At 61.7% G+C, this 47,383-nt stretch carries 40 protein-coding genes (1 of these 40 cut by a window edge); 27 read left to right on the top strand and 13 right to left on the bottom strand.

Going from position 1 to position 47,383, the window contains the following annotated elements; translation table 11 throughout:
• Positions 1–178 precede the first annotated feature (178 nt).
• Entirely contained in the window at positions 179–1,648 is a 1,470-nt protein-coding gene (locus tag AC27VO_RS13355; RefSeq protein WP_488667205.1) for an MFS transporter, read from the bottom strand.
• Positions 1,649–1,723: 75 nt separating this feature from the next.
• Here AC27VO_RS13355 and AC27VO_RS13350 point away from each other — a divergent pair, with 75 nt between their 5' ends.
• The 7 genes from AC27VO_RS13350 to AC27VO_RS13320 all read left to right on the top strand — a co-directional run bounded on the left by AC27VO_RS13350 (position 1,724) and on the right by AC27VO_RS13320 (position 10,162).
• Complete coding sequence (locus AC27VO_RS13350) at positions 1,724–2,251, top strand: TetR/AcrR family transcriptional regulator (RefSeq protein ID WP_488667204.1); 528 nt, start codon at positions 1,724–1,726, stop codon at positions 2,249–2,251.
• A gap of 184 nt (positions 2,252–2,435) precedes the next feature.
• On the top strand, positions 2,436–3,095 hold the full coding sequence (locus tag AC27VO_RS13345) for a TetR/AcrR family transcriptional regulator (protein ID WP_488667203.1): 660 nt from the start codon (positions 2,436–2,438) through the stop codon (positions 3,093–3,095).
• Positions 3,092–4,291: an efflux RND transporter periplasmic adaptor subunit gene (locus AC27VO_RS13340; protein ID WP_488667202.1), complete on the top strand. Its 1,200-nt coding sequence runs from the start codon at positions 3,092–3,094 to the stop codon at positions 4,289–4,291. Before AC27VO_RS13345 ends, AC27VO_RS13340 begins: the two co-directional genes overlap by 4 nt.
• 24 nt (positions 4,292–4,315) lie before the next feature.
• The gene (locus tag AC27VO_RS13335; protein WP_488667201.1) at positions 4,316–7,528 is read left to right on the top strand and encodes an efflux RND transporter permease subunit; all 3,213 of its coding nucleotides are present in this window, start codon (positions 4,316–4,318) and stop codon (positions 7,526–7,528) included.
• A 49-nt stretch (positions 7,529–7,577) separates the two neighbouring features.
• The gene (locus AC27VO_RS13330; protein ID WP_488667200.1) at positions 7,578–8,285 is read left to right on the top strand and encodes a protein-L-isoaspartate O-methyltransferase family protein; all 708 of its coding nucleotides are present in this window, start codon (positions 7,578–7,580) and stop codon (positions 8,283–8,285) included.
• A gap of 29 nt (positions 8,286–8,314) precedes the next feature.
• Positions 8,315–8,662 carry a rhodanese-like domain-containing protein gene (locus AC27VO_RS13325; RefSeq protein WP_488667199.1) on the top strand — a complete coding sequence of 116 codons (348 nt, stop codon included), beginning with the start codon at positions 8,315–8,317 and terminating at the stop codon, positions 8,660–8,662.
• Positions 8,663–8,743: 81 nt separating this feature from the next.
• Positions 8,744–10,162: a TolC family outer membrane protein gene (locus AC27VO_RS13320; RefSeq protein ID WP_488667198.1), complete on the top strand. Its 1,419-nt coding sequence runs from the start codon at positions 8,744–8,746 to the stop codon at positions 10,160–10,162.
• 246 nt (positions 10,163–10,408) lie between these two features.
• Here the strand turns inward: AC27VO_RS13320 and AC27VO_RS13315 are convergent, their stop codons facing one another.
• A complete protein-coding gene (locus AC27VO_RS13315) occupies positions 10,409–11,017 on the bottom strand; it encodes an isochorismatase family protein (protein ID WP_488667197.1) in 609 nt (202 codons plus the stop codon).
• Between the two features lie 198 nt (positions 11,018–11,215).
• Between AC27VO_RS13315 and AC27VO_RS13310 the strand changes: the two genes are divergently transcribed.
• From AC27VO_RS13310 to AC27VO_RS13290, 5 genes are all read left to right on the top strand, one after another.
• The gene (locus AC27VO_RS13310; RefSeq protein WP_488667196.1) at positions 11,216–11,800 is read left to right on the top strand and encodes a C40 family peptidase; all 585 of its coding nucleotides are present in this window, start codon (positions 11,216–11,218) and stop codon (positions 11,798–11,800) included.
• 69 nt (positions 11,801–11,869) lie between these two features.
• On the top strand, positions 11,870–12,139 hold the full coding sequence (locus AC27VO_RS13305; RefSeq protein WP_488667195.1) for a hypothetical protein: 270 nt from the start codon (positions 11,870–11,872) through the stop codon (positions 12,137–12,139).
• A 96-nt stretch (positions 12,140–12,235) separates the two neighbouring features.
• Positions 12,236–13,255: a tRNA dihydrouridine(20/20a) synthase DusA gene (gene dusA, locus AC27VO_RS13300; RefSeq protein ID WP_488667194.1), complete on the top strand. Its 1,020-nt coding sequence runs from the start codon at positions 12,236–12,238 to the stop codon at positions 13,253–13,255.
• A gap of 464 nt (positions 13,256–13,719) precedes the next feature.
• Positions 13,720–15,135: a polyhydroxyalkanoate depolymerase gene (locus AC27VO_RS13295; RefSeq protein WP_488667193.1), complete on the top strand. Its 1,416-nt coding sequence runs from the start codon at positions 13,720–13,722 to the stop codon at positions 15,133–15,135.
• 5 nt (positions 15,136–15,140) lie between these two features.
• On the top strand, positions 15,141–15,788 hold the full coding sequence (locus AC27VO_RS13290; RefSeq protein WP_488667192.1) for an RnfABCDGE type electron transport complex subunit B: 648 nt from the start codon (positions 15,141–15,143) through the stop codon (positions 15,786–15,788).
• Positions 15,789–15,957: 169 nt separating this feature from the next.
• Here the strand turns inward: AC27VO_RS13290 and AC27VO_RS13285 are convergent, their stop codons facing one another.
• Positions 15,958–17,454 carry a methyl-accepting chemotaxis protein gene (locus AC27VO_RS13285; protein WP_488667191.1) on the bottom strand — a complete coding sequence of 499 codons (1,497 nt, stop codon included), beginning with the start codon at positions 17,452–17,454 and terminating at the stop codon, positions 15,958–15,960.
• A 201-nt stretch (positions 17,455–17,655) separates the two neighbouring features.
• On the opposite strand from AC27VO_RS13285, the gene dapC reads away from it, so the two are divergent.
• The 6 genes from dapC to AC27VO_RS13255 all read left to right on the top strand — a co-directional run bounded on the left by dapC (position 17,656) and on the right by AC27VO_RS13255 (position 25,322).
• Positions 17,656–18,861: a succinyldiaminopimelate transaminase gene (dapC, locus tag AC27VO_RS13280; RefSeq protein WP_488667190.1), complete on the top strand. Its 1,206-nt coding sequence runs from the start codon at positions 17,656–17,658 to the stop codon at positions 18,859–18,861.
• Positions 18,862–18,864: 3 nt separating this feature from the next.
• Positions 18,865–19,698 (top strand): 2,3,4,5-tetrahydropyridine-2,6-dicarboxylate N-succinyltransferase, encoded by an 834-nt coding sequence (dapD, locus tag AC27VO_RS13275; RefSeq protein ID WP_488667189.1) that lies wholly within the window; start codon positions 18,865–18,867, stop codon positions 19,696–19,698.
• A gap of 144 nt (positions 19,699–19,842) precedes the next feature.
• Complete coding sequence (locus AC27VO_RS13270) at positions 19,843–21,015, top strand: PilT/PilU family type 4a pilus ATPase (protein WP_488667188.1); 1,173 nt, start codon at positions 19,843–19,845, stop codon at positions 21,013–21,015.
• Between the two features lie 64 nt (positions 21,016–21,079).
• Positions 21,080–22,267, top strand: a complete 1,188-nt coding sequence (gene dapE, locus AC27VO_RS13265) for a succinyl-diaminopimelate desuccinylase (RefSeq protein WP_488667187.1) — start codon at positions 21,080–21,082, stop codon at positions 22,265–22,267.
• The gene (gene prmB, locus AC27VO_RS13260; protein WP_488667186.1) at positions 22,264–23,202 is read left to right on the top strand and encodes a 50S ribosomal protein L3 N(5)-glutamine methyltransferase; all 939 of its coding nucleotides are present in this window, start codon (positions 22,264–22,266) and stop codon (positions 23,200–23,202) included. The genes dapE and prmB overlap by 4 nt, the downstream gene beginning before the upstream one ends.
• Positions 23,203–23,336: 134 nt before the next feature.
• Positions 23,337–25,322: an ABC-F family ATP-binding cassette domain-containing protein gene (locus AC27VO_RS13255; protein ID WP_488667185.1), complete on the top strand. Its 1,986-nt coding sequence runs from the start codon at positions 23,337–23,339 to the stop codon at positions 25,320–25,322.
• 246 nt (positions 25,323–25,568) lie between these two features.
• Here the strand turns inward: AC27VO_RS13255 and AC27VO_RS13250 are convergent, their stop codons facing one another.
• The 4 genes from AC27VO_RS13250 to phaC all read right to left on the bottom strand — a co-directional run bounded on the left by AC27VO_RS13250 (position 25,569) and on the right by phaC (position 30,851).
• The gene (locus AC27VO_RS13250) at positions 25,569–26,237 is read right to left on the bottom strand and encodes a LysE family translocator (protein WP_488667184.1); all 669 of its coding nucleotides are present in this window, start codon (positions 26,235–26,237) and stop codon (positions 25,569–25,571) included.
• A gap of 774 nt (positions 26,238–27,011) precedes the next feature.
• The gene (phbB, locus tag AC27VO_RS13245) at positions 27,012–27,749 is read right to left on the bottom strand and encodes an acetoacetyl-CoA reductase (protein WP_488667183.1); all 738 of its coding nucleotides are present in this window, start codon (positions 27,747–27,749) and stop codon (positions 27,012–27,014) included.
• 135 nt (positions 27,750–27,884) lie between these two features.
• Positions 27,885–29,063 (bottom strand): acetyl-CoA C-acetyltransferase, encoded by a 1,179-nt coding sequence (locus tag AC27VO_RS13240; protein ID WP_488667182.1) that lies wholly within the window; start codon positions 29,061–29,063, stop codon positions 27,885–27,887.
• 93 nt (positions 29,064–29,156) lie between these two features.
• A complete protein-coding gene (phaC, locus tag AC27VO_RS13235) occupies positions 29,157–30,851 on the bottom strand; it encodes a class I poly(R)-hydroxyalkanoic acid synthase (protein WP_488667181.1) in 1,695 nt (564 codons plus the stop codon).
• A gap of 182 nt (positions 30,852–31,033) precedes the next feature.
• Here phaC and AC27VO_RS13230 point away from each other — a divergent pair, with 182 nt between their 5' ends.
• The gene (locus tag AC27VO_RS13230; protein WP_488667180.1) at positions 31,034–31,360 is read left to right on the top strand and encodes a hypothetical protein; all 327 of its coding nucleotides are present in this window, start codon (positions 31,034–31,036) and stop codon (positions 31,358–31,360) included.
• Here AC27VO_RS13230 and pgeF read toward each other — a convergent pair.
• Positions 31,280–32,116, bottom strand: a complete 837-nt coding sequence (gene pgeF, locus AC27VO_RS13225) for a peptidoglycan editing factor PgeF (protein WP_488667179.1) — start codon at positions 32,114–32,116, stop codon at positions 31,280–31,282. The two genes, AC27VO_RS13230 and pgeF, sit on opposite strands and share 81 nt — an antisense overlap.
• Before the next feature lie 90 nt (positions 32,117–32,206).
• Here pgeF and AC27VO_RS13220 point away from each other — a divergent pair, with 90 nt between their 5' ends.
• The 3 genes from AC27VO_RS13220 (at position 32,207) to AC27VO_RS13210 (ending at position 36,148) form a co-directional block, all read left to right on the top strand.
• Positions 32,207–32,905 carry a fumarylacetoacetate hydrolase family protein gene (locus AC27VO_RS13220; protein ID WP_488667210.1) on the top strand — a complete coding sequence of 233 codons (699 nt, stop codon included), beginning with the start codon at positions 32,207–32,209 and terminating at the stop codon, positions 32,903–32,905.
• A 14-nt stretch (positions 32,906–32,919) separates the two neighbouring features.
• Complete coding sequence (locus AC27VO_RS13215; protein ID WP_488667178.1) at positions 32,920–33,471, top strand: NUDIX hydrolase; 552 nt, start codon at positions 32,920–32,922, stop codon at positions 33,469–33,471.
• 100 nt (positions 33,472–33,571) lie between these two features.
• On the top strand, positions 33,572–36,148 hold the full coding sequence (locus tag AC27VO_RS13210) for a chemotaxis protein CheW (RefSeq protein ID WP_488667177.1): 2,577 nt from the start codon (positions 33,572–33,574) through the stop codon (positions 36,146–36,148).
• 25 nt (positions 36,149–36,173) lie between these two features.
• Here the strand turns inward: AC27VO_RS13210 and AC27VO_RS13205 are convergent, their stop codons facing one another.
• The 3 genes from AC27VO_RS13205 to AC27VO_RS13195 form a co-directional block, all read right to left on the bottom strand.
• The gene (locus AC27VO_RS13205) at positions 36,174–37,598 is read right to left on the bottom strand and encodes an MFS transporter (RefSeq protein ID WP_488667176.1); all 1,425 of its coding nucleotides are present in this window, start codon (positions 37,596–37,598) and stop codon (positions 36,174–36,176) included.
• A gap of 99 nt (positions 37,599–37,697) precedes the next feature.
• Entirely contained in the window at positions 37,698–38,957 is a 1,260-nt protein-coding gene (gene icd, locus AC27VO_RS13200) for an NADP-dependent isocitrate dehydrogenase (protein WP_488667175.1), read from the bottom strand.
• Between the two features lie 81 nt (positions 38,958–39,038).
• Positions 39,039–39,923 carry a LysR family transcriptional regulator gene (locus AC27VO_RS13195; RefSeq protein ID WP_488667174.1) on the bottom strand — a complete coding sequence of 295 codons (885 nt, stop codon included), beginning with the start codon at positions 39,921–39,923 and terminating at the stop codon, positions 39,039–39,041.
• Between the two features lie 344 nt (positions 39,924–40,267).
• Between AC27VO_RS13195 and AC27VO_RS13190 the strand changes: the two genes are divergently transcribed.
• The 5 genes from AC27VO_RS13190 (at position 40,268) to AC27VO_RS13170 (ending at position 44,591) form a co-directional block, all read left to right on the top strand.
• Positions 40,268–40,918, top strand: coding sequence for a cysteine hydrolase family protein (locus tag AC27VO_RS13190; RefSeq protein ID WP_488667173.1), 651 nt, complete (start codon positions 40,268–40,270; stop codon positions 40,916–40,918).
• A 25-nt stretch (positions 40,919–40,943) separates the two neighbouring features.
• Entirely contained in the window at positions 40,944–41,903 is a 960-nt protein-coding gene (locus AC27VO_RS13185) for a Bug family tripartite tricarboxylate transporter substrate binding protein (RefSeq protein ID WP_488667172.1), read from the top strand.
• A 115-nt stretch (positions 41,904–42,018) separates the two neighbouring features.
• Positions 42,019–43,440 (top strand): MFS transporter, encoded by a 1,422-nt coding sequence (locus tag AC27VO_RS13180; RefSeq protein WP_488667171.1) that lies wholly within the window; start codon positions 42,019–42,021, stop codon positions 43,438–43,440.
• Between the two features lie 8 nt (positions 43,441–43,448).
• Positions 43,449–43,937, top strand: coding sequence for a DUF192 domain-containing protein (locus tag AC27VO_RS13175; RefSeq protein WP_488667170.1), 489 nt, complete (start codon positions 43,449–43,451; stop codon positions 43,935–43,937).
• Positions 43,938–44,318: 381 nt separating this feature from the next.
• The gene (locus tag AC27VO_RS13170) at positions 44,319–44,591 is read left to right on the top strand and encodes a hypothetical protein (RefSeq protein WP_488667169.1); all 273 of its coding nucleotides are present in this window, start codon (positions 44,319–44,321) and stop codon (positions 44,589–44,591) included.
• A 183-nt stretch (positions 44,592–44,774) separates the two neighbouring features.
• On the opposite strand, the gene AC27VO_RS13165 is transcribed toward AC27VO_RS13170, so the two are convergent.
• Together AC27VO_RS13165 and AC27VO_RS13160 are read right to left on the bottom strand one after the other, a co-directional pair.
• Positions 44,775–47,009 (bottom strand): NADP-dependent isocitrate dehydrogenase, encoded by a 2,235-nt coding sequence (locus AC27VO_RS13165; protein ID WP_488667168.1) that lies wholly within the window; start codon positions 47,007–47,009, stop codon positions 44,775–44,777.
• 361 nt (positions 47,010–47,370) lie between these two features.
• Positions 47,371–47,383, bottom strand: partial view of a superoxide dismutase gene (locus AC27VO_RS13160; protein WP_488667167.1) — the end only. The gene runs 572 nt beyond the window's last position; 13 of the gene's 585 nt are visible here — the last part of the coding sequence; its start codon lies beyond the right edge, outside the window — the gene reads right to left on this strand; its stop codon occupies positions 47,371–47,373.

The raw sequence follows: 47,383 nt of genomic DNA, 5'->3' as shown, positions 1-47,383 counted from the left end.
GACACTTCTTTGCCTCCTCACAAGTTAATATGCGACCATATGTGACTTGAGATACAAATTGGTTCCAAGAAAGCACGGTCTTGACACCCTCTTATTGGTGCCGCCAATGAGTGAGCAACCAATTCCACGCTGTCTTCACTTTGCGTCAGCAAGCATGCGTTGAACTTCGGTTCGGTACTCACACTGAACTCAGTCTGCGACGCAGCAGCAAAACCACCACGGCAAGCACAAAAAGCATCGCAATCACCACACTGCTGACGGTGCTGAACGCGCCCTCGAAGGCCTGCATGGCCTCTTGCAGCACTGCTGGCGCGCCTTGGTGCTGCTGGGCATAGGTATGCGCTTCATCGAGGCTGCTGCCAGCCATCGCTTCGATGCCCTGGCTGCGCACCTGTGCCACGTAAATGGCGGTCATGAGCGACCCGAAAATGGTGACCCCAAAGCCACCGCCAAATTCATAGGCCACGCCTTCGACCGAGCCTGCCATGCCCGCGCGTTCTGCGGAGACATTGCTCATCACCATGGTGCTGGATGCAGTGAGGCTGGAGCCGATGCCCACGCCGCACAGCGCCAGGGCGGCGATTTGCACCAGGCTACCCGCGTTGCCCAGTGCCAGATAGCCCCACATGCCTAGCGCGCACATAGCCAGACCCGCCGAGATGACGCGCGGGCTGCCGATACGGCCAATCACAGCACCAGCCAGCGGCCCGGCGATGAAAGAGCCCAAAGAGATGGGCAGCACAAAAGCGCCCGCTTCCAGAGGGCTTTTGCTCAGCACCAGTTGAAGGCGTTGGCTGAGCACCAGCTCAAAGCCGATCAGCGTCATGGATGCAACCAGTGCCACCAGCAGGCCCGTGGCCAGTGGCGGGGTGGACAGCAAGCGGAAGTCAATCAAGGGACGGGGCAAGCGCAACTGCCTGCGCACAAAAACAAACAGCGTGATGACACCCACGCTCAGCATGCCCCAGGCCAGCCATGCCTGGCTGTCTGGCTTGGCAAACTCTTTGATGCCGTAAGCCAGCGCAACAATGCCCAGCATGCTTTGCCAGCAACTGTGCAGATCGATGGTGATGAGGGGATTGCCGGCTTTTTGGGGCACCAGGTGCCAGGCAAGCAGCGAGGCAACGCCAATGATGGGAACGTTGATCAAAAAGACCGAGCCCCACCAGAAATGCTCCAGCAACGCCCCGCCCAGCACAGGCCCGACAGCGGCGCCGCCAGAAGCCACAGAGGCCCAAATGCCAATGGCCAACGCCAATTCCTTGGGGTCTTGGAAGGTGGTGCGAACAATTGCAATAGTGGCCGGCATCATGGTCGCCCCCCCAATGGCCAGCAGTGCGCGCGCGGCAATCAGTACATCGGGCGTGGGTGCAAAGGCTGCAATCACCGAAGCCAAGCCAAAAATGCCCATGCCGGCGATAAACACCCGCCGGTGACCCAGACGGTCGCCCAAGGCGCCCATCACGGGCATCAGCCCCGCCATGACCAGCGAATAGGCGTTGAGAATCCACAGCTTCTCGGAAGCCGTGGTGTGCAGTGCCTGGGCCAGACTGGGCAAGGCGGTGTACAGCACCGTCATGTCAATGACGATGAGGAACAAGGCGGTGGAGACCACGCCCAGCGTCAGCCAGCGGCTATGTGATGTCATCGTAAAACCCAGATTCAATTTCAAATACGAGTGTATTTTAATACGTTCGTATTTTTATCGCCTAAACTTATCCACATGGGAAGAAAGCCATCCATTGACAAGACAAGCCTGCTGCAAGCTGCAGAGCAGATCATTCGCACGCGCGGTGCCGGTGCGCTGTCTTTTGACGCGATCGCCAAGGCGGCGGGGGTGAGCAAAGGTGGGGTGCAAGGCGCTTTTGGCAGCAAAGAGGCTTTGCTGGTTGCACTCTACGACTATCTGGATAGCGGCTACGACGCACGCTTTCTGCAGGCGCGCAACGCGGGTGCTACGGCGGTCGATGCTTATGTCGATGCGGTGCTCAATGCCGATGATGCGGTGAAACAGCGCATTGCCTCCTTGTCTGTGGCCATGACGCAAGAGCCTGAAAGCCGTGCCTTTTTGAGCAAGTGGTACACCGAGAGCTTTCCCGCCCTGTCCACAGAGACTGCCGAGGGGCGCCGCGAAATCCTGCGCTTGTGCGCCCTGGAAGGCGCCATGATGATGCGCTCCATGCAATTGATGCCCCTCAACGATGCGGAGTGGGCCACGGTATTGGCGCAATTGAAGAACAGCCCCGCCTGAACCACGGCCGCAGCTGGGCAGTCACCGCGCGCGCAGCAGCACAAAGGCGCCGTTCACCGACGCACAGGTGCACGCGGCGGCGGTATACGTACGGTGTAGGTAATGACCAAGCTTGACGCGCTGCGTGAAGCTTTCTACATTGCCAACTAATGACCAATTAGTCATTTGCTTTTCACCACTGCCCGTGATCCCTGCAACCGCCCCCTCTTCAACTCCCGCACCACGCCGTACCCGGCGCAAGCAAGCGCGCCCGGCAGAGCTGCTGCAGGCCGCCACGGCCCTGTTTGTGGAAAAAGGCTATGCCGCCACACGGGTCGAGGAAGTGGCCGCGCGCGCCCAGGTCTCCAAAGGCACGCTGTTTTTGTACTACCCCAGCAAGGCCGCCTTGCTTAAGGCCGTGGTGCGCGAGAACATTGCCGGGCACTTTGCCGATTGGCGCAATGAGGTGCGCGATTTCCCTGGCTCGACCCCCGATCTGGTGCGCCACGCTTTCAACGCCTGGCTGGAGCGCATTGCCCATACGCCCGCTGGCGGCATCTACAAGCTGATGGCCAGCGAGTGCTGTAATTTCCCCGACTTGGCCACGTTTTACTTGGAAGAAGTGATTGAGCCGGGCAATGACCTGGTGCGCCGCATTTTGCAGCGCGGCATTGACCGGGGTGAGTTTCGAGCGTTGGATGTGCAAGCCGGTGTGCACCTAATGCTCACCCCCATGTTCACCTACATCCAGTGGCGGTACTCCATGGGCATGTGCTATCCGGATTCGCTGGGGATTTCTGCCCAAGCGTACTTTGACATCCACGTCGACAACCTGCTGCGCGGCCTGGCCGCTCCCTCTTCATGACGCACACCCCGCAGAGCCCCTCTTCGCAGCGCATCCCCAAATGGGTGTGGTTACTGGCCGTGGTGGGCAGCCTGGCCATTGCCGCTGGCATGTGGCGAGCCCTGGAGCAGCGGAGCGCAAAAAAAGAAGCGCTTAGCGCAAGCACAGAGCGGCCTGCAGCCAGTTTAAGCATTCCTCCCTCAGAATGGCTGACTGTGGCCACCCGGCCCATGCCGCTGGGCGTGGCGATCACGGGCAGCCTGTCTGCGGTAGACAGTGCCACGGTCAAAGCCCGCGTGGCCGGCGAGCTGCGTGATCTGCAACTGCGCGAGGGCGACAGCGTGGCCCAGGGCCAAGTCATTGCCCGCGTGGATGCGACCGAGTCTGAAGCCCGCTTTCGCCAGGCCAAATTGCAGGCCGACGCCGCCCAGGCCCAGGTCGCCATTCAACAGCGCCAGCACGAGAACAACCGCGCACTGGTGGGGAAGGGCTTTATCTCCGACACCGCGCTGGCCACCTCGAGCGCCAACTTGCAAGCCGCGCAGGCCAATTACGCCGCTGCACGCGCCGCCCAGGACGGTGCCCGCAAAAACCTGGATGACACGGTGCTGCGCAGCCCGATTGCCGGCCAGATTGCACGGCGCATGGTGCAAAACGGCGAGCGCGTGAACGTGGAAGCGGCGGTGGTGGAAGTGGTAAACCTTGCTGCGCTGGAGCTAGAGGCCCAGCTACCCGCCAATGACTCCGCCCAGGTGCGGGTCGGCCAGACCGCCGTGCTGCAGCTGCGCGCTAGCAACGGGCAAGCGCCGCAAAGCCTGCAAGCCGAGGTGGTGCGTATCAACCCCAGTGCCTCTGCCGGCAACCGTGCCGTACCGGTCTACCTGCGTTTGCAGGCCAATGCCCAGACGCCGCTGCGCCCTGGCATGTATGTGGAAGGCTTTATCCAGACGGCCAACACACAGGCACTGGCGGTGCCACTGACCGCGGTACGCACCGACCAGCCCCTGCCTTATGTGCAGACCGTTACCAACCAGGTGGTGCAACACAGCCCTGTGCAACTGGGCGTGCAAAGCGTGGGAGAAAGCCAGACCTGGGTGGCCATACAAGGTCTGCAGGCCGGGCAGATTGCCCTGTCTGGCGCCGTGGGGGCCGTACCAGCTGGCACCCGCGTGGTGCTGCAGTCTCCCGAAGCCGCCCCAGCAGCGCCTGCACCGTAACCCTTTCAGAAAGCGCCCTGCCCCATGTGGTTTACCAAGGTAAGTCTGCGCAACCCTGTCATGGCCACCATGGTCATGCTGGCTTTTGTGGTGCTGGGTCTGTTTTCATACCAGCGCCTGGCCATCGATCAGTTCCCGAACGTGGACTTCCCGGTGGTGGTGGTCTCGGTCGGCTACCCGGGCGCTTCGCCCGAGGTGGTGGAGAGCGAAGTCACCAAGCCCATGGAAGAGGCCATCAACTCGATTGCCGGCATCAACGCCCTCACCTCGCGCAGCTACGAGGGCAAGTCACTGATCATTATTGAGTTCCAGCTGCACATCGATGGGCGCAAGGCCGCAGACGATGTGCGCGAGAAAGTGGCCACCGTGCGCCCCGTGCTGCGCGATGAGGTCGATGAGCCCTGGGTTCTGCGCTTTGACCCGGCCAGCGCGCCCGTATGGTCAGTGGCCGTGCTGCCCGATGCCAGCACCCAGGTGGCGGGGTCGCAACCGCTGTCGCCCATTCAGCTGACCACCTGGGCTGATCAGGTGCTGAAAAAACGCCTGGAGAACGTGCGCGGCGTGGGTGCCGTGAACCTGGTGGGCGACAACCCGCGTGAGATCAACATCTACCTGGACCCCGCCGCGTTGGAGGCCTACGGCATCACGCCCGCCCAGGTGGTGAATGCAGTACGCAGCGAGAACCAGGATCTGCCCGTGGGCAGCATCCGCTCGCTGCAGCAAGAGCGGGTGGTGCAGATCAATGCCCGCATTGAGCGGCCTGCACAATTTGCCAGCATTGTGGTGACGCAACGTGGCGGCGCACCAGTACGCCTGGGCCAGCTGGCGCAGATCAAGGACGGCGCGCAGGAAGTGGAAAGTCTGGCGCTCTACAACGGCCAGCGCACCCTGCTGTTGTCTGTGCAAAAAGCCCAGGACGAAAACACCATCGAGGTGGTCAAGGGGCTGGACCAGGCCATCCATGCCCTGGGGGCGGAGCTGCCTGTCGGCATCAAGCTGGAGCCCATCGCCGACTCGGCCCGCCCGATTCAGGTGGCCGTAGACAACGTGCGCCAGACCCTGATTGAAGGGGCTGTGCTCACCGTGGTGATCGTGTTCCTGTTCCTGAACTCCTGGCGCTCGACCATCATCACGGGGCTGACGCTGCCCATCGCCCTGATTGGCACCTTCTGGTTCATGTACATGTTTGGCTTTTCCATCAACATGGTGACGTTGATGGCGCTGTCCCTGTGCGTGGGCCTGCTGATTGACGATGCCATCGTGGTGCGCGAGAACATCGTGCGCCATGTACAGATGGGCAAAAGCCCGTACAACGCCGCCATGGATGGCACGCAGGAGATCGGCCTGGCTGTACTGGCCACCACGCTCTCCATCGTGGCGGTGTTTCTGCCCATTGGCTTCATGGGCGGCATCATTGGCAAGTTTTTCCACGAATTCGGCATCACCATCGTGGCAGCGGTGCTGATTTCGATGTTTGTCAGCTTCACGCTGGACCCCATGCTCTCCAGCGTCTGGCATGACCCCAGCATCCATGCCCATGGCCAGGCTCAACCACAGGGCCGGCGCACCTTCTACGACCGCACACTGGGCCGTGTCACCCACTGGTTTGACCAGGCCAGCGAAGATTTGTCTGCGCTGTACCAGCGTTTGCTGCGCTGGTCGTTGGGTCACAAGCTGGCGACCGTGCTGGTAGCGCTGGGTATTTTTGTGGGCAGTGTGCTGATGCTGCCGCTGCTGGGCTCTGAGTTTGTGCCTGCGGCCGACTTTTCCGAAACCCGCGTCAACTTTGAAACCCCGCAGGGCTCTGCCATCGAAGCCACGGAAGCCAAGGCGCTGCAGGTGGAGGCCATCATTCGCGCCATGCCCGAGGTGCGCTACACCTTAACGAGCATCAACACCAGCAATGCCGAGGGCAAACACTCTGCCAGCATCTATATCCGGCTGGTGGAACGCTCTAAGCGCAGCCGGGGGCTGGACCAAATGTCGCTGAAGCTGCGCGAAACACTGCGCAGCGTGCCGGGCATCATCATCACCCACGTGGGGCTGCTGGAGCCGGTGGGTGGGCAAAAGCAAATTGAGTTTTCCATCATGGGGCCGGATCTCGGGGAGCTGGGCCGCCTGAACCAGCAGCTGCTGGCAAAGCTGCAGCACATTCCCGGCCTGGTGGATGTGGACACCAGCTTGCAGCAACCCAAGCCGATCATCGACATTCAGGTGCGCCGCGATGCCGCCGCCGACTTGGGCCTGTCGGTGTCCAGCATTGCCAGCAGCTTGCGCACCCTGGTGGCTGGCGACACGATCGGCAACTGGCGCGCCAGCGATGACCAGACGTATGACGTGAATGTGCGCCTGGCGCCCGAAGCACGTACCGAACCTGCAGACCTGTACCACCTGCCCTTCGCCCTCTCCAACAGCGACGGCAGCACCCGCGTGGTGCAGCTCAATCAGGTGGCCAATGTGGTGGAGTCCAGCAGCCCCAGCCAGATCAACCGACGCGCCATGACGCGCGAGGTGCAAATTACGGCCAACGTGGCGCTGCGCTCGGTGGGAGAAGTCTCCAGCGACATCACCCAGGTCTTGAACCAGCTGCAGATGCCTCCGGGCTACCGCTGGGAGTTTGGCGGCTCCACCAAGAACATGAACGAGTCGTTTGCCTATGCGCTCTCGGCCCTGGCGCTGGCCATCATCTTCATCTACATGATTTTGGCCAGCCAGTTCAAAAGCTTTATCCAGCCGCTGGCACTGATGACCGCCCTGCCGCTGACGCTGATTGGCGTGGTGCTGGCGCTGATGATGTTCAACTCCGCCATGAGCATGTTCTCCATCATCGGTATCGTGATGCTGATGGGCCTGGTCACCAAGAACGCCATCTTGCTGGTGGACTTTGCCATTCGTGCCCGCGGTGAACACACGGATGAGCACGGCGAGCTGCAACAAGGCTTGCCGCGTGAGCAGGCACTGCTGCTGGCCGCCAAAGTGCGGCTGCGCCCGATCTTGATGACCACCCTGGCCATGGTGTTTGGCATGGTGCCACTGGCCTTTGCCGTCACCGAAGGCTCCGAGCAGCGCGCCCCCATGGGCCAGGCCGTCATCGGCGGGGTGATCACCTCTTCGCTGCTGACGCTGGTGGTGGTGCCCGTGGTGTACTGCTATTTGGACGATCTGACCCAGTGGTTTAAACAGCTTTGGCACCGCAGTGAGCCCGACAACGCCACAAAGCCGCCCCCACACTCGTAGAATCCTGAGTTTGTTTCAGATAAGCCATCCCGCAGCGGAGGAGACCACAATGAATTTGCCCCTGAACAGCCTGTTAGACCGCCAAGACGCCACCGAGAACGCCCGCTACAACATGGTGCAGCAACAAGTGCGCCCCTGGAATGTGGACGGAGAGAGCATGCTCCACGCTCTCTACACCGTGCGCCGTGAAGATTTCACCCCCCCTGCCCACTACAGCCTGGCCTTCATGGATGTGCTGGTCCCCCTGACCGACGCTGCAGATGCAGTGGACAACGGCCTGTGCATGTTCCAGCCCCGCGTGGAAGCGCGCATGGTCAACGATCTGGACATTCAGCCCACCGATCGCGTGCTGGAAATTGGTACGGGCTCGGGTTACAGCGCGGCCCTGCTATCCAAGCTGGCCCAGGAAGTGCTGACACTGGAAATCAACCCCGAGCTGGCCGACATGGCCCGCGAGAACCTCGCCGACGCAGGCTGCAGCAATGTGACCGTGCGCGTGGCCGATGGTTCCAAGGACACCCTGCCCGAAGGCCCCTTTGACACCATCTTGCTCAGCGGCTCGGTGGAAACACTGCCGGTGGAGCTGCTCTCGCACCTCAAGGACGGTGGCCGCCTGTGCGCGATTGTTGGCAACAAGCCCATGATGCGTTTCACCCTGGTAACCAAGCAGGACGGCACAACCACTACCAAGACCCCTTGGGACATCGTGGCCCCCCGCCTGCAAGGCTTTGCCACACACAACCGCTTTTCGTTCTAAGCCCGTTTCCTGTATCCCCGGAGAGATTTATGTTTTATCAAGTGCGCCCTTCCCTGCTGGATGAGTGGTTGGGCCAGTTCGCCGGTGATACAGCCAAACCCGTCGTCTTGGACGTGCGCGAGAAATGGGAATGCCAGGTGGCCAGCGTCGCGCCCAGCGACAATTTTGAGCTGCAGTGCATTCCCATGGGTGAAATCACCTCGCGCCTGAACGAGCTGGACCCTGACCGCGCCATTGCCTGCCTGTGCCACCACGGTGCACGCAGCATGAGTGTGGCGGCCTACCTGGCCCGTGAAGGTTTTGAGACGGTGGCCAACATCACCGGCGGCATTGACGCCTGGTCGCACGAGCGCGACCCCGGCGTGCCCCGCTATTGAGTGACACCACCGCCAAACAACATAAGAAATAAGGCAGTGCGGTACTGCTGCTGAGATCTGAGATTCTTGGAGACGTTTTCCATGGTTTTTTCATTCGGGCAGTGCATTTCTGAAGTGTTTCCAAGCACCATGCGCCGTGTTGCAGCGGCAGTCATGGCCGTGTGCGCCGTCAGCGCCATGCCTGCTGTGCAGGCACAAAGCCTGGTGCAGCTGACCGAGCAGGCCCAGGCCTATGACGCCGCCTGGCAAAGTGCCCGCGCCCAGCTCGATGCCACCATCAGCAAAGGCGCCCAGGCCAAAGCGGGGCTGCTGCCCCAAATCGGCATTCAAGCCGGCAGTCAATACAGCGACACACGGGTGCGCAGCGCCCTGCCCACTCAGCAGCTGGATGCCCGGCAAGATTCCGCCAGTCTGCAAGCCAAGCAACCGCTGTACAACCCGGCGAACCTGGCCACCTACCGCCAGGGCGAGCGCAACATCGACCTGGCCTACGCACAGGTCGATGCCGCCAGCCAAGATTTGCTGGTACGTACCGCCAAGGCCTATTTCCAGGTCTTGGCCGCCATGGACACCTTGCACCTGGTGCAGGCCCAAAAGCGTGCCGTATCGGAGCAGTACGAATACGCCAAGCGCAATTTCGAAATTGGCACGGCCACGATCACGGACTCACGCGAGGCGCAGGCCCGCTTTGACCTGATCCGCGCCCAGGAAATTGCCACGGAGAACGATTTGCGCGTCGCCCAAGCGGCCTTGCAGCAGCTGGTGGGGCTGGCCTCCGCCGCACCCTGGCCACTGGCGCAGCCGGTGCGGCTGCCCGCGCTCACACCCAATGACTTGCAGGCCTGGCTGGACATGGCCCAGACCAGCAGCCCCCAAATCCGCCAGGCGCAGATTGCGCTGGACATGTCCAAATTGGAAACCGACAAGGCCTACGCCGGGCACAAACCCACGGTAGACCTGCAAGCCAGCTACGGCACGCAGCGCAACCCGGATGGCTCCTTGACCCTGCCCATGCGCAACAACTCCACCGTCGGCACCGTGGGCGTGGTGATGAACATTCCCCTGTTTGCAGGTTTTGCCGTGCAAAACCGAGTGAAAGAAACGCTGTCGCTGGAAGAAAAGGCCCGCGCCGATCTGGAAGACACCTCGCGCCAAGTGGCCCAGGCCGTGCGCGCGGCCTTCTTTGGTGTGCAGTCAGCTTACGGCCAGGTGCAGGCGCTGGAAGCTGCGGTGGCTTCCAGCCAAAGTGCACTCGAAGCCAATTTGCTGGGCTACGAGGTGGGCGTGCGCATCAATATGGATGTGCTGAACGCCCAAAGCCAGCTCTACCAATCCCAGCGTGACCTGGCCCAGGCCCGCTACAACCTGCTGGTTGGCCAGCTGCAGCTGCGCCAGGCGGCAGGCATTTTGCGCATGCAGGATGTGCAAACGCTCAATGAAGTGCTAAGCCCTGCGCAGCTGGCGGCTGCCTCGGCAGTGCCTGAGACAAAGAATAAGTGAGCATCTAGCGCCGTCTATGGAATGGATTGAGACCCTTTTGGCTCTGAACCCTTTGTCCTTGCTGCGCAAGCAGCTCACTTATTGATCGATGCACGCGTCAATGCAAGTTGCAAAGGCATGTGGTGGATTGGAAGCGCTTTCCCTATGAAAAGCACTGCTTCAAATATAATGTAAGCTGTATTCAGATGCACAAAAAAAAGCTCCGGATCTCCCGGAGCTTGCTGGCAGTCCCGCTGAAAGCAGCAATTACTTGATCAGCTCCAGCATCTGCTTGAATGCGGGGTGTTCGCAGCTGCGCAGCCATTCAAATGCCACCATTTCCGTGGTCACCAGCTCGGCACCAGCACCTGCCAGGCGGTCAAACGCGGCATCACGGTTGCGCTCGCTGCGCGAGCTGCAGGCGTCCGTGACCACCCATACTTCCATCTCCTCTTCCAGCAATTGCAGCGCGGTCTGCATCAGGCACACATGGGCTTCACAGCCAGCAATGATGATGGAGGGGCGCTCAGGCTCTTGCGGTGCAGCCGGCTTTTGCAAGTACTTGGGCAGGCTGCGGGCATTGCCGCCCTGCTGCTTTTTCACTGGCGGGCGCAAGATATCGATCAAGCCCTCTTCCGCTGCGCTGAAGCTCATCTTGGCGAATGTCTCATCGCACAGAGCGCGCAATGCAGGCGCGTTCTGGCCCAGGCTGCCCGGGTTTTGCTCGGTGGCCCAGACGGGCACTTGCATCATGTTGGCGATTTTGGCCAATTTGATGGCATTGGCCAGCACTTGCGGACCTTCAAAAATGGCAGGCATGAGCTTTTCTTGGTAGTCGATCAGCACCAACTGCGAATCATCGGCATCCAGCAACATGTATTTTCCTAGCGTGTTCTGTCATAAAGGCTGCATTGTCGCAGCGATACACACGCCATGTCTTGGCCTGCGTGCAAGACACAAGAAACTGCGTCAGATCAAAATATCGCCCGCCACCAGGTGAAATCGACAATTAGATGCGCTTTGTAGGGCAATTTCTAGCCACAGCGTCGGGGACACGTGATACCCTTGCGACCCATGACTTGCAAATGGCTATTAGTACTCGCCTTGGTTTGTGGAAGCGTGCAAGCAGCTCCCACCGACGCAGAGGCTCCCGCTCAGGATCGGATTGCCGAACTCCTGAAGGAGCGCGGTCTGGGTGCCAACCTGCAAACGGTTGGCCACTCCGTAGCAACCAACACGTCCAGCCTGATCAGTACGGCCATGGGCATGATTGGTATCCGTTACCGCTTTGGTGGCACCAGCGCTGAAACAGGCTTTGACTGCAGCGGCTTCGTGCGCGCCATCTACCAAGATACCGTGGGTCATTTGCTGCCACGCCGCGCCGATGAGCAGGCCAAGGCCACGCAAAAGATCGACAAAAAAGAACTCAAACCTGGTGACCTGGTGTTTTTCAACACCATGCGCCGCGCCTTCAGCCACGTGGGTATCTACGTGGGTGATGGCCAGTTCATCCACTCCCCCAGCCGTGGTAAGTCGGTGCGTGTGGAGAACATGAACACCAGCTATTGGGCTAAACGCTTCAACGGCGCACGCCGCGTAGATGTGGCCGACGCCTCCGCCGCCGATGCACTGGTGGGCAGCGAAATCACCGCACCCTGAGCCCGGCACCGCACCCGCAAGGCCTGCTTTATGCAGGCCTTTGTTTTTCTTGACGCTGAAATGAGCTGTATGACGGAAAAAGCTACGCCCAAACCTCGACTGGTACGCTGGATCATTGGCATCCCGGTGGCCCTGTTTGCCCTGCTGATGCTGATCAGCCAGATCTTCTTTCATGTCTCGCCCAGCAAAGAAGAACAGTGGGTGGAGCGCGAGACCATTCGCTTGTGCTGGAAAGAGCGCGAAAAAGGCCCCAAGGAAAACACCCCGCCCCAGTTCAGCGCCGACCAGTGCGAACAGCTGGAAGCCGACTTCAAGCACAAGTGGAACGTCAACCCCTGAGCCCCCACGCAAAGCCTTGCGGCTGAAAAAATGCGCAGGGCTGGGCACAATAACGCCCTTCGCCAGCCGACAGGGCGCACTGCCGCCCTCCTTGGAATGACTACTGCTTCCCCACAAGAACAACACCCCGCCGCTTTCAGCCCCTGGCGCATGTCGGTTGCGCCCATGCTCGACTGGACGGACCGCCACTGCCGCTACCTGCACCGCCTGCTGTCCAAGTACACGCTGCTGTACACGGAGATGATTACCACGGGTGCCCTGATTCACGGCGATCAGGCGCGCCATCTGCGCTTTAACGTGGAAGAGCACCCCGTCGCACTGCAGCTGGGCGGCAGCGAGCCTGCAGACTTGGCCAAGGCTGCCAAGATTGGCCAGGACTGGGGCTACGACGAGATCAACCTCAACTGCGGCTGCCCCAGCGAGCGCGTGCAACGCGGCGCTTTTGGTGCCTGCCTGATGAATGAAGCCGCACTGGTGGCCGACGGCGTCAAGGCCATGCGCGATGCGGTGCAGATTCCTTTGACCGTCAAGCACCGCATTGGCATCGACAAGATCGAAAGCTACGACTTTGTGCGCGATTTTGTGGGCACCGTGGCCGATGCGGGCTGCGAAGTCTTTATCGTGCACGCGCGCAATGCCTGGCTACAGGGCCTGTCGCCCAAGGAAAACCGCGACATTCCTCCGCTGCGCTACGACGTGGTGGCCCAGCTCAAGCGGGACTTCCCGCAGCTGACCATTGCCATCAATGGCGGCATCAAGACCGATGAGGTGGTGGCTGAGCAGTTGCAACGGGTCGACGGCGTGATGATTGGCCGCGAGGCCTACCACAACCCCTGGTGGCTCAGCCGCTGGGACGAGTTGTACTACGGCGCTGCCCCTTCAGAGCTGACGCACCAGAGCGTGGAAGCGGCCATGGTCGACTACATGGAGCGCGAGGCCCGCGAGCACGGCACGCACTGGTACAGCATTGCGCGCCACATGCTGGGCTTGCGCCACGGTCTGGCCGGTGCACGCCGCTGGCGCCAGGTGTGGAGCGACCACAAGCTCAAACACCTCTCGGCCCGCGAAGTGTCGGCCATTGCCAATACGCGCCCGGACGGCTCGGCACCGGAATAAGCGAAAACCACGGCCCTGTCCGTAACGGTGGCACTGCACGCGCACAAGCCAGGGGCCAAAGCAAAGGCAGCCGTTTTGCGCGGCTATTGCCTTGCAGCCTGCACCGGGCAGCGCTTTCAGCGCTGCCCTCTTCCAGGCTTCACGCCTGGTGCACCCGGCTCGTATACATCCACGCACGCGTTCGTACCGCTCATCTTTCCAAACATATAGCAGCCAGCGCTTGTGTTTGCTTGGTTTCAGGCTTATATAGCATTGATACCTAGCATCTACCACCGCTGGCTGCTCATTTTTTGTGATTGCACGGAGCGACACATGCACTCCAGCACCCTGCATGCACACCGCCTGTCGCGCGCACCCTGGTCTGCACTTGTCGCCCGCGCGACTGTATCTCCAGCAAAACGTGGTTTCTTTGATCCGGCGCATGCTGCTAATATTGCACTGCAACATAACGAGATCAGCCGCCCATGCTCTACCAGCTCTACGAAACCCAGCGTGCTTTGCTGGAGCCCTTTGCGGACTTCGCCCAAGCCACGGCCAAGCTCTACACCAACCCCTTGCTGCCGCTGTCGCAGGGGCCATTCTCGCAACGCATCTCGGCCGGCTTTGATCTGTTTTACCGCCTGGGCAAGGGCTACGAAAAACCTGTCTTCGGTATCGAGTCCGTGCCGGTCCAAGGCGTGAACGTCACCATTTTGGAGCGCGTAGAGCTGGACAAGCCGTTTTGTGAGCTGCGCCGCTTCAAGCGCTTCTCGGACGATCCCAAGACGCTGGACACCCTACTCACGCAGCCGCCCGTGCTGGTGGTGGCCCCGCTGTCGGGCCACTACGCCACCTTGCTGCGCGACACCGTCAAAAGCCTGCTGAGCGACCACAAAGTCTTCATCACCGACTGGAAGAACGCCCGCCTGGTGCCACAGGCAGACGGTGAATTTCACCTGGACGACTACATCCACTACGTGCAGGACTTCATCCGCTACCTGCAGCAGCAGTACGGCAACTGCCACGTCATCAGCGTCTGCCAGCCCACCGTGCCCGTGCTGGCTGCCATTTCCCTGATGGCCAGCCGCGGCGAGACCACACCGCTGACCATGACCATGATGGGCGGCCCCATCGATGCGCGCAAATCGCCCACGGCCGTCAACAACCTGGCCACCCAGCGCAGTCTGGAATGGTTTGAAAACAATGTGATTCACCGCGTACCCGAGAACTACCCCGGCGCAGGCCGCCGCGTGTACCCCGGCTTTTTGCAGTACACCGGCTTTGTGGCCATGAACCCGGACCGCCACGCCAACAGCCACTACGACTACTTCAAAGATCTGGTCAAAGGCGACGACGCCAGCGCCGAGCAGCACCGCAAGTTCTACGACGAATACAACGCCGTGCTGGACATGGACGCCGACTACTACCTGGAGACCATCCAGGCCGTGTTCCAGGACTTCAAGCTGGTCAACGGCAACTGGGACGTGCGCGCGCCCGACGGCACGCTCGAGCGCGTCAGGCCCGCCGACATCACCACCACCGCCCTGTTCACCATCGAAGGGGAGCTGGACGACATCTCCGGCTCGGGCCAGACCCGCGCAGCCCACGATCTGTGCAGTCAGATTCCGGACAGCCAGCGCCTGCACTACGACGTGCTGGGCGCCGGGCACTACGGCATCTTCAGCGGCCGCCGCTGGCGCGACATGGTCTACCCCAAGGTCCGCGGCTTCATCGATGCCCACCACCCAGCCGCAGCCGCCCAGGCCGCGCCCGTGCAAGACGGGGAATTTGTCATGGCCGAAGACAGCGCCCCCCAAGTTGCGCGACACTCTGCCCCCAGAACCCCACGCTCTGCCCCGTCTGCGCCCGCATCCAGCAAGCGCCGGCGCAGTGCTCGCTAGACTGCATGCCTGAGTTAACCCCCAAGCCCGTCCTGACCGGACTGGCTTTTTCCATTGACGCCGCCCTGCCGCAAACGCAATGCCAGCGCTGCGGCTACCCGGACTGCGCCAGCTACGCGCAGGCCATTGCGCACGACAACGCCCCCATCAACCAATGCCCACCGGGCGGCACCGAAGGCATTGCACGCCTGGCCGCCCTGACCGGGCACGCGGGCACACCGCTCAACCCCCAATTTGGCATCGAAGGGCCGCTGACCCTGGCGCGCATTGATGAAGACTGGTGCATTGGCTGCACGCTGTGCATCAAGGCCTGCCCCACGGATGCCATCCTGGGCGCCAACAAGCTCATGCACACCGTGATGCCGCAGCACTGCACGGGCTGCGAGCTGTGCATTCCCGTGTGCCCGGTGGACTGCATTGAGCTGGAAGTGGTCAGCGACAGCCGCACGGGCTGGGATGCCTGGTCCCCCGAGCTGGCCCACCACGCCAAGCAGCGCTACCACAGCCGCCAGCAGCGCCTGCTGGCCAGCGGCCTGACCGACAGCATCAATGCCAACGCCCAAGCCACCGCACCCGTGCCGGAAGTGGTGCCCGATAAAAAGTCGGCCATTGCTGCGGCCCTGGCTAAGGCACGCGGTTTGCGCGGCAACTGAGCGCGGCTGGCAGCGGTCAGCAGCGCCGTCCGGCGTACGCCTTCACGCAGCCAGCTTTCAAAAAAAAAGAGCTTCCAGCGCTTTCTGCATAAGGGCTGGAAGCTCTTTTTATGCCCAATCCACGTCCCGCATACGCGGTATGAGGCAGCGCTGAGGGCGTGTCACCCAGCTAGCCCGCAAACCCCTTGTACACCCCGCAACCCAGGTACACCCCGTCTTGCTGGCAGACATAGGACATCTTGGTCTGCACCTGGCCCGTGACCGGGTTGCTGAAGTCGTACTCCACCCAGCCAGGGCCCTGCTGGGCCTGCGCCATGATGGCGTGCAGCAAAGCATCACCATCCACCCCTTTGACCTCTTGCACCCGGCTGCCGCGCTTGGCCGGATTGCCGCCAAACGCCAGGTAGCGGCCCGTGGCATCCAGCACAAACACATACATATCGCGGTCATGAAAGGGCTGGCGCGGATCGGTCAGCGCCAGCCAGTACTGCTCCAGTGGCATGCCCATGCGGCGCAGCGCCACGGCACGCTCGACCAGCGCCATCGCCTCCACCGCCGTGCCCTGCTGCAGCCGAAAGCGCTCGACAGCCTGCGACAGCGTGGCCGCACGCAGCTCCAGCGTTTGGGCCTCGTGCACCACGTGGCGCACCATCTGCGCGTTCTCCTGCGTGACCTGGTCAATGCCATGCACCGCCTGGTTGATCTGCTGCAAGCCCGTGCCCTGTGCGTGCCCCGCGTCGGAAATCGCCGCCACATGCCCGGCCACGCTGTGAATCCCCTGCGCCATGCGCTGCATGCCGGCGCCGGCCTGGCGAATCAGGCGTGTGCTGCTGGAGACTTGCTGCACCGAGGTTTCAATCAGCCCGCGGATTTCCTTGGCCGCCTCTGACGAGCGCTGCGCCAGGCTGCGCACCTCGGAGGCCACCACGGCAAAGCCGCGCCCTTGCTCACCCGCACGTGCAGCCTCTACCGCGGCATTGAGCGCCAGGATGTTGGTTTGAAAGGCAATGCCATCAATCACGGCAATGATCTCGGACATGCGCCCGGCGCTGTGCTCGATCGCTTCGATGGAACGCACCGCCTGCTCCATCACCCCACTGCCCTGCGCCACCACCTCGCGCAGCTGGTGGGTCGAGCGGTCGGCCGCCACGGCGGCCTCGGTATTGTTGTGCACCACCGCCGTCACCTCTTCCACGCTGACCACGGTTTGCGCCACGTTGGTGGCCTGCAGCTCCGTGCGCGCGGCCAGGGCCTGGTTGTCCTGCGTCAATGTGTGCCCCGCCTGGGTGACCAGGGCCGCATTGCTGCGAATGTCCGCCACCATGCTCGACAGCGCCACCACCATGCCATCGAGCAAGCGCGCCATTTCGCCCAGCTCATCGCGGCTGCTGGCCGTCAGCCGGTGCGTCAGATTGCCTTGCGCGGCCTGGTCCATGGCCGCAATCAGGCGCACCATTTCATAGGCCATATTGCGGTAGACGCTGTAGAGCACATACAGAAAAAAGAGCACCCCGCCTATCGCCACAGCCAGTTGCACGCTGTTTTCTTGCCCAGTCTGCGCCGCCAGCCACAGCGCTGCCATCACCAGCAAGCCGCTGAGCCCCACACAGGCCAGCTTGGCGCCGACCTTGCAACGCCTGAGAATCCACAACATGGGTTTGGTCATGGCCGCGCTCCCTTACCTTCTTGAAATGTTTCAAAAGGTTTGTACGCGGACACTCACCAGGCGGCTACGGGGGTTGTCCTAGGCTGTGTCTGCCCAGACACGCCACTTCGGACTGAGTTCATGCGATTTCTGCATCCAGAAAGCTAACATCGTGCATCAAGCGCAGGTAGATTGCCGAACTCAGCACATAATATTTGGATCATGAATCCCCTGCTCCAACACCTTCAGCCCTACCCCTTCGAGCGGCTGCGTCAACTCTTTGCGGGGGTCACACCGCCTGCACAGCTGCGTCACATCAGCCTGGGCATTGGCGAGCCGCGCCACGCCACGCCGGAGTTCATCAAAACCAGCCTGACGGGCAACCTCGCAGGCCTGGCCAACTACCCCGCCACCGCAGGCGATGTGCAACTGCGCCAGACCTGCAGCGACTGGCTGCAGCGCCGCTACGGCATTGCCGTGGACGCGGCCACGCAGGTGTTGCCGGTCAACGGCTCGCGCGAGGCCCTGTTCTCTTTCGCCCAGACGGTGATTGACCCCACACAAGCCGGTGCCACCGTGCTGTGTCCCAATCCCTTCTACCAAATCTACGAAGGCGCCGCCCTGCTGGCCGGTGCCCAGCCGTACTTCGTGCCCAGCGACCCCGCGCGCAACTTTGCCGTGGACTGGAACAGCGTGCCTGCCGATGTCTGGGCTACCACCCAGCTGATCTACGTGTGCTCGCCCGGCAACCCCACCGGTGCAGTGATGCCGCTGGACGAGTGGAAAAAGCTGTTCGATCTGTCGGACCGCTATGGTTTCGTGATCGCCTCCGACGAGTGCTACAGCGAGATCTACTTCCAGGACGAAGCACCGCTGGGTGGCCTGGAAGCCGCCGTCAAGCTGGGCCGTAATGACTTCCACAATCTGGTAGCCTTCACCAGCCTGTCCAAGCGCAGCAATGTGCCAGGACTGCGCAGCGGCTTTGTGGCCGGTGATGCGCGTTTGCTCAAATCGTTCTTGCTCTACCGCACCTACCACGGTGGTGCCATGGGCCTGCCGATCCAGCATGCCTCCATCGCGGCCTGGTCCGACGAGGCCCACGTGCAGCACAACCGTGCGCTGTACAAAGCCAAGTTCGACGCGGTCATGCCCATCCTGGAGCCTGTGATGGATGTGCGCCTGCCCGATGCCGGTTTTTACCTCTGGCCACGCATTCCGGATGCGCTGGGCATGAGCGAAACCGAATTTGCGCGCGAACTCTTTGCGCAAAGCCATGTGACCGTGCTGCCTGGCAGCTATCTGGCACGTGAGGCCCGGGGCAGTAACCCCGGTGCACAACGTGTCCGCCTGGCCCTGGTGGCCGAGACCGCAGAATGCGTAGAGGCAGCTCAGCGCATCGCCGATTTCATCCAAAAAAACGTCAAGTAAATCATGACCCAACAACTGCAACAAATCATCGACCAAGCCTGGGAAAACCGTGCAGAGATCTCTGCCAAGACGGCCCCCAAGGAAGTGGCTGAAGCGGTTCAGCACGCTCTGAACGAGCTGAACAACGGCACGCTGCGTGTGGCGACCCGTGAAGGCGTGGGCCAGTGGACCGTGCACCAGTGGCTCAAGAAGGCAGTGCTGCTGTCCTTCCGCTTGAGCGACAACAAGCTGATGCAATCGGGCGACCTGAACTTCTTCGACAAGGTGCCCACCAAGTACGAAGGCATGTCGGAAGCCGACATCGCCGCCACCGGCGTGCGCGTGGTGCCTCCAGCTGTGGCCCGTCGCGGCTCCTTCATCGCCTCGGGCGCCATTCTGATGCCTTCCTACGTGAACATTGGCGCGTATGTGGACTCCGGCACCATGGTGGACACTTGGGCTACGGTCGGCTCCTGCGCCCAAGTGGGCAAGAACGTGCACCTGTCCGGTGGCGTGGGCCTGGGCGGCGTGCTGGAACCCCTGCAAGCCAACCCCACCATCATTGAAGACAACTGCTTCATCGGCGCGCGCTCCGAAGTGGTGGAAGGCGTGATCGTCGAAGAAAACTCGGTGATCTCCATGGGCGTGTACATCGGCCAATCCACCCCCATCTTCAACCGCGAAACCGGTGAAATCTCCTACGGCCGCGTGCCTGCTGGCTCGGTGGTGGTTTCGGGCAACCTGCCCAAGAAGACCAAGGACGGCAAGGACTACTCCATGTACGCCGCCATCATCGTCAAGACCGTGGATGCCAAGACCCGCTCCACTACCAGCTTGAACGACCTGCTGCGCGACTAAAGCGCCACGCAGACCGCATTGATGCGCGATTGATACGCATCAGCAGCCGAACCATGAGGTTCGGCTTTTTTTTTGCCTGATTTCCGGCAGACTGTGCACCCAGAACAGGCACGCGACGTGTCGCTACTCACAAAGGTTGATTGCATGAGCATGATGGAACGCATTCTGCGTTTGATGGCTGAGAAAAAAGCATCGGACGTTTACCTGTCCGCCAACTCCCCGGCCCTGATCAAGATTGACGGCGTCTGCGTACCCATCAACAACCAGCTGCTGCCCCCAGATGCACCGCGCGCTCTGCTGGCCGAAATCGTCAAGCCCCAGGACATGGAGACGCTGCAGGAGTCTGGCGAGCTGAACATGGCTGTGCCGCTGCAGGGCGTGGGCCGTTTTCGTATCAGCGCGATGCGCCAGCGCGGCACCGTGGCCGTGGTCGTGCGCTTTATCTCGCAGCAGGTGCCCAAGCTGAAGGAGTTGTGCCTGCCCCCGGTGCTTGAAGAGCTGATCTTGCAAAAGCGTGGCCTGATTTTGGTGGTGGGCGCCACCGGCTCTGGCAAAAGCACCACCCTCGCGGCTATGATTGACGGGCGCAACGAACAAAAGTCCGGCCACATCCTGACGATTGAAGACCCCATTGAATTCCAGTTCCGCAACAAGCGCTCCATCGTCAACCAACGCGAAGTGGGCACCGATACCCAGTCGCTGCAGACGGCGCTGAAAAATGCGCTGCGCCAGGCCCCCGATGTGATCTTGATTGGCGAAATCCGCGATCGCGAGACCATGTCTGCCGCCATTGCCTACGCGCAGTCCGGCCACCTGGTGCTGGCTACGCTGCACGGCAACAACAGCTACCACGCGCTCAACCGTATCCTGAGCTTCTACCCCGTGGAAGTGCGCGCCACCATGCTGGGCGATCTCTCATCCTCCCTGCGCGCGGTGGTCACGCAGCGTTTGCTGCGCACCCCCTCGGGCAGCCGCGTGCCGGCGGTCGAAGTACTGCTCAACACCAAGCTGGTGTCCGAGCTGATTGAGAAGGGCGACTTCTCTGGCGTGCGCGACAACATGGAGAAGTCCATGGCCGAAGGCTCGCAAACCTTTGAAGAAGACCTGGCGCGCCTGATCACCAGTGGCACAATTGACCGTAATGAAGGCTTGGCCAATGCAGACTCGCCCACCAACTTGATGTGGCGCCTGCAAAATGCGCCCCAAACAACCGCGCCCACGCTCGCCGCCGAGGCCTCTGCCCCGGCGCTGGACGTGGAAATGCCGGCCTTGCCAGAGTTTGGGGACTTGTTACTCAACTCGGGTCTTAAAACCTAAAGCCTCCAAGTGCAGACTTGGGGGTCGGCTGCACAGAGGGTGCAGCCCCCACTGGATTTCTCTCATGTCTCGCACCCTGCAACTGGCTGAGCAACTGATCAGCCGCCCCTCCATCACCCCCGAAGACGCTGGCTGCCTTGAGCTGCTGGCCGAGCGCCTGAGTGCCCTGGGCTTTCAGTGCGAACGCATGGACGGTGGCCCCGACAGCTTTCGTGTGCACAACCTCTGGGCGGTGCGCCGCAGCGGCCTGCCCCAGGCCAAGACCCTGATTTTCGCCGGCCATACCGATGTGGTGCCGACCGGGCCGGTCGAACAGTGGTCGCACCCCCCGTTCACCCCCACCTACCACGACGGCAAGCTGTATGGCCGTGGCGCCAGCGACATGAAAACCTCCATCGCGGCCTTTGTGGTGGCGGTGGAAGATTTCCTGGCCGCCAACGCCAGCACGCCGCTGGACATTGCCTTTTTGCTGACCAGCGACGAAGAAGGCCCCGGCCATGACGGCACCAAAATCGTCTGCCAGACACTGAGCGCGCGTGGCGAGCCCATGGACTGGTGTATTGTGGGCGAGCCCACCGCCGTCAAACAAACCGGCGACATGATCAAAAACGGCCGCCGCGGCTCACTCAGCGGCCGCTTGACGGTCGAAGGCATCCAAGGCCACATCGCCTACCCCCAACTGGCGCGCAACCCCATCCACCAGGCTTTGCCTGCGCTGGCTGAGTTGGCCGCCATCGAATGGGACAAAGGCAACGCATTCTTTCCGGCCACCAGCTGGCAGATCAGCAATATGCATGGCGGCACGGGCGCATCGAACGTGATCCCGGGTGAGGTGGTGATTGACTTCAACTTCCGCTACAGCACCGAGAACACGGCCGAAAGCCTCAAGCAGCGCGTCAAATCGGTGCTGGACAAGCACGCGCTGGAATACGACCTGACCTGGGCGCTGTCTGGCGAGCCCTTCCTGACCACCCCGGGTGACTTGGTGGAGGCCGCGCAAGCCGCCATCCGCGCCGAAACCGGGCTGGAGACCGAGCTGTCCACCAGCGGCGGCACCAGCGATGGCCGCTTCATCGCCAAAGTCTGCCCCCAAGTCATTGAACTGGGCCCCCCCAACGCCACCATCCACAAAATTGACGAGCACATTGTGGTGGCCGACGTAGAGCCACTGACCCACATTTACCGCCGCATGCTGGAGCACCTGCACGCCAAGCTGCAAGCCGCAGCCACCACCGAAGGAGCTGCCGCATGAGCCACGCTTTCACCCTGCCCCACGGCGCCACTGTGGGTGCGCTCATTACCTCTGGCGCGCAATGCCTGGAACAAGCCGGCGTGGGCTTTGGCCACGGCACGGCCAATGCCGAAGAAGAAGCCATCTGGCTGGTGCTGTTCAAACTCGGCCTGCCGATTGATGCGCCGTTGGGCGACGATGAAGGTTCGGTAGAAAATCAAACCGTAATGCCCGAGCAGCAAGCGCAGGTAGCTACGCTTTTTAAAGAACGCATCGACACGCGCAAGCCTGCCGCCTACCTGACCCAAGAAGCCTGGCTGATGGGCGTGCCCTTCTATATTGACGAGCGCTCCATCGTGCCGCGCAGCTTTATTGCGGAATTGCTGGCCGACGGCAGCATCGACCACTTCCTGTCTGACAAGACCAAGAACGTTCTGGATTTGTGCACCGGCAATGGCTCGCTGGCCTGCCTGGCCGCTATGGCCTACCCCGAAGTGAATGTGACGGGCGCTGACATTTCCACCGATGCCCTGGCTGTGGCCCGCATCAACGTGGACAAGCACGGCCTGCAAGATCGAGTCACACTGGTCGAGACCGACGGTTTGCGCCAAGTTCAAGGCCCTTGGGACTTGATCTTGTGCAACCCGCCCTATGTGAATGCCGACAGCATGACCAAGCTGCCCGCCGAATACCTGGCCGAGCCCGAATTGGCGCTGGCTGGCGGCACGGACGGCATGGACTTCGTGCGCCAGCTGCTGGCCGATGCACCCGCCTGCATGACCGAAGACGCCGTGCTGGTGCTGGAAATTGGCAACGAGCGCCCCTTCTTTGAAGCGGCCTTCCCCGAGCTGCTGGTCTACTGGCTGGACACCAGCGTGGGCGAAGACGCCGTGCTGCTGATCACCCGGCAGGAACTGCTGGCCCAGCAGCAACGCACGGCAGACGCGGCACAATAAGCACCGCCGCAGGGTTTGAGACTTCAAGCCTTTTAAGCCTCTAGCGCTTATGCAACCTGCGCTGCGCGCTATCTAATTTTTAACACCCGCACGATGAACACCATCGCGCGGGTGTGCTATTTCACAGACCGTCGATGATTACCCTGAAAAACGTCACCCTGCGCCGCGGCACCAAAGTGGTGCTCGATAGCGTCAACGCCACCATCAACCCCGGCGAGCACGTCGGCTTGGTCGGCCGCAACGGTGCGGGCAAATCGTCGCTGTTCGCCCTGCTCAACGGCACGCTGCACGAAGACGGCGGCGACTTTTTCATCCCTGCGCAGTGGCGCATGGCCCAGGTGGCACAGCACATGCCGGAAACGGATGAGTCCGCCACCCAGTTTGTGCTGGATGGTGACACCCGCCTGGTCGAGGTGAACGAGCGCCTGAAGGCCGCCGAAGCCTCGGGCGACGGTATGGCCATTGCCCAAGCCCACGCCGACCTGGCCGATGCCGGCGCGCACGACGCCACCTCGCGCGCGCAGTCGCTGATTTTGGGCCTGGGCTTTAAGACCGGCGAGCTGGAGCACCCCGTCAACAGCTTCTCTGGCGGCTGGCGCATGCGCTTGCAGCTGGCGCGCGCGCTGATGTGCCCGTCGGATCTGCTGCTGCTGGACGAGCCCACCAACCACTTGGACTTGGACGCCCTGGTCTGGCTGGAAGCCTGGCTCAAGCGCTACCCCGGCACCATGATCGTCATCTCGCACGACCGTGAGTTTCTGGATGCCGTGACCACGGTGACCTTCGAGCTGGCCAGCGGCAAAATCACCCGCTACGGCGGCAATTACAGCAAGTACGAAGAGCTGCGCGCCCAGCAGCTGGAGCTGCAGCAGTCGGCCTTCGACAAGCAGCAAGACAAGATTGCCCACCTGCAAAAGTTCATCGACCGCTTCAAGGCCCAGGCCACCAAGGCCAAGCAGGCCCAAAGCCGCGTGAAGATGATCGAGCGCATGGAAAAAGTGGCGCCCGTGCTGGCCGATGCGGAATTTACCTTTGAATTCAAGGCCCCGGCCAGCCTGCCCAACCCCATGCTAGCCATTACCGATGCGGCTTTTGGCTACACCGATGAGGCTGGCAACGTCACCACCATTTTGAGTGGGGTCAGCCGCTCGGTGCTGGCGGGCCAGCGCATTGGTATCTTGGGTGCCAACGGCCAAGGTAAATCCACGCTGGTCAAAACCATTGCACGCACCATGGGCGCACTGGCGGGCAAGGTCACAGAAGGCAAGGGCCTGCGCATTGGCTACTTTGCGCAGCAAGAGCTGGACGTGCTGCGCCCAGAAGAGGATCCGCTGCAGCACATGACGCGCCTGGCCAAGGACATGGGCACTGACGCCCCCGCAGCCAGCCGCGAGCAAGACCTGCGCAATTGGCTGGGCACCTTCAATTTCAGCGGTGACATGGTCAAACAGACCGTGGGCAGCATGAGCGGCGGTGAAAAAGCGCGCCTAGTGCTGGCCATGATTGTCTGGCAGCGCCCCAATCTGCTGCTGCTGGACGAACCTACCAACCACTTGGACTTGGCCACCCGCGAAGCGCTGGCCATGGCCATCAATGACTTTGACGGCACGGTGATGCTGGTCTCCCACGATCGCCACCTGCTGCGCGCCGTGTGTGAAGACTTCTGGATGGTGGGCCGCGGCGTGGTCGGGCCGTTCGACGGCGATCTGGACGACTACCAGCGCTACCTGCTGGACGAATCCAAGCGCCTGCGCGAAGAGGCCAAGCATGCCGAACTGCAGCAAACGGCCGCCAGCGCCCCCGCCGCAGCCCCAGATGCTCCGCAGGTAGACCAGCGCGAAGCACGCAAGCAAGCTGCCGCCTTGCGCCAGCAGTTGTCGGAAAAGACCAAGCCCTGGAAGAAAGAGCTGGAGCAGGTCGACAAGAAGATGGCCGCCCTGTCGAGCGAGAAAACAGCGCTGGAAGACAAGCTGGCCACGCCCCTGCCCCCTGCAGACATTGCCGAAGCCGGCAAGCGCCTGAAAACCGTGGGCGATGAGCTGGACACGCTGGAAGAGCGCTGGCTGGAGCTGAGCGAAGCCATCGAGCAGCTCACCCAGGAAGCAGGCCTGGCGGGCTAAGCAGCCTGCTCCCCCCCAAACGCCTGCCGTATCACGGCCCCAACAGCCAGGTTACTGCGGTGGCGGCGCCCCATGTCAGGCGGCCAGCGGTGGTGGATCTGGGTTTGACAACTGCGCTTAGACTTTCAGTCTTTTTTGCACTGCAAGCCTTACGCCGTCAGCGCAGGCAGCTCTCTTTTTTTTACAGACAGTCCCGTCTGCGGCCGTTCCGCGCATGGCGCACCGCACAGGCGCTGCAAGCAGTGCTTAACGGCTTGATGCCGCCAACACCCCACCTGCCGCAATGAAGGCACCGCCCGTCACGCGCTGGAACCAGCGGCCCACACCGCCGCGCCCCATGCGGCGAATGAGCTGTGAGCCAAACAGCGCATAGGCAAACATGATGCTGCCATCCAGCACCATCCAGCTGGCGCCCAAAATGGCCAACTGGCTGGCAATCGGTGCATCGGGGTTCATGAACTGTGGAAACAGTGCGCTGAAAAACAGCAAGTCTTTCGGGTTGCCAATACCCACCATAAAGCCCTTGCGGTACAGCGTGCTCCAGGGAGTGACAGGCTGAGCGGGGCTGCTGGCCAATACCGTGCCCTCTTGCGCCGGCGAGGCGGCATCGGCCTGTGCAGCAGCAGGGGCCGGTCGGCTGCGCCAGGTGGCAATGCCCAGGTACACCAGGTAGGCAGCACCCGCCCATTTGATGGCATGAAACAAGGTGTCAGAGGCCGCAATCACCGCGCCCAGCCCCAGGGCCGAGAGGAACATCAGCGTCATGGAAGCCGTAATCCCGCCCACGATGGTGGCCACCGTCTTGCGCGCGCCGTGGCTGACGGCGTGTGAAACACAAAGTAACGCAGATGGACCGGGCGAGACAATCACCACCGCCGCCAAAGACACATACAACAGCCACAGATTCCAAGACATGCACACCACCTGATTGTCCAGACTGCGCAACCGGGGTGGTCACGCAGGCGAAGCCTCACATTTTAGGCAATGCCGCCGCCGCCCGTGAAAGCCACAAACAAGCAGATAAAAATCGTGCATTTTCTTACTTTTGATCGTCAACCCTGCGGCGCCAGGGTGCGTTGTTTCTCCTACATAAGGAGTAAATCCCCATGACAACAACCTCTGTTCTGAGTGTTTGGCCCGAAGACGAGCGCGACCGCAAACGCAGCCCCGCTCGCATCTAAGCCGCTATCCAAAAAATTTTCACTGTGCTGTCAACCGCGTCGCCACAAGCCACGTTGTTAGACACAAAGGAACTGGAAACCACCATGAACACCCTCTTTTCTATCTGGCCCGAAGACGAACGTGATCGCAAACGCGCTCCGTTGCGCGCCTGAACCCATTTTTCTGCTGGCAGCCGCTGCTGTCAGCCACTGAGCCCGCTCCTGTGAAGCGGGCTTTGTTTTGAAGGCTTCTCCCCCGGTTACCCCCTGGAACCATTCATGCCAACGCTTGCAATTGCGGCGTCAACGCGGAAGCCCAGGTAGCCGTTGAATCAGCAAAGGAGTGAATGCAATGCAAATCCAAGCTATTTTTTCCATCTGGCCTGAAGACGAACGCGACCGCAAGCGCGCACCCGCTCGGCTGTAAACACCGCGCCGGCTGCCCCGGGCAAGCCCACCGCTGTTTCTGCGAAATTTCACTCCATAAAAAAAGCCCGCTCTACGCGGGCTTTTTGCATGCCAGCACGGCTTAGTGCATGTGCAGACCACCGTTGACCGAGAAATCGGCCCCTGTCGAATAGCTGCCATCTTGCGACGCCAGCCACGAGACGATGGAGGCAATCTCCCGCGGCTCACCCAGGCGTTTGACGGGAATGGTCGCCACAATCTTGTCCAGCACATCCTGGCGAATGGCCTTGACCATGTCGGTACCGATATAGCCCGGGCTGACCGTATTCACCGTCACGCCCTTGTTGGCCAGCTCTTGCGCCAACGCCATGGTGAAACCGTGCATGCCTGCCTTGGCGGCCGAGTAATTGGTTTGACCCGCCTGGCCCTTGGCGCCATTGACCGAGCTGATATTGATGATGCGGCCCCAGCCCTTGTCCACCATGTCGCCCACCACCTGCTTGGTGACGTTGAACATGGAGTTCAGATTGGTCTCGATCACGGCCTGCCAGTCATCGGGCGTCATCTTCAGGAACATGCGGTCGCGGGTGATGCCGGCATTGTTCACCAGCACATCGATCGCGCCATGCAGCTGCTTGGCATGGCCAAAAGCTTCCACGGTAGAGGCCCATTCGCCCACATTGCCCACGGAGGCATAGAAGGTGTAGCCCAGGGCTTTTTGCTCGTCCAGCCACTTTTGGAAGTCGCGTGTGGGGCCACAGCCCGCAATCACTTTGAAGCCGTCATCGTGCAAACGCTGGCAAATTGCAGTACCAATGCCCCCCATACCGCCGGTCACATACGCAACTTTTTGAGTCATTCACTATCTCCTGATGTACTCGCTTTAATTCCAACTATCCCCCAAGACTGTAGCGCCAAAGCACGCCCCGCCCTGCTGTGGTGAACCCTTGGGAGCGTGCAAACAACAGCGCCGCAGGCGGTGCCTGTTCGCGCTTTAGCGCTCGACCGCCAGAGCCACACCCATGCCGCCACCGATACACAGCGCGGCCACACCCTTTTTGGCGCCGCTGCGCTGCATTTCGTGAAGCAAGGTCACCAGCACGCGGCAGCCGGAGGCACCGATGGGGTGGCCAATGGCGATGGCACCACCGTTGACGTTGACCTTGGCCGCATCAATGCCCAGCACCTGGTTGACGGCGCAAGCCTGGGCGGCAAAGGCCTCGTTCAGCTCGAACAAGTCCACATCGCCCACAGCCCAGCCGGCGCGCTGCAGCGCCTTGCGGGTGGCAAACACCGGGCCCATGCCCATGGTGGCGGGGTCCAGACCGCTGGTGGCGTAGGCTTTGATGGTGGCCAGCGGCGTCAGGCCCAGAGCCTTGGCCTTGCTGGCGCTCATCACCACCACGGCGGCAGCGCCGTCGTTTAGGCCCGAGGCATTGCCAGCGGTAACCGAGCCGGCCTTGTCGAACGCCGGCTTGAGGCCTGCCAAAGCGTCGGCATTGGTCTTGCGGTTGATGTATTCGTCAGCGGCAAACACCACCGGGTCGCCCTTGCGCTGGGGGATCACCACGGAGACGATTTCGTCCTTGAACTTGCCAGCGTCTTGCGCGGCCGCCGCTTTTTTCTGGCTGCCCAGCGCCAGCGCGTCTTGCTGCTCGCGGCTGATGTGCTCGGCCTTGGCCACGTTTTCGGCGGTAATGCCCATGTGGTACTGGTTGTACACATCCCACAGACCGTCCACGATCATGGTGTCTGTCATCTTCCAGTCGCCCATGCGCTGGCCGTCGCGCGAGCCGTTGAGCACGTGGGGCGACAGGCTCATGTTTTCCTGGCCACCGGCCACCACGATCTCGCTGTCACCCGTGGCCACGGCCTGGGCCGCCAGCATCACGGCTTTCAGGCCGGAGCCGCAGACAGCGTTGATGGTCAGCGCCGGGGTTTCCTTGGCCACACCGGCCTTCATCATGGCCTGGCGCGCCGGGTTCTGGCCCACGCCTGCGGTCAGCACCTGGCCCATGATGACCTCGCCCACCTGGTCCAGCGGGACATTGGCGCGCTGCAGCGCTTCCTTGATGACGGTGGCGCCCAGATCCACGGCCGGCACTTTGGCCAGGCCGCCCCCGAACTTGCCCACGGCCGTACGCACGGCGGAAACGATGACGATATCTTCCATTTTTTGGCTCCCTTGTAATTAATTGCTAGCGCACTACGCTGAATCTACCTGCCTTAGCGGCATATTTGGCATTGTGACCAGGAAACAGGCCGCTCAGGCCTTTTGCTGCACATAACGGCCGGGGGCCGACTCGATCACCGGGTAGGTCCGGCCTTTGCCATAGCGTTTGGGTGCAGCAATTTGCTTGCCAGCGTGGGTCTGCAACCACTGCGCCCAATCGGTCCACCAACTGCCTGGGTGCTCTTGCGCGCCCTGCAGCCACTGCGCATGGGTGGCGGGCAAGGCACCATCGGCACGCAGCCAGTGGCTGCGCTTGCCCTTGGCGGGTGGGTTGATCACCCCGGCAATATGGCCTGATGCCCCCATCACAAAACGCTTGGGGCCGGGCCATACCTGCGTAGTGGCGTAAGAGCCCGTGATCGGCACGATATGGTCTTCGCGCGAGCCGTAGATATAGACCGGGATATCGATCGCGCCCAGGTCCAGCTTCTCACCGCAGACCGTCAGCTTGCCGGGTTGCACCAGGTTGTTTTCCAGGTAGGTATTGCGCAAATACCAGGCATACCATGGACCTGGCAGATTGGTGGCATCGCTGTTCCAGTAGAGCAGATCGAAGGGCGGAGGCGTTTCCCCCTTCAGGTAATTGCCCACCACATAGTTCCAGACCAGATCATTGGGGCGCAAAAAGCTGAATGTCGATGCCAGCTCCTGCCCTTTGAGCAACCCGCCCTGGCCCATCTGCATCTCTCGCATCTGCACAAAGGCCTCATCGATGAATACATCGAGCACCCCGGTGTCCGAGAAATCCACAAAGGTGGTCAGCAAGGTCGCGCTGGCCACCGGCTGCACCCCGCGTGCCGCCAGCACCGCCAGGGCCGTGGTCAACATGGTGCCGCCCACGCAAAAGCCCAGCGCGTTGATCTGCTCAGCGCCGCCAATTGCCCGTGTCACCTCGATGGCCTGAATGACCGCGTCTTGGATGTAGTCATCCCAGGTCAGCGCGCCCATGGAGGCATCCGGGTTGCGCCAGCTCACCACAAAGGTGCGGTGCCCCTGGCTGACGGCATAGCGCACCAGCGAGTTCTCGGGCTGCAAATCCAAGATGTAGTACTTGTTGATGCAAGGGGGCACCAGCAGCAGCGGCCGCTCGTGCACCTTGGCGGTCAGCGGTTTGTATTCAATCAGCTGAAACAGCGCGTTCTCATACACCACCGCACCTTCGCTGGTGGCCACATTCGTGCCCACTTCAAAGACGCGCTCATCGGTCATGGAGACATGGCCCTGCTCCAGGTCATGCAGCAGGTTCTGCACGCCCTGGGCCAGGCTCTCCCCCTTGGTGGCGATGGCTTTTTGCTGCGCGTCCGGGTTCAGCGCCAGGAAATTGCTGGGCGACATGGCTGCTACCCACTGCTCCACCGCAAAACGGATGCGTGAGCGGGTTTTCTCATCAGCCTGCACCGCATCGGCCATGCCCGCCAGTGCCTTCGCATGCAGCAGATAGCTGGATGCTGTCCATGCTGCCAGCGGGTTTTGCTGCCACGGCGCGCTGCCAAAGCGCTTGTCCTTCAGATCACCGCCTGCAGCCAAGCCCTGCGTCCACAGTTTCACCGCCTCCTGCACATAGTCTTGCTGCAGTGCCTGGAGCTTGTCGGGATCCAGCTGCAGCGGCGCTGCGGGGGGAGCCTCAGACGCCGTGGCTGGAAAAGCCGACAGCGCCTTGGCCCACTGCTCTGCAAAAAATTGCTGGAACTGCTGCACGTGAGGGTCCCAAGAAGCCTCTGAACTCATGCTTGTCTTCCTTGTGACGGGCTGGCGCGGATGACCGGCCTCTGTGTATGGCATGGATTGTTGCGTAGCCACTGCTTTGTGGCAATGCAGCAAACACGGGGTGGCTCGTAAAAAACAGCGGCATTGACTCGCATCAAGCGTTTTTCGCCCCTTGCACCGCGCATTTGAGGCACATTTCAGCCATGTATTTGATTGTGATTGCGTGGCTCTACGTCACGGTAATGATGGCTGTGGCAGAAGCCAGCAGCCCGCAGGGCAGCATCTTGGGTGCGATCATCACCTTGCTGCTGTATGGCGTGCTGCCCCTGTCCATCCTGGTCTACATCCTGGGTACGCCGCAGCGCAAGCGCCGGCTGCAAGCCCGCCGAGAGGCGGAGCAACGCGCTTACGATGCCAGCCAGGCACAGGCGGCATCTGCCACTGGCAGCTCAGACCTTCCAGATGCAAGCGGCCATGCGCCCGGTGCTGCCGAGCACCGCAGCATCACGCCGGTGCGAGAAAAAGAGTGATGCATTGCTGACCGTGCACCACGGTGCACTGCCATCGTTGCCATACATTTGCGCAAAGCCCATGGCCTGCAAACGCTGGCACGCCAGCTGAGGCAAGTTGGCCAGCCATTTGCCTGGCGCACCGCTGCTCGGCACAAAGCACGCATCCGCCTGCGCCAAGGTCTGCACAAAGGCGGCTCGCACCTCTGGGCCCACCTCGAACGCCTCAGGGCCAATGCAGGGCCCCAGCCAGACCTGCGTGTCGGCGGCCAGTTGCGCATTCGCAGGTAGCCCTAATTTGTCGGCATAAGCTTGCCAGGTGCGCTCCAGCACGCCCACCCCCTGCACGCCCGCCAGACCCCGCCAGCCCGCATGTGCAGCAGCCACCACCTGGCCGCTGCGGTGGGCCAGCAGCACGGGCAAACAGTCCGCCACCATGATGGTGCAAGCCATGCCTGGCTCATCTGTCAAACAGGCATCAAACGCTTGTCCCTCCTGCGATGAGCGCTCTATATTTTGCACATCACAGCCATGCACTTGCTGCATGAACAGCGGCTGCACAGGCCGTGCGCTGTGCGCACTCATCACCGCCTGCAGCACCTGCCGGTTGGCGGCGACGTGCTGCGGATCATCACGCACATGGTCGCCCAGGTTCAGGCTCTCCCACGGTGCGCCGCTGTGGCCGCCCTCGCGCGTGGTGAATACGGCATGGACCCCTGCGATGGGGGGCCAGTCAGGTTGCAGCCAGCGCTGCCAAAGATGCGTGGTATCAGTCACCTGCGCAGCATAACCCGCAAAACTCAGCGCGCAGCGGTGGCGCAAGTCGTGGCACACTTTGCCCCTTCTATTCGCTTTGCCCGTTTTGCCATGCGCTTTGTCTTCACGCCCCCTGTTCAAGCTTCTGTTCCTGTGGTCGGTCAGGTTGATCGCTTCCCCGTACACCGCATCTACTGCGTCGGCCGCAACTACGCCGAGCACGCCAAGGAAATGGGTTTTACCGGCCGTGAAGCGCCCTTCTTTTTCATGAAGCCTGCCGACGCGGTGCTGCCCGCCGAAGACGGCGCCAGCACAGCCATGCCCTACCCCACACTGACTGCCAATCTGCACCACGAGATTGAGCTGGTGGTGGCCATTGGCAAAGGCGGCAAGAACATACCTGCGGCCCAGGCCATGGAGCACATCTGGGGCTACGCCGTAGGCCTGGACATGACCCGCCGTGACCTGCAAAACGACATGAAAAAGCAAGGTCGCCCCTGGTGCATTGGCAAGGCTTTCGAAGCCAGCGCCCCCATCAGCGCCATCACACCCATTGCACAGGCCGGTGCCGTGGAACAGGCCGATATCTGGTTGCAGGTCAATGGCCAGGACCGCCAGCGCAGCAACGTCAACCAGCTGATCTGGAACATTGCCGAGACGATTGAGCACCTGTCGCAGGCCTGGGAGCTGCAGCCCGGTGACCTCATCATGACGGGCACACCCGAAGGTGTGGGTGCCGTGCAAGCGGGTGATGTGCTGGAAGGCGGCATCACCGGCCTGAGCCCCTTGCGCGTCGCCATCACCGCCTGAAAGGTGCCTGGCGCATGAGTTTTCGTCCCACCATCAAGTTTTGCAACCAGTGCGGCAGCGCTGTGCGCCATGCCATTCCCGAAGACGGTGACACGCGCACGCGTGCCATCTGCCCGGCCTGCGGTGTGGTGCACTACCAAAACCCGCTGAATGTGGTGGGGTGCATCCCCGTCATGGATGACGGCCGCATTCTGCTGTGCAAACGCAATATCGAGCCGCGCTGGGGCAAGTGGACCCTGCCCGCTGGCTTTATGGAGCTGGACGAAACCACGGCGCAAGGCGCTGCACGCGAAACCTACGAAGAAGCAGGCGCAGACATCGAAATGGGGCGCCTGTTCTCCGTCATCAGCGTGCCCCGTGTGGGCCAGGTGCACCTGTTTTACTGCGCCCGCCTGCGCAGCGATGTCTTCAACCCCGGCCATGAAACCATCGAAGCGCGCCTATTCCAACCCGAAGACATTCCGTGTGATGAGCTGGCGTTCCGCACCGTCAGCACCACGCTGGAACACTACCTGGCCGACCGCGCCATTGGCACCGTTCAGGTGCACAACATCGATTTGGTTTAGTCACACGCCCCATTTTGGCCCAGCTCTTGCTAACACCCAGTTACAACAAGAGCTGGTCATTTCCCGATCATCGGCCAGCTCACTCTTACAGGGGGTAGACATGGCCAGTGACACCGAGATCCATATTGATACCTTCATCCCCTATATGCGGGATGTGGCGCGCTGTGAGCGTTCCTTGCATGAGCTCAACCTCATGTGGCGCCTGATTGAGTCGTCGGCCAAGATGCATTGCGCAGAAGAGGCCCACAGCATGCTGCCCATGATGGCGGCCACGCGCGAAGGCTTTCAGCGCCTGGAAAAAGACCTGGTGCATTCGATGGTGGCCGAGTCCGTCTCGCAGGTGATGTCCGAGATTGCCACCTGTGCGCACCATGTGATCGACATCTTCGTGCGCAACCTCTACGAGCGCACAGCCGATGTGGGCTTTTTAGGCACCGACCTGACACTGTGCAACCACCTGGCAGGCCTGAGCGATCAGCCAGGCATCATCGAACGCCTGCGCGAGTACCAGCGCAAGTACACGGTCTATGACGAGATCATGCTGCTGGACACCGTCGGCACGGTGGTCGCGCAGATCGATGAAACCTCGCCCGTGGACGGCTCGCGTGACCCCTTGCTGGCCCAAACGCTGGAGAGCACGGGCTTTGTCGAGACCTTCCGCCACACCAGCTTGCGCCCCCACAAAGACCAGGCCCTGCTCTACACACAGCGCATGCTGCACCCCCACACCGGCCAGCCCTGCGGCGTGCTGTGCCTGTCGTTTGATTTTCTGGGCGAGATGGCGGGCATCTTTGCCGGCAGCAGCGCGGCCGAGGGGCGCAGCGTGGCGCTGCTGCTCAACGCACACGATTGCGTGCTGGCCAGCAGCGATGCGCACTGGATTGCACCGGGCACCAAGGTGCCTACCAACCAAAATGGGGCGACGCAGCTCTACACCCACTCGGGGCGCACCTATCTGGTGCAAACCGTGGCGGCCAGTGCCTACCAGGGCTACCCGGGGCCCGCTGGCTGGAAAGGCCAGGTGATGATTCCGATTGAGCAGGCCTTCGGCACCAAAATCATGCGCTGCGTGGACAGCTTGCCCACCGAAGTGGCGCAAGGCCTGCTGTCGCACGCCAAAAACTTTTGCCCGCCGCTGTACGACATCATCCAGGCAGCCGACTCCATCCGTCGTGTGGTGTGGAACGGCCAGGTCATGACAGCCGGGCAGCGCGGTGGCTCCAGCCGCTTGAAATCGGTGCTGGAGCAAATCGGCGAGACCGGCGCGCGTACCAACCAGGTGTTCACCCAGTCCATCCGCGACCTGTACGACACCGTGCTCAGTGCGGGCCTGCGCGACAGCCAGTCGCTGACGCAATTGCTGGTCGACCTGCTGGACCGCAACCTCTACGAACGCGCCAATGACTGCCGCTGGTGGGCGCTCTCGCCCGTGCTGCGCCAGCTGCTCACCCAGGCCCACCACCACGGCGCCCCCAGTGCGCCGCTGCTGGAACAGGCATGCCGGGTGCTGGAGCACATCAACAGCCTCTATACCGTCTACATCCGCCTGATGGTGTATGACCGCGAGGGCCGCATTCTCTGTGCCAGCCACCCGCAGCTGGCCGATGGCAGCAGCGTGCTGAGCCAGCACATTGACAGCGCCAGCCTGCAAGCCGTGCTGCGCCTGAGCGACAGCCAGTCCTACCACGTCAGCCCCTGGACGGCCGAGCACGCCGGGGCAGAAGGCGCCACCTACATCTACCACGCCCCCATTCGCAGCGACGATGCCCACGAGAGCACGGTGGGCGGCATTGCGATTGTGTTCAACGCCATCCCCGAGTTGCAGGCCATGCTGACCAGCGCGCTGGTCGGCAAGCCCAAAACCCGCGCCCTGTATGTGAACCGCCAGGGCCTGGTGCTGGCCAGCACAGACCCCGCTGCACCACCCGGCAGCACCCTGGCGCTGCCCGATGAGGAGTTGCTGCAGGTGCAGCAAGGTGCCAGCCGCGCCGTGATTGCCGTGCACCACGATGCGTACTGCATTCTGGGCGCCAGCGTCTGCCGTGGCTACCGCGAGTTCAAGACCAGCGATGGCTACAGCGACGATGTGCTGGCCATTTCCCTGGAATCGTTTGGGGATGTCGAGCGCGGCAACCACACACTGGGCAGCGCCAGCCACGCACTGCAGGCGTCCAACAGCGCCGTCCAAGGCATTGAGATGGCCACCTTCTATGTGGGCGCCCAGCTGTTTGCGCTGCATGCCGAATCGGTGCTGGAGGCCCTGCCCGCCTCGGCCATCAACCCGGTCTCTGCCGGGCGGCTGCCCTACTGCGTGGGCACGCTGGCACGCCACACCCAGGGCCAGCTCACTGGCTACGTCTGGGTGTTTGATCTGGCGCAGTTGCTGATCGGGCAAGCCAGCCCCATCACCGAGCAAAGCCAGGTGGTGGTGCTGGAGCACGGCGAGCGCAAGCTGGGGCTGCTGGTGGGTGCGCTGCACGGCGTGCACCACTTCCCCAATGAGAGCATCATCCCCGCGCCCACCATGGCCGGGGGGCCAGAATTACTGGTCAACGAGCTGATCAAAGCCAACCAGGGTGCCCTGCTGGTGCAGTGCATCCATCCGCAGGGTCTGCTCAACGCCCTGCAGCGCAAGCCGACTGAAGCCACCGTACAGCCACCCGCCATGCTGAGCTAAACAGCATGGGCTGCGTCAACCCTCTTCAGCGTTTGCCAGGCTGCGCCACGGGCGTGTGGCGCAGCCCGCTGAAGCACGCGGCCATCAGCGCCATACCACCCGCCAGCCACAGCGTGCGCTGCTCGGCCAGGCCTTCGGCGCCGGGCCACAGCACAAAAGCACCGGCCAGGCACACCGCGCCCAGGCCCTGGCCCACATGGCGTGCGGCGCCCAGCATGCCGCTGGCTGCGCCGCTGCGGTAGACAGGGGCCGAAGTCACAATCGTGTGGTTGTTGGGCGACTGAAACATCGCAAAACCCGCGCCACACAGTGCCATGCGCCAGGCAATGTCCCAGCCTGCCGCCCCCAGGGGCAGCATGGCCAGCGCCCACAGGCCTGCAGCAAACAGCACCATTCCCATGGCGCCCAAGCGCCCGGCGGGAATGCGGCCAATCTTGCGCCCCACCAAGGGCGCCACCACGGCCAGCGCCAGCGGCCAGGCACTGATGAGCAAACCCGCTTGCCCGGTGCCCACCCCATGCGTTTCAATCAGCAAGAACGGCATGGCCAAGAACGCCATGGTCTGGGCACTGAAAGCCCCGATCGAAGCCCCCATGGACAGCCTGAACACGGGAATGCGCAGCAAATCCAGCGGCAGCATGGGCCGTGCCTGGGGCTTTTGGCGGCGCACATACAGCCAGCCTGCGCCCCCGCCCAGTACCAGCCACACGGCAATCCAGCGCCAGTCGCTGCCGGCCTGGTAGTGGCTGATACGGTCCAGCGCCAGAAAAATTGCGCCAAACATGGCGATGTTGAGCAGCACATCCCACCACGACAGGCCATAGTCATCGGCGGACTGGGCGGGCCTGGGCAGCGCCTTCAAGCCCAGCCAACACACCAACAGCGCCAGTGGCAGGTGCAAGCTGAACAGCCAGCGCCAGCCCACCTGCGACAGCACCGCGGCCGCCAGCACGGGGCCCATCACCATGCTCAGCGCCACCACCATGGAATTCATGGCCATGCCCTGCCCCAGCTTGCTGCGCGGGTAAATCTGGCGCACCAGCGCGCCGTTCACACTCAGCGCCCCAGCCATGCCCATGCCCTGCAAGGCACGGGCTGCGATCAGCCACGGCAGCGAAGGTGCCAGTGCGGCCATCACGCTGGACAGGCCAAACACCAGCATGCCCCACAGGTACACGCGCTTGTAACCCAGCTGGTCGCCCAGCGCGGCCAGTGGCAACAACAGCACCAAAGAAGCAATCTGGTTGGCGTTCACCACCCACAGGGTATAAGCCGGGTCAATGGCGAACTGCCGCGCCATTTGCGGCAGCGCCAGGTTCAGCATGGTGCTGTCGAGCACGCAAATCATCAGGCCGCACAAGATCACGGCCATGGCCAGCTTGCGCGCCCGCCCCTGCATGCCATCCGCCACGGACGACGGGGTGGCTGCAGCAATATCCGAAACACTCATATTCAATAGCTAACAGCGCTTGCTATACAAGCGCTAGAGCCCAATTAGGGCATAAAAAAACCCCGCAACGTGCGGCGGGGTACAGACAGCACGCAAGGCTTACAGGTGCTGGATGACGACGTTGCCAAAGCCCGAGCAGGACACCTGGGTGGCGCCATCCATCAGGCGCGCAAAGTCGTAGGTGACTTTCTTGCTCTGAATGGCTTGCTCCATGGCGGCAATGATGCGGTCTGCCGCCTCGAACCAACCCATGTGGCGCAGCATCATCTCGCCGCACAAAATCATGGAGCCGGGGTTCACATAGTCCTTGCCCGCATATTTGGGCGCCGTGCCGTGCGTGGCTTCAAACACCGCCACCGATGCCGACATATTGGCCCCCGGCGCAATGCCGATACCGCCAATTTGCGCTGCCACCGCATCCGAGATGTAGTCGCCATTCAAGTTCATGGTGGCAATCACGCTGTACTCGGCGGGGCGCAGCAGCACCTGCTGCAGAAATGCATCGGTGATGCTGTCCTTGATGGTGATGCGCTGGCCGGTTTTGGGGCTGAGCAGCTCCACCCAGGGGCCGCCGTCGATCAGCACGCCACCAAACTCGTTGAGCGCCACCTCATAGCCCCAGTCACGGAAAGCACCTTCCGTGAATTTCATGATGTTGCCCTTGTGCACCAGCGTGACCGACGGCTTGTCATGGTCGATGGCGTACTGGATGGCCTGGCGCACCAGGCGCTGCGTGCCCTCTTTGGACACGGGCTTGATGCCCAGGCCTGAGGTCTCGGGGAAACGAATCTTGTCGATACCCAGCTCATCGCGCAAAAACGCCATCAGCTTGCGGGCCTTGTCGCTGCCTGCGGCAAACTCAATGCCTGCGTAGATGTCTTCGGAGTTCTCGCGGAAAACCACCATATTGGTTTTCTCGGGCTCACGCACGGGCGAAGGCACACCCTGAAAGTAACGCATGGGTCGCAGGCAGACGTACAGATCCAGCTCCTGGCGCAGCGCCACGTTCAGCGAACGAATACCGCCGCCCACAGGCGTATTGAGCGGGCCTTTGATGGAGACGCTGTAGTCGCGCACGGCGGCCACGGTTTCCTCAGGCAGCCACACATCGGGCCCATAGACACGCGTGGCTTTCTGACCGGCATACACCTCCATCCACTGAATCTGGCGCGCGCCGCCATAGGCCTTGGCCACGACAGCATCCACCACCTTGCGCATCACGGGCGTGACGTCCACACCTACGCCATCGCCTTCAATGAAGGGAATGATTGGCTGCAGCGGCACGTTCAGCGACATGTCTGCGTTGACGGTGATCTTCTCGCCTTGCGCGGGAATGTGGATGTGAGTTTGAGTTGTCATCAGAAAAACCTTCGCTTGTCTCTGCATCATTTTAGGAGGGTGTGCGCCGTGCACCAGTCCATGAGCGACAAGCACAACACCCTACGCGCTCTCTGGAGCGCAGCCAGGCAACTGTAGCAGTGCCTCGCACATGGCTTTGATTTTGCGATTTTCCGCATCATCGTGCCGCGTCAATACCGCGTATTGCATGGTGGGGCCCATCGCCCCCAGCGGCATGACCCGCACCGCGTCCATTTTCAGTATCCGGGGGTCTGCGATCTGCAGCACGGCCACACCCAGCCCCAGGCCCACCATCGACACAATCGCTGAGACGTTGTCGAACTCCATTTCGGCCTGCCCCAGCCCATGGACGTCGCGCAAATACGCCGCTGCCAACCCACCGCTGGTGGTGCTGCGGTCATAGGCGATCACCCGGTAGCGCTGCAGACAATGCGCCACATCCCCCTGCGCATCGGGCGGCGCCACCAGCACAAACGGCGTGCGCATCAAGGGCTGCCAGTGCAGCCCACGGCTGAGTGCATCCTGCGCGGGCTGTGCCAGCACCGCCACATCCACTTCGCCGGCACGCACCAGCTGCTGCAGCTGCTTGCTTTTGCCGCGCAGTACCTGCACGGCCAGTTGCGGGTAATGCGCCGCCAGGTATGCCAGTGCCAAGGGCAGCAGCCGCGGCTGCAAGCTGTCTAGCATGCCCAGCCGTACAGTGCCCTGCACCACGAGGCTACTGCGCTGGCGCATGGCATCGATCTGCGCCAGAAAAGCGGCGGCAGCACTGTTGACCTCCTGTGCCAGGGGGCGCACGCGCACGCTGTGGCTGGAGCGGTCAAACAGCACCACGCCCATGAAGGCCTCCAGCTGTTTCATCTGCATGCTGACAGCACCTGGCGTCAGGTGCAGCTGCTGTGCGGCCTTGGCCATGGAGCCCGTGGCCAGCACGGCCTGCAAGGTGTGGAATGTTTCAAGCTTCATGCGCGTGGTCGCTGCCGGGATCAAGGATGCACCTGAACAAGCAGGATCCAAGCCAGTCTGAACCACTTTGGCGCAACACCTGCCCGTGGGCGCACCAGCAAGTGCCACGCCGTGTACCTGCTGCAGTGCACCCAGGCACTGTGCACGCCACCTTCCCCCGCAGCCACCACACCACAGGCTGACCACGCAGCCACGGAAATTCAAGCACTTAGCCCATCGAATGCGCGCCCAAGGCGGGGGCATCAATTATTTTTAATTCAATGTGATTTTTATTGCTCTCATGTTGATAGCACCTGGCACGGCAATTGCACAAACTCTGCATTCACACCACCAGGGCTCTGGCCATGAAAACCATCAACAACATTAGCTTTTTGGACCAAATACCCGAAATGATTCAACCGGAGCACACGGCATTATTGGTCGTCGATGTGCAAAATGATTTTTACCACCCCGATGGGCTGTATGCCCAAAACGGTAAAAACATGGCATCGACCTATGCCAGCTTGCCCGGCATTATCGAGATGGTGCAACTGGCACAGCAGAAAAACATCCTGACGATTTTTCTGCAGCAAATTACCTTACCCAATGGAAAAAGCGATTCCCCCTCGTGGATGCGCTTGAAATGCCGTGATGGAAAAAATCCGGCCTACACCCTGAAAAACAGCTGGGGCGCGCAGCTTTCCGAGGGTTTGAATCCCACCGATAACGATGTGGTGATTGAGAAATTCCGCTCGGATGCATTTGTCAAAACCCAGCTGGATGCGGTTTTGGATACCCAGGGCATTAAAACCCTGGTGGTCATTGGAACTTCCACCGAAGGTTGTGTGGAATCCAGTATTCGCGGCGCTTCTTACCATGATTATTACGTGGTGGCCGTGGAAGATTTGATTTGCAGCACCAACCCGGCATTACACGACGGCTCTATGGCATTTGTGAAAGCCCGTTATCCCGTGTGCCAGGCAGCAGATATTCGTGCCATTTGGAATCCAGCCTAAAACCCATTATTCAGGACCTGCCACCATGTTCAAAAAAATTACGCCCTGGTTCGCCGCATTTTGCTTGACCCTGCCTGCCGCCGCACACGCCACCTACCCTGACAAGCCCGTGCGCCTGGTGGTGGGCTTTTCTCCCGGCGGCCCCACCGATATTGCCGCCCGCCTGGTGGCCAAACACCTGGGCCAGGATTTGCAGCAGCCCTTTGTGATCGACAACAAAGCCGGTGCTGGCGGCAATCTGGCCACCATCGAAACCGCCAAAAGCACCGGCGATGGCTATACCGGCATGGTGACGGGCATGAACCTCACCATCAACCCATATATGACGCAGGGGCTGAAGGTCGACTCCCAAAAAGACTTTGCCCCGGTGCGCGTTTTTGCCACCTCCCCCACGATCTTGGTGGTGCGCAAGGACTTCCCGGCCAACAACTTTGCCGAGTTCGTACAAACGCTTAAGCAGAACCCTGCCAAGTACAACGCTTCCGCCCAAGGCGCCTCGCCGGTGCTGGCCATTCAGCTGTTCAAAACCAGCACCCAGACGGAAATCGCCTCCATCCCCTACAAGGGCGCAGCCCCGGCCATGGTGGATCTGGTGGCCGGCCATGTGGACCTGTCGTTTGCCTCGCTGGGCTCGGTCATGCCGCATATCCAAAGCGGCAAGGTCAAAGCCCTGGCCATCGCCGCCCCCCAGCGCCACAAAGACCTGCCGCAGGTGCAGACGTTCTCTGAAGTCGGCATGCCGGACTTCCGCTTTGACTCCTGGGTCGGCCTGCTCTACCCCAAGGGCACGCCTGCGGACGTGCTGCACAAAGTCGATGCTTCGCTGGGCAAGCTGGTGGGCACCCCTGAGTTTGCCGCCGCGCTGGACAAGGCCGGGATGGAGCCTGTGCTGAACGGCAGCCCCGCCTCGTTCAAGCAGCTGATCCGCGAGGAAATGCAGCTCTACCAAAAGCTGTCCGAAAGCCTGCCCCAGCAAGCCCTCTGAGTTTCCTCTGGGCCTTCACGGGCCTTTGGTGAAGGTGCCTGCGGGCATCTTCACTTTTTTTATGTTTGTGCCACGGCCAGCCGCGCGTACGCGCACCTGGCCCTGTTTTGTTTGCATGTCCTGCTCTTCTTCTACCGCCCCCCTTCCCGCCGATGGCCTGCACGGTGCACGCCGCCTGTGGGCGGTCTGCACCATCGTTTGCGGTCTGTTCATGTGTGTGGCCGACACCACCATGCTGAACATCGCTTTGCCCACCATCAGTGATGATCTCGGTATTGACCCCGCGCATGCGCTGTGGATCGTCAATGCCGGGCAAATCATTCCGCTGATGGTGCTGTTCCCGCTATCCGCCCTGGGGGACAAGCTGGGCTACCCGCGCATTTACCTGTGCGGCATTGCCTTGTTTGGCCTGGCCAGTGTGCTGGCCCTTTGCGCTCCCAGCCTTCCATGGCTGGTGGCTGCACGCGCTGTTCAGGGGCTGGCCGTGGCAGCGGTACTCAGCGTCAACACCGCCTTGGTGCGGCAAATCTACCCGCGCGCGCTGCTGGGGCGCGGGATTGCACTGAACTCCATGGTCAGCGCCATCAGCACCGTCAGCGGCCCGCTGATTGGCGCTGCCATTCTGAGCTGGGCACCTTCGTGGCGCATGCTGTTTGCGCTGCACCTGCCTCTAGCCCTGGCCATTGTGGCACTGGGCTGGCACGTGCTGCCCCGTGCCCACCACCGCCGCCCAGGCGATAAGACCCACACCTTGTCAGCGTGTGATGTGCTGCTCAATATGGGCATGTTTGGCGGCATGTTCATGGCGCTGGACCGCCTCACCCATACCACCACGGCCACGCACGCCTTGCTGGCCTTGCCATGGCTGGGCCTGGCGCTGCTGTGTGGCTGGTGCTATGTGCGCCGCCAGCGCACACACACCCAGCCCATGCTGCCACTGGATTTGATGCGCCAGCGCATCTATCAGCTGTCTATTGGGGCCTCAGTCTCGGCTTTTGCCGCGCAGACCATGGCTTTCCTGGCGCTGCCGTTCGCGCTGGTGCAGGCACAGGGCTTGAGCGTGGCCCAGCTGGGCACGGTTTTGACAGCCTGGCCACTGGCCCTGGCCTTCACAGCCCCCTGGGTCGGCCGCGCAATTGGCCGCGTGCCATCGGCCCTGCTGGGCGCTGCCGGCATGCTGCTGATGGCGGCTGGGCTGGCCGCCATGGCGGCCTTGCCTGCGCAGGCCAGCATGCTGGACATGGCCTGGCGCTTGGCGCTGTGCGGCGCGGGGTTTGGACTGTTCCAGTCACCCAACAACCACACGTTTGTTACTACGGCACCGGCGCACCGCAGTGGTGCTGCCAGCGGGCTGATGGGGTCCTCGCGCCACGCTGGGCAGTGTGCCGGGGCACTGTGCCTGAGCGCCTGCTTTGTATTGACCCCCAGCCATGGCGCCACCGTAGCCCTGTGGCTGAGCGCTGGCTGGGCCGTGCTGGCGGCGCTGAGCAGTTTCTGGCGACAGCGCTACACCGCACACCCGCTGCAGCACCTATGATGGCTGCCATGCAGACCCTGTTGCCCTCTCTCCTTCGCCACCGCCTGGCCGCCATGGCCTGTGTGCTGTGCAGCACCACCGCCAGCCTCAGCCATGCCCAGCCGCCCGAGGCCCCACAGCTGAACTTGCCGCGCGTTGAACTGCGTGCAGGCATGTACCGCATCGACACCCAGGTGGCCACCCGCTTTCACGAGCGCCAAACCGGACTGATGCACCGCAGCGCCATGCCCCAGCACGAAGGCATGCTGTTTGCGTTTGAGGAGCCCGGGGTGCAGTGTTTCTGGATGAAGAACACGCTGATTCCGCTCACCGCCGCTTTTGTGGCCGATGACGGCACGATTGTGAATCTGGCAGACATGCAGCCGCTGGACGAAGCCTCACACTGCTCGGCCAAGCCCGTGCGTTTTGTGCTGGAGATGAACCAGGGCTGGTTCAAGGCCAAAAACATCCAGGCGGGCGCCAAACTCAGCGGCGCACCGTTTCAAGCCAAACCCTGAATGCCGACCTGCGTGCCGCACTCTGGGTGGCACGCAGCGTGCGAAGCACCGGGCTGATTCTGGCCATACGGCCCATACGATCCTCGCAGCGCATGCCCCGTGTTTGTTTGCACCCCTGCAGCCAGCACTACCGCGCATTGGGCACAACAAGCTGGCAGTCGCTTTCAAGAGCCCGCAGTGCCTGCCCTAACCTGCAAAGGTGCTGGCAAGCCCTAAAGCCAGGCCACCACCCATCACCCAGCACACGAAAGAGCGCGCCGTACTGGCCAGGCTATGGCCTTGCTTGGTGCGTGCCCCTGCGCAGAGGAGCCAGCACGCTGACAAGAAAATGAAACCGATCAACATAAGAATGATTGCTATTTACTCAAATACAATGTTCAGATGAACGCATCTTCACCAGCAGACCAACCCCGCATCAAATCCTGGACGGGCCTGTGCCTTGGCGTGCTCGCCGCTGGGCTGAATATCTACGCTTTCGCTGACGACCGTGCGTTGCACAGCTTGTTGGCGGCACTGGCTTTCTTGGCCTTTGCTTATCCGTGGAGCCAGATCGTTGGCTTTACCAAACCTGCGGTCATGACGCGCACCACCACCGCACTGACGTATGTGGCGCTGGCATTGCTACTGGTCTCTTTGCTGCTGCGCTTCATGTAGTTGCGCCATGCAGGGCGGCCTCTCGACCGCGCATTCCTGCAAATCATTCCATAAAAAAAGAGCTGCAAGCGCTGGGTGGATAAGGCTTTGATAGAGTTTTCACCTTCAAAGCCCGTTCAACCCGGCGCTTGCAGCTCTTTTTTTTGAAAGCCCGCTCCCCTCAGGCAGCGGGCTTTGTCACATTCAGGCCAGCGATGCGATCGCGGCGTTGAAGGTGGCGCTGGGGCGCATCACAGCGTCCAGCTTGGCCAGCACGGGCTGGTAGTAACCGCCGATGTCGGCGGCCTTGCCTTGCACGGCGTTCAGCTCAGCCACGATCTTGGCTTCGTTGTCCGCCAAGGTCTTGGCCAAAGGCGCGAACTTGGCAGCCAGGGCTGCGTCGTCGGTCTGCGCTGCCAAGGCTTGTGCCCAGTACAGCGACAGATAGAACTGCGAGCCACGGTTGTCGATCTGGCCGACCTTGCGCGAAGGCGACTTGTTTTCGTCCAGCAGTTTGCCTGTGGCTTGGTCCAGCGTCTTGGCCAGCAGCTTGGCAGGCACGTTGCCGTTCTTGATGCCCATGTCTTCCAGCGACACGGCCAGCGCCAGGAATTCACCCAGCGAGTCCCAGCGCAGGAAGTTCTCTTCCACCAGCTGTTGCACGTGCTTGGGGGCCGAGCCGCCCGCGCCGGTTTCGTACATGCCGCCACCTGCCATCAAAGGCACGATGGAGAGCATCTTGGCCGAGGTGCCCAGTTCCATGATGGGGAACAGGTCGGTCAGGTAGTCGCGCAGGATGTTGCCGGTGACCGAGATGGTGTCCAGACCGCGTGCGACGCGCTCCAAAGTGAAACGCATGGCGCGCACTTGGCTCATGATCTGGATGTCCAGACCCGTGGTGTCGTGGTCCTTCAGGTACTTTTGCACCTTCTTGATCAGCTCGGCTTCGTGCGGACGGTAGGCGTCCAGCCAGAAAATCGCGGGCATGCCGGAGTTGCGGGCACGGGTCACGGCCAGCTTCACCCAGTCACGGATTGGAGCGTCCTTGACCTGGCACATGCGCCAGATGTCACCGGCTTCCACGTTCTGTGTCAGCAGCACTTCGCCGGTGGTGATGTCCACGATATTGGCCACGCCAGCTTCCGCCAGTTCGTAGGTCTTGTCGTGCGAGCCGTACTCTTCGGCCTTTTGCGCCATCAAACCCACGTTGGGCACGGTGCCCATGGTGCGGGGGTCGAAGTTGCCGTGCCACTTGCAGAAATTGATCATTTCTTGGTAGATACGGGCAAAGGTCGACTCAGGCATCACGGCCTTGCAGTCGTAAGGCTTGCCATCAGCACCCCACATCTTGCCGCCTTGGCGAATCATGGCGGGCATGGAAGCGTCCACGATCACGTCATTGGGCGAGTGGAAGTTGGTGATGCCCTTGGCCGAGTCCACCATGGCCAGCGCAGGACGGTGTTCCTGGCAGGCGTGCAGATCACGGATGATTTCTTCGCGCTTGGAAGCTGGCAGGGTCTCGATCTTTTCGTAGAGCGTCGACATGCCGTTGTTCACGTTCACGCCCAGCTCGTCAAACAGCTTGCCGTGCTTCTCGAACGCTTCCTTGTAATAGATCTTCACGCAGTGACCGAACACGATGGGGTGCGAGACCTTCATCATGGTGGCCTTGACGTGCAGCGAGAACAAGATGCCCGCTTCCTTGCAGTCGTCCAGTTCCTTTTCGTAGAAGTCGCACAGCGCCTTCTTGCTCATGAACATGGAGTCGATGATCTCGCCGTCTTTCAGCGCTACCTTTTCCTTGAGCACCACGGTCTTGCCCGATGCGGTCTCCAGCACCATCTTCACATCACGTGCCTTGTGCAGGGTGATGGACTTTTCGCCGTGGTAGAAGTCGCCTTCGTGCATGTGGGAGACGTGGGTCTGCGACCACTGCTTCCACTCACCCATGGAGTGGGGGTTCTTCTTGGCGAAGTTCTTGACCGCAGCCGGTGCGCGGCGGTCCGAGTTGCCTTCGCGCAGCACGGGGTTCACAGCCGAGCCCAGGCACTTGGAGTAGCGTGCCTTGATGGCCTTGTCGGCGTCGGTGGTGGGGTTCTCTGGGAAGTCAGGGATGGCGTAGCCCTTGCCCTGCAGTTCCTTGATGGCTGCCATCAGCTGGGCCACGGAAGCCGAGATGTTGGGCAGCTTGATGATGTTGGCTTCGGGAGTCAGAGTCAGCTTGCCCAGCTCGGCCAGGGTGTTGGGCACGCGCTGTGCTTCGGGCAACATGTCGCTGAACTCGCCCAGGATACGGGCGGCTACGGAGATGTCGCTGGTCTCGACATTCACGCCGGCAGTGGAAGCGAAAGCTTGCACCACGGGCAGGAAAGCGCTGGTCGCCAGACGGGGAGCTTCATCCGTCAGGGTGTAGATGATGGTGGATTGCTGAGTTGTCATCTCTTGCTTTTGGCTCGATGGATTGCTGGGATGTGGATAGGCAGTACAAATCGCCTGCTCCCGACCGGGTTGCCCGCTGCGGTGCACGCGCTTGCACGGTGCTCAGAGCAACCGCCAGAAATTTCGCATGCGTGAAGCAGACTTCCACTATGCAAAATTCTAACCGTTGATCCGCCCTTTTTATCAACTCTTCTACAAGAGTTAATCAAAAACTCTTCTATAAGACTTGATTGACGCAAGCCATGTTTAGTGCTTGCAGCCCACAATCTACCAGCGCACCCAAAGAAAAACCCGCGGGCTTTCACCAGCGGGTTTGACCGTCGTCACGTTATGCGATGACAGCTACACGTCAGACACTGCCTTAGGCAGCGAAG

Source organism: Comamonas sp. 14P8.1.4 (assembly GCF_057799285.1).
Note: the sequence above shows the minus strand (reverse complement) of the source record. Positions and strands in the feature narration are given on the sequence as shown.

Bases quoted from the DNA above. Each gene is read 5' to 3' on its own strand.
- AC27VO_RS13355 (WP_488667205.1), bottom strand. From the start codon at position 1,648: ATGACATCACATAGCCGCTGGCTGACGCTGGGCGTGGTCTCCACCGCC.
- AC27VO_RS13350 (WP_488667204.1), top strand. From the start codon at position 1,724: ATGGGAAGAAAGCCATCCATTGACAAGACAAGCCTGCTGCAAGCTGCA.
- AC27VO_RS13340 (WP_488667202.1), top strand. From the start codon at position 3,092: ATGACGCACACCCCGCAGAGCCCCTCTTCGCAGCGCATCCCCAAATGG.
- AC27VO_RS13335 (WP_488667201.1), top strand. From the start codon at position 4,316: ATGTGGTTTACCAAGGTAAGTCTGCGCAACCCTGTCATGGCCACCATG.
- AC27VO_RS13330 (WP_488667200.1), top strand. From the start codon at position 7,578: ATGAATTTGCCCCTGAACAGCCTGTTAGACCGCCAAGACGCCACCGAG.
- AC27VO_RS13325 (WP_488667199.1), top strand. From the start codon at position 8,315: ATGTTTTATCAAGTGCGCCCTTCCCTGCTGGATGAGTGGTTGGGCCAG.
- AC27VO_RS13320 (WP_488667198.1), top strand. From the start codon at position 8,744: ATGGTTTTTTCATTCGGGCAGTGCATTTCTGAAGTGTTTCCAAGCACC.
- AC27VO_RS13315 (WP_488667197.1), bottom strand. From the start codon at position 11,017: ATGTTGCTGGATGCCGATGATTCGCAGTTGGTGCTGATCGACTACCAA.
- AC27VO_RS13310 (WP_488667196.1), top strand. From the start codon at position 11,216: ATGACTTGCAAATGGCTATTAGTACTCGCCTTGGTTTGTGGAAGCGTG.
- AC27VO_RS13305 (WP_488667195.1), top strand. From the start codon at position 11,870: ATGACGGAAAAAGCTACGCCCAAACCTCGACTGGTACGCTGGATCATT.
- dusA (WP_488667194.1), top strand. From the start codon at position 12,236: ATGACTACTGCTTCCCCACAAGAACAACACCCCGCCGCTTTCAGCCCC.
- AC27VO_RS13295 (WP_488667193.1), top strand. From the start codon at position 13,720: ATGCTCTACCAGCTCTACGAAACCCAGCGTGCTTTGCTGGAGCCCTTT.
- AC27VO_RS13290 (WP_488667192.1), top strand. From the start codon at position 15,141: ATGCCTGAGTTAACCCCCAAGCCCGTCCTGACCGGACTGGCTTTTTCC.
- AC27VO_RS13285 (WP_488667191.1), bottom strand. From the start codon at position 17,454: ATGACCAAACCCATGTTGTGGATTCTCAGGCGTTGCAAGGTCGGCGCC.
- dapC (WP_488667190.1), top strand. From the start codon at position 17,656: ATGAATCCCCTGCTCCAACACCTTCAGCCCTACCCCTTCGAGCGGCTG.
- dapD (WP_488667189.1), top strand. From the start codon at position 18,865: ATGACCCAACAACTGCAACAAATCATCGACCAAGCCTGGGAAAACCGT.
- AC27VO_RS13270 (WP_488667188.1), top strand. From the start codon at position 19,843: ATGAGCATGATGGAACGCATTCTGCGTTTGATGGCTGAGAAAAAAGCA.
- dapE (WP_488667187.1), top strand. From the start codon at position 21,080: ATGTCTCGCACCCTGCAACTGGCTGAGCAACTGATCAGCCGCCCCTCC.
- prmB (WP_488667186.1), top strand. From the start codon at position 22,264: ATGAGCCACGCTTTCACCCTGCCCCACGGCGCCACTGTGGGTGCGCTC.
- AC27VO_RS13255 (WP_488667185.1), top strand. From the start codon at position 23,337: ATGATTACCCTGAAAAACGTCACCCTGCGCCGCGGCACCAAAGTGGTG.
- AC27VO_RS13250 (WP_488667184.1), bottom strand. From the start codon at position 26,237: ATGTCTTGGAATCTGTGGCTGTTGTATGTGTCTTTGGCGGCGGTGGTG.
- phbB (WP_488667183.1), bottom strand. From the start codon at position 27,749: ATGACTCAAAAAGTTGCGTATGTGACCGGCGGTATGGGGGGCATTGGT.
- AC27VO_RS13240 (WP_488667182.1), bottom strand. From the start codon at position 29,063: ATGGAAGATATCGTCATCGTTTCCGCCGTGCGTACGGCCGTGGGCAAG.
- phaC (WP_488667181.1), bottom strand. From the start codon at position 30,851: ATGAGTTCAGAGGCTTCTTGGGACCCTCACGTGCAGCAGTTCCAGCAA.
- AC27VO_RS13230 (WP_488667180.1), top strand. From the start codon at position 31,034: ATGTATTTGATTGTGATTGCGTGGCTCTACGTCACGGTAATGATGGCT.
- AC27VO_RS13220 (WP_488667210.1), top strand. From the start codon at position 32,207: ATGCGCTTTGTCTTCACGCCCCCTGTTCAAGCTTCTGTTCCTGTGGTC.
- AC27VO_RS13215 (WP_488667178.1), top strand. From the start codon at position 32,920: ATGAGTTTTCGTCCCACCATCAAGTTTTGCAACCAGTGCGGCAGCGCT.
- AC27VO_RS13210 (WP_488667177.1), top strand. From the start codon at position 33,572: ATGGCCAGTGACACCGAGATCCATATTGATACCTTCATCCCCTATATG.
- AC27VO_RS13205 (WP_488667176.1), bottom strand. From the start codon at position 37,598: ATGAGTGTTTCGGATATTGCTGCAGCCACCCCGTCGTCCGTGGCGGAT.
- icd (WP_488667175.1), bottom strand. From the start codon at position 38,957: ATGACAACTCAAACTCACATCCACATTCCCGCGCAAGGCGAGAAGATC.
- AC27VO_RS13195 (WP_488667174.1), bottom strand. From the start codon at position 39,923: ATGAAGCTTGAAACATTCCACACCTTGCAGGCCGTGCTGGCCACGGGC.
- AC27VO_RS13190 (WP_488667173.1), top strand. From the start codon at position 40,268: ATGAAAACCATCAACAACATTAGCTTTTTGGACCAAATACCCGAAATG.
- AC27VO_RS13185 (WP_488667172.1), top strand. From the start codon at position 40,944: ATGTTCAAAAAAATTACGCCCTGGTTCGCCGCATTTTGCTTGACCCTG.
- AC27VO_RS13180 (WP_488667171.1), top strand. From the start codon at position 42,019: ATGTCCTGCTCTTCTTCTACCGCCCCCCTTCCCGCCGATGGCCTGCAC.
- AC27VO_RS13175 (WP_488667170.1), top strand. From the start codon at position 43,449: ATGCAGACCCTGTTGCCCTCTCTCCTTCGCCACCGCCTGGCCGCCATG.
- AC27VO_RS13170 (WP_488667169.1), top strand. From the start codon at position 44,319: ATGAACGCATCTTCACCAGCAGACCAACCCCGCATCAAATCCTGGACG.
- AC27VO_RS13165 (WP_488667168.1), bottom strand. From the start codon at position 47,009: ATGACAACTCAGCAATCCACCATCATCTACACCCTGACGGATGAAGCT.